Raw genomic sequence first — 56,111 nt, forward strand, 5'->3', positions numbered from 1 at the left:
GTAGAAGGCGTTGAAGCCGGCATGCAGCGCCCCGTGGCCGGAGGACAGCACCGCCGGCGTGGCGAGCGCCAGCAGGCCGAGGCAACAGCCACCGACGACCGGCCGGGCCCATGCCGGGATGCGGCTCCGGTTGAAGAGGGCCTCCACCAGCCCGACCGTCCGCATCATAGCGATGCCGAGCAGTGCGCAGAGCACCCCCATCAGGCAGACCAGCACATAGTCGGCCGCCCCCAGGCTGCCGGCGAAGCCGACCTGCAGCGACGGCTGGGGCAGGATCAGCCGCATGACGCCGACGCCGGTCATCGCGGCGACGCCGACCGGCGCCAGGGTGGAGATCGAGTAGCTGGCGATGATCAGCTCGAAGGCATAGAAGGCGCCGGTCAACGGCGCGTCGAAGGCGGCGGCGATCGCCGCCGCGGCGCCGCAGCCGACCAGGGTGCGCAGGTCGCCCCGCCGGACATGGAAGATGCGGCCGAGCTTGGAGGCCACCATGGCGCCGGCCTGGGCATAGCCGGCCTCCAGCCCGACCGAGGCGCCGAAGCCGTTGGACAGCATGGTTTGCAGGACCAGCAGCAGGCTGCCGTGGATGGGGATGCGACCGCCATGCAGCGCATTGGCCTCCACCGGATCGATGATGGGAAGGCGCGGCAGCCGGGCGAGCAGCCAGCCGAACCCTGCCATCAGAACGCCGCCGGCGACCGGGACCAGCGCCGCCCGCCAGGGATCGACGGCGGCGGCACCGCTGACGTCGTGGCCCTCCACCGCGAACAGGAGGTGGTGGGCAGACTGCACCGCGGCGACAATGGCGGCGACCAGGCAGCCGGCGATGATCCCGATGGCGGCGGCCAGCACCGCCAGCCAGATCTCGTCGCCGCGCACGAAGGCGCGCAGCCAGGCGGGTGCCCTGACGTCCGGCCCCTGGTCCGGACCCGACAGCCTGGCCCTCAGCGATTGGAACATGCTTTTCCGCGCCGCCTCCTGCGATCAGGCCTCTCGCGCCGCCGGCACGGTCCCGCCGTCAGCCGAGCATCGCGCGGGCATACAGCTCCGCGATATGAGCGGTGACCGGGCCGGGCTTGCCGTCGCCGATCCGGCGGCCGTCGATCCCCACCACCGGCGTGATGCCGCCCAGCGTGCCGGTGACGAAGGCCTCGTCGGCGCCGTAGACCTCCGCCAGGGTGAAATCGTGCTCGCGCACCGTGCCGCCGTCCTGGCGATAGAGGTCGATCGCCTTGCCGCGGGTGATGCCCTTGAAGTTGTAGCGCCCGGTGGAGGTCCAGAGCTCCTTCTTGCGGACGATGAAGAAGTTGGTGGAGTTGCAGCTCGCCACGAAGCCGTGCGGGTCGAGCATCAGCGCCTCGTCGGCCCCGGCGTTGATCGCCTGGATCAGCGCCTGGATGAAGTTGAGGCGGCTGTGCGAGTTGAGGCGCAGGTCGAAGACGTCGGGGCCGCTGCAGCGGATGGTCGAGGTCAGCAGCGTCAGCCCGTTGGCCTTGGACTCCGGCTTCGGCGTCTTGTATTCGGCGATGATGACGATGGTCGCCTGCCCGAGGGCGAAGCGCGGATCCTGGTTCGGCGTCTTCTTGCGGCCGCGGGTGACCATCAGGCGGATGTGGGCGCCGTCGGTCATGCCGTTGCGGTCCAGCGTCGCCTGGATCGCCGCGACCAGCTCCTGCCGCGTCATGCCGATGTCGAGCTGGATGGCGTTGGCGCCCTCGTACAGGCGGTCCAGATGGTCTTCGAGGGCGAGGATGCGGCCCTTGACCAGGCGAAGCCCCTCCCACACCCCGTCGCCCAGCACGAAGCCGGCGTCGAAGACCGAAACCTTGGCCTCGTCACGCTTGAAGAACTCGCCGTTCACATAGATCAGCACCTCGTCGTTGCGGGTGTCGTCGACATAGCCCTGCGAGCTGGTCTTGCTCGCCGCATTGGTCGCTGCCATCACATTTGCCCTTTCCCGGCGGCGGCCGGCCCTGCTGGCCGGCGGTGCGCCGCGTGTTCCCGGATGCCCAAAAAAGGAAGATCAGCGCGAAGGCGGATCAGAAGGAAAACTCGGTGAAGCGGTCCAGGAAGGCGCGCGTGCGCTCCTGCCCGGGGTGCTTCAGCACCTCGTCGGGGGTCCCGACCTCGTGGAAGACGCCGTCGGCGAGAAAGATCACCTTGGTGGCGAAATGATAGGCGAAGCCCAGCTCGTGGGTGACCAGGAGCATGGTGCGACCCTCCTCCGCCAGTTGGCGGATGACCCGCAGCACCTCGCCGACCAGTTCGGGGTCGAGCGACGAGGTCGGCTCGTCGAACAGCAGGATCTCCGGCTCCATGGCGAGCGCGCGGGCGATCGCCACCCGCTGCTGCTGGCCGCCGGACAGCCGCCCCGGATAGACATCGGTCTTCTCGCCCAGCCCGACCTTGTGCAGTTCGCGCAGGGCGCGCTCGCGCGCTTGCCCCTTCTTCATCCGCTTGACCGTGACCAAACCTTCCATCGCGTTCTCCAGCACGGTCATGTGGGGGAACAGGTTGAACTGCTGGAAGACCATGCCGACGCGCTCGCGGACCCGGCACAGCTCGCTCTCGGGATAGCGCACCTCGTCGGGCTTGCCGGCGGTGGTGCGGCCGAGCGGCGTACCGTCGAGCGCGATCCGGCCGGAACTCGGCGTCTCCATGAAGTTGAGGCAGCGCAGGAAGGTGCTCTTCCCCGAGCCGCTGCCGCCGATGATCGCGATGCGCTCGCCGGCTTCCACCGAGAAATCGATCCCGCGCAGCACATGCAGCGCCCCGAACCATTTGTGGAGGCCGGACACCTGCAGGATCGGAGCCGGACGGGTGGGTTCTGGCATGGACAGGGTCTCCGCTTGCATGGCCGTCATCCCTTGCCGGCCATGCGGCGTTCGAGGGTCATCGACAGGAAGGTGGCGGGATAGATCAGGACGAAGTAGACGACGGCCACCGTGGTCAGGATCTCGAAGGGCCGGTAGTAGGTCGAGCTCAGCAGCCGGCCCTGGTACATTAGCTCATGCACCGACAGCACCGAGGCGAGCGACGACATCTTGGCCACCTCGACCGCGCGGTTGGTGAAGGCCGGCAGCATCAGCTTGAAGACCTGGGGCAGGATGATCCGGCGCAGCACGTCGGCGTGCCGCATGCCCAGCGCCTTCGCCCCCTCCCACTGGCCGCGGGCGATCGACTGGATGCCGCCGCGGAAGATCTCCGCCCCATAGGCCGAGGTGTTCAGCGCCAGCCCGAGCAGCGCCGCCGTGAAGGGCGAGAGCTGCACCCCGATGATGATCGGGAAGGCGTAGTAGAACCAGATCAACTGGATCAGCACCGGCGTGTCGCGGAACAGCTCGATGTAGGCCAGGCTGCCGCCGCGCAGCAGGCGGCTGCCCGACAGCCGGGCGAGCGCCAGAAGAAGGCCCGCCGCCAGCCCGATCGCCAGGCTGGGCAGCCAGAGTTCCAGGGTCACCAGGAAGCCGCGCATCAGGATCGGGAAGGTCTCGACCACCAGTGCCGCGTCGAAGCTGTACTCCATCTCTGCGCCTCCTCAGCGGTATGCGGTCAGCCGCGCCTCGGCTAGCCTGGCGAGGCCGCTGCAGGAGACCAGCAGGACCAGATAGAGCAGTGCGACGGTGGTGTAGACCTCCAGCGGCCGGAAGGTTTCGCTGTTCACCATCATCGCCCGGTACAGCAACTCGCCATAGGCGAGCGTGGAGGCCAGCGCCGTCGTCTTGACCAGTTCGAAGGAGCGCTCGACGAACGGGGCGAACATGCGGGTCGCCGCCTGCGGCAGGATGATGCGCCGCATCAACTGGGCATGGCTCATCCCCAATGCCTTCGCCCCTTCCCACTGCCCGCGCTCGATCGACTGGATGCCGCCGCGGAACACCTCCGCATAGAAGGCGCCGGATTGGGTGGACAAGGCGAGCACGGCGGCGATCAGCGGGTCGAGGCTGATGTTCAGCACCACAGGCAGAGCGTAGAAGAACCAGAAGAAGTGCACGATCGGCGGCGTGTTCCGGTAGAACTCGACGAAGACCGAAGATGGCAAACGCAGGTACCGGCGCGGCGACAACCGCAGCAGCGCCAGGACCAGACCGACCATGACGCCCAGAATGATCGCGATCACCGCGATCTTGACCGTGTTGAACAGGCCGTCGAGCAGCATCGGCCATCGCGCCAGGATCGGCGAGAAATCCCACTGATAGGTCATGCGGCGTCCTTGTCGATGTCCTCTTGCGGCGAACGCAAGGTCAACGCATTTGGCGGCTACTGCCCTCTCCCGGGGCTCTCAGCGGATCTTTGATCCGCCTGACGCCGTCAGCACAAACGACGTTTGTGCGAGAGGCAGGAGAGGGCACCAATTGCGATAGCCCTGCCGGGACCGTCAGTGCCAGGCTTCCTTGATCAGGCCCGGGATCTTCGAGGCGTCGACATTCTTCGACTTAAGGTAGGCGGCGAACACCTGGTCGGGGACGCCCTCGGCATAGAGTGTCTTGAGCTGCGCATCCAGCCAGTCGCGGAAGGCCGGGTTTTCCTCCTTGCGCAGACCGACGCTGGTCGCCACCGGCTCAACCGGTTCCGGCAGGATGACCTTGCCCAGACGCAGGCGGGTCTGCTGGACGACGAGGGCCGGATGGAACTGCACCGCGACGTCGATGCGCTTGGCCGCGAAGGCGGCGATGGTCTCGTCGTTGTTGGAGAAGCGATTGATGGCCGCCGACTTCACCATCGCCGTCACGTTCTTGTCGAGCGAGGTGCCGAGCGTGACGCCGATGCGCAGTCCCGGCTTGTCGATGTCCGACCAGGCCTTGATGTCGGAGTCACCGGCGACCAGCGCGCCCATGGCGTAGTAGAACAGCGGCGCCTCGGGGAAGTCGATGGCCTTGCGGCGCTCCTCGGTCGGATCGAGGACGAACATCAGGTCGATCTGGTCGGCCTGGAGCGCACCCACGGCATTCGCCCAGGTGGTCTCCACCGGAACCAGGGTGGCGCCGAGGCTGGCGGCCAGCCGCTGCCCCATCGCCACGCCGACGCCGGTCCAGGTCTCGGTCATCGGGTCCTTGAAGAACCAGGGCTCGGCCGATGTCACGCCGATGCGCAGGCGCTTGCTGGCCTTGACCGTGTCGAGAGTGGATGGCGAAGCGGCGAGGGCTGGCAGCGTCGGCAACGCCGACAGGCCGAAAGCGGTGCCGGCGGCGAGGCCGAGCAGGGTCCTGCGGTCGATGGTCATCGTGAGCCTCCTCTGTCCTTGCGTTGTCTTTTTGTGTTCCCTGGCCGGACCGTCAGCCTTCAAGCCGTGCCCGCCGACGCCGGCCGGCCACGCAGGAAGTCCTCGGTCTGCCTGCCGCCACGCGCCATGTGGTCGGCGATCTCGGCCTTCAGCGCCTCGATATCGTCAGCGAGCGCCATCTCCACATAGCGGTCGTGGCCCTCGCGGCGGGGACCACGGATGCCATGCGCGCGGTGGTGTGCCGCCCAGTAGAGTTGCAGGCGCCCGCGGATGCTCTCCCAGGTCCGGATCAGCAGCTTGTGCCCCGTCGCCTCGTAGACGAAGCCGTGCAACTGCAGCTCGGCGATGATGCTGGCCGCGTCGTCCTGGGCGTCGATGCAGGCGGTGAGCGCGTCGTGGCGGGCGACGAGTTCACGGCGGAACGCCTGGTCCCGGCGCGCCCAGATCTGCTCGAACGCGAAGATCTCCAGGGTGACGCGCATGGAGTAGATCTCGCGCACGTCGTCGACGGACAGGTCGACGACATGGGTTCCGGTGTAGGGCACGGCGACCAGCAGCCCTTCGTCGATCAACTGCCGCATGGCCTCGCGCAGCGGCCCCCGGCTGACGCCGAACTGTTCGGCAAGCGCGGTTTCGATGACCTGGGCACCCGGCTCGATGTTCCCGTTCAGGATCGCGGCCCGCAGCGCGTCCGCGATGTGGGCGCGGAAGGTCGCCTTCGGCACGCGTGCCACGACCGATCCGCCAGCCCTGCCCTTTGCCTCGACGGTCATGCGCCCTCGCCGTCAATAATCGATTGTCGACAATCTGCGCCGAAGCAACGGCCAAGTCAATCGAGGATGTTTCGGTGGCGAAGTAAAATGGTCCGGCGGCGGTCCGGAACGCGGCGACGGTCCGTGAGGATCGTCCGCGTCCCGGACTGTCCAAGCCGGTCAGACCGTGCTGACGCGCCGGCAGCGGCGCTTCAGCAGCGCTTCGGCCTCGTCGATCCTGTCGGCATCAACATCGAAGCTGCGTTCGTCGAGCAGCACGCCGTCGGAGTTGTACAGGCGGACCTGCACCCCTTCGGCGGTCGCCTCGACGGTCGCATCCAGCACGCCGTCACCGGTCTCGTTGCCGGCGATGTCGAGGAAGTCGTTGATCTCGTCGAAATTGGCGTCCAGGTCGTCCGGCCAGACCCCTTCGGCGGTGAAATCCAGCAGGTCGTTCAGGCCGCCGACCGGTTCAAGGCGCCGCACCCGCGCGTCGGCCGCCGACACCGCCGCCGCCAGGGCGGCAAGCGTCTGGCGGATACGCTCCTGCTCGATGGGATCGAGTTCCGGCTCCTCCTCGGCCGGAAAGCCGAGGTTCAACGGATCCGGCGTCGCCTCGCCGTCCGCCGCCACATCCTCCTCCACCACCAGACCGACGACGGCGACGATCCTGCTGCCCGTCTCCGTCGCGTCGGCCAGCAGGTCCTGCTCGCGGGCGAACGACTCCGCCTCCTCGGTGGAGGCGACGAAACGGCGCACGAAGCTCCGCCGATCGGCGGCCTCCAGGTAGGACAGACGGTCGACGTCCAGCCAAAGCGGCAGCAGCTTCAGGTCGGACGCGTTCTCCAGCAGTCCGGCATCGTCGAGCGCACGCTCGATGGCGTCCACCGTCGGCGGCGCGTCCAGTTGCCCCTCGACCTCGGCCGCCAGCCAGAACAGGGTGGAGAGGATCGGGTCGCCCTGCTCGTCGGTGCCCTGCACCGTCTCGGAGAATGCCTCGACCTCATCCACGAAGTCGTAGCTCTCCTCCTCGCGCAGCTTGCCGATGGCCGCCTCGATCACGCCCTGGCGGTTGCCGTCCAGCAGTTCGTCGAGCAACGCGCCGAACCGTTCGTCATTGTTGCGCCACAGCCGGACCAGCCGGTCGGCCGGCGTCCCGGTGAACTGTCCGCCCTTGCCGTTGACCCCGTCCTTCTTCGCCATGATGCCCCTGTCCTCATCGTCGCCATATCCTGATCGGCGAGACCATAGGAGCGCCGGGCCATCCTGTCGACCGCGATATGGTGGCCGCCGCGGGTCCGTCATCCCGCCGCCGTGCGGAACGGGGCAAACCAGCCGAGCCCCTCCAGCGTGGACGACCGCGGCCGGTATTCGCAGCCCACGAATCCCTGATATCCGAGCCGGTCGATCTCGTCGAACAGGAAGGGCCAGTTCAGCTCCTCGCCGTCGGGCTCGTTCCGCGAGGGGACCGACGCGACCTGGACATGGGCGACGAGCGGCATCAGCCTGCGCAGCGCCATGGTGACGTCACCATGGATGATCTGCCGGTGGTAGAGGTCGAACTGCAGGCGGACGTTGGGCAGGCCGGTTTCGCCGATCAGCCGCTCGGCGAGGCCGAAGTCGTCGAGGAAATAGCCGGGCATGTCGCGACCGTTGATCGGCTCCAGCAGCAGCTCGACCCCACGTCCGGCGAGCGCCTCGCCGGCATGGCGGACGGCCCGCCGGTAGGAGGCGAGCGCCGCCGGATCGCCGGCATCGGCACGTCCGGCCATCAGATGCAGGCGGCGGCATCCCGTCGCTTCCGCATAGACCAGGGCGGTTTCGACGCCAGCACGAACCTCTTCGAAGCGGTCCGGCAGGGCGGCCAGCCCCCGCTCCCCCGCCGCCCAGTCGCCAGGCGGCATGTTGAACAGCGCCTGGGTCAGGCGGTTGCGCTCCAGCCGCTTCGCGATGGCGTCGGGCGCATGGTCGTAGGGGAAGAGGTATTCGACCGCCTGGAACCCGGCGTCGGCGGCGGCATCGAAGCGGTCGAGGAAGGACCACTCCGTGAACATCATGGACAGGTTCGCGGCGAAGGCGGGCATGGCGGCTCGGGAACTCCCCTGGTCGGCGGTGATCCGGAAAGGACCCAGGCGGGGCGCCTGATCCTGGCAGGCATCCTTGCCGCAACATCCATCCGACGGGAAGCGATGATCCTCCGCCGGCGCACCGCGCCTCCACGCAGGCCAGCGTGCCGCCGCAAGCGGCGGCCCTCCGATCCCGGCTTCGCGCAAAAATTACGCTGGATATGCTGATTATCGGAAACAGTATTTTCCGATCGGCGTCCGGTCTGCTCCAACCCGCAAAATCATTTGCCTGCGAAAGGCGCACACTCGGATCAAGCAACGCACTTCGATCAAGCGACGCAGAACCGAGGGAACGAGACATGGACGGCATGCCGAGCGGCCTGCGGACAGGAAACGCCCCGATCGACCTCAGTTATCGCCTGGAAGACCGCTACACCCGCGGCGAGGGGCAGGTCTACCTGTCGGGAACGCAGGCGTTCGTCCGGCTGCTGCTGCTCCAGGCGGAGCGCGACCGGCGCACCGGCCTGAACACCGCCGGCTTCGTCAGCGGTTACCGCGGTTCGCCACTGGGCGGTCTCGACCAGGCCCTTTGGCAGGCGCGCGCGCATCTCGACGCCCATGCCATCACCTTCGTTCCAGGGGTGAACGAGGACCTGGGCGCCACCGCCGTCATGGGCACCCAGCAGGTCGAATCCTCCGGCGAGGCGACGGTCGACGGGGTCTTCGGCCTCTGGTACGGCAAGGGGCCGGGCGTCGACCGGTCCGGCGACGTCCTGAAGCATGCCAACGCCTATGGCAGCTCGCCGCATGGCGGGGTGCTCGCCGTTGCCGGCGACGATCATGGCTGCGTGTCCTCCAGCATGCCGCACCAGAGCGATCTCGCGATGATCGCCTGGTCGATGCCGGTGCTGAACCCGGCGGGCGTGCGCGACTACCTGGATTTCGGCCTCTACGGCTACGCGCTGTCGCGCTTTTCCGGGGCATGGGTCGGCTTCAAGGCGATCTCCGAATCGGTCGAGAGCTCCGCCACCGTGCGCCTTCCCGCGCTGGACGCGCCCTTCCTGCCGGTGGAGTTCGAGCCGCCGCCGGGCGGCCTGCATTACCGCTGGCCCGACCTGCCCAGCCTGCGCATCGAGGAGCGGCTCGCAGCCAAAATCGCCGCGGTGAAGGCCTTCGCCCGCGTCAACCGCATCGACCGGACGGTGCTCGGAACCGGGGGCCCGACCGCGGGCTGGCTGCGCATCGTCACCACCGGCAAGGCCCATCTCGACCTGATGGAGGCGCTGCGCGTCCTCGGCATCGGTCCGGCCGAAGCGGCGGAGATCGGCCTTTCGGTGCACAAGATCGGCCTGTCCTGGCCGATCGAGCCCGATTTTGCCCTGTCCATCGCCCGCGGGGCGGAAGAAGTCCTGGTGGTGGAGGAAAAGGCGCCGGTGGTCGAGGGCCAGCTCAAGGACCTGCTGTTCCACCTGCCGGCCGGCGACCGGCCGCGCGCCGTGATCGGCAAGACTGACGAGCTGGGTGCGCCGCTGCTGCCCGCCACCGGGGAACTGCGCCCGTGGATCGTCGCCAAGGCGCTGGTGGAGCGCATCCGCCATCGGCTTGCGAACCATGATCTCCCGCGCCGGCTGGGCGACCGGCTGACGGACCTGCTGCCGGCGGCGACGCCCGACACGCCGGCCCTGCCGCGCACGCCCTATTTCTGCTCCGGCTGCCCGCACAACAGCTCGACCAAGGTGCCGGACGGCAGCAAGGCGATGGCCGGCATCGGCTGCCACTTCATGGCCTCCTGGATGGACCGCGACACCGTCGGGCTGAGCCAGATGGGCGGCGAAGGCGTGAGCTGGATCGGTCAGGCGCCCTTCAGCAAGCGCCCGCACATGTTCCAGAACCTCGGCGAAGGCACCTATTTCCATTCCGGCCTGCTGGCGATCCGGCAGGCGGTGGCCGCCAAGGTCAACATCACCTACAAGATCCTGTTCAACGATGCCGTCGCCATGACCGGCGGCCAGCCGGTCGACGGCCCGATCTCGGTCGACGCCATCACCCGCCAGCTTGCGGCCGAGGGCATCACGCGCATCGCCGTGGTCAGCGACGCACCGGAAAAGTACGACAGCCGCTCCGGCCTCGCCCCCTTCACCACGGTGCATCACCGCGAAGAGCTGGACGCCGTGCAGCGCGAGATGCGCGAGATCCCGGGCGTTACCGCCATCGTCTATGAGCAGACCTGCGCCGCCGAGAAGCGCCGCCGCCGCAAGCGCGGCACCCTGCCCGACCCCGCGCGGCGGATGGTCATCAACGACCTGGTCTGCGAAGGCTGCGGCGACTGCGGCAGGAAGTCGAACTGCCTGTCGGTGTTGCCGAAGCCGACCGAGTTCGGCCTGAAGCGGCAGATCGACCAGTCGAGCTGCAACAAGGACTATTCCTGCGCCGACGGCTTCTGCCCCAGCTTCGTTTCCGTCGTCGGCGGCAGCCTGCGCAAGCCGGACCCCGACGGCGTCGCCGCCCGCTTCACCGAAGACCTCGCCGCCCTGCCGCTTCCCCTGCGCATGCCGGGCGACGATCCGGCAAGGGAGGCGGCCGGGGATGTCGCCGAGATCCTGATCGTCGGCGTCGGCGGCACGGGCGTCGTCACCGTGGGCGCGGTGCTGGCGATGGCGGCGCATCTGGAAGGCAAGTCCTCGTCGGTCCTCGACTTCATGGGATTCGCGCAGAAAGGCGGCGCGGTCTACAGCTACCTGCGGGTGGCACGCCAAGCCGAACGGCTGAACCAGGCCCGCATCGATCCCAAGCAGGCGCAACTGGTGCTCGCCTGCGACACGGTGGTGGCGGCGTCGCCCGACGCGCTGAAGACGGTGCGGCTCGGCCGCACCCGGGTGGTGGCGAACGGTCATGTCGCCCCGACGGGCGCCTTCACCCGCGACGGCAGCAAGCTGCCCGATGCCGGCGCCCTGCTGCGCGCTCTCCGCCGGGCCGCCGGGAGCGACCGGGTGGATGTGGTGGACGCCAACCGGGTGGTGACCGCCCTGTTCGGCGACAGCATCCTGGCCAACGTCTTCCTGATGGGCGTCGCCTTCCAGAAGGGCCTGCTGCCGGTGGGGCTTGAGGCACTGACCCGCGCCATCGAGCTGAACGGCACCGGCGTCGCCGCCAACCTGCGCGCCTTCGCCTTCGGCCGCCTCGCCGCCCACCGGCCGGAGCTGCTGGCGACCCTCGGCGCGGAGGAGGAAGCGCCCGCCGTCGACCTTGCCGCCATCGTCGAGCGGCGGGCCGCCTTCCTCGCCGGCTACCAGGACCGCGCCTATGCCGACCGCTACCGCGCCCTCGTCGACCGCGCCCGTCGGGCCGAGGCCGGCGTCGCCCCCGGTTCGACCGCACTGGCGGAGGCGGTGGCGCGCAGCGCCTTCAAGCTGATGGCCTACAAGGACGAATACGAGGTGGCGCGGCTGCACAGCGATCCCGCCTTCCGCAAGAGCCTGGAGGATCGCTTCGAGGGGGATTGGAAGCCCGTCTTCCACCTTGCCCCGCCCTTGCTGGCGCGGCAGACCAATGGCTACGGCGAGCCGCGCAAGATGGCGCTCGGCGGCTGGATCCTGCCGGTGTTCCGTGGCCTGGCAGCGATGAAGCGGCTGCGCGGCACCGTATTCGATCCCTTCGGCCACACGGCCGAGCGGACGATGGAACGTGCCCTGATCGCGCGCTACGAGGCGACGGTCGGCGAGATCGTGGAGCGTCTGTCGGCCGACCGGCTCGCCGTCGCGATCGAGTTGGCCGCCCTGCCGCAGGAGATCCGCGGCTTCGGTCCAGTCAAGCAGCGGGCGCTGGAGGCAGTGGAGCCGCGCTGGCGGACGCTGGAGGAGCAGTTGCGGTCGCGCCCGGCGCGGGCGGCGTGAGCGCCGGCTTTGCCCCCTCCTAACCTCCCCCACTTCGTGGGAGAGGGACTGCCGCCGCCTTTGCGAACAAGCACTTGCCCCCTCTCCCGCGAAGCGGGGGAGGGTTGGGGAGGGGGCAGCGGGAGCCGCAGGCGGTCCCCCGGGGTCCCCCCTCACGCCCCGCCCAGTTCCTCCGCCTCCAGCACCGTTTCCGGCAGGGTCAGCACCAGCCCGTCGAACGGTGCCAACAGGGCACGAACATTGTCGCCCATGCCGCAGGCCCGGTATTCCAGGCGCACCGCCTCGATCCGCTCCGGCAGCATCCGCTTGTGGTCGGTCAGGAGCTGCCAGGCGAGCACGCAACTGTTGGCCAGGTTCTGCGCCACCACATAGTCGTAGTCGCCGTAGCGGTTGCGCCGCGACACCTCGGCGAGCTTCACCTCCATATCCGGAAATTCCTTCCTGGTCTTGGCCATCAGGGTTTCCGAGGTATAGAGCGGCACCGGAAAAATCCGTGGCGGCTGGACCAGCGCTCCCAGCAGGCTGTCGGGCAGGGTCTGCACGTCGATCGACAGCCGGTTCTCGCCCGGCAACGCCGTCGGGTTGCCGAGAACCGCCAGGTAGGATTTGTACACCGTGCCGGTATCCCGCATGCGCGCCGCCACCACCGGGACGTCGGCGGCCGGCGGCAAGGTCACCGGCAAGGCGGCAGGCTGGATGCGGCGCCAGGGGGTCGGCGCCAGTTCCATGTTGTCGCGCATCCAGCCGGCGCAGCCGGAGGTCAGCAGCGCCGCGGCGAGCGCCGCCCAAATTCCAGCCTTCGGGAAAATGCTGTCGATGCCGGGCATCGGGGTCCCCTCACCACTCGTGATAGATCGTCTTCCAGGCGGTGCTGACGCCTTCCCGCGACTCCTCGGTGCTCAGCCGGTCGTCGATGGCCTTGAACTGCCGGTAGGCGTCGTCGTAGCGCATCAGGTTGTAGAGCGCCCAGCCGCGCAGGATGCCGAGGTTGCGCGACTCCGGCGTCAGTTCCTTGCGGGCATCCAGCAGCCGTAGCACGTCGTGGTAGCGCTTGTCCTCCAGCGCGCGGTTTGCTTCCGTCGCCAGCAGCGCCGCGCGGATCTCCGCCTTCTGCGCCGTGGTCATGTTGGCCCGCGGCAGGTCGCGGGTCAGCCCCGCCATGTCGCCGGTCGCCAGACGGGCGAGGGCCTGACCATAGGCGTTCTCCTGGGCGGAGGTGGGCTTGTCCGCAGCCCCGTTGGCCGGCAGCGCGCCGGCCGGCAGGCGCGATCCGGCGGCGGCGGCCTTGGCCGGTTCGCGGGCGGCCAGAGCCTGCGCCTCGGCGAAGGCGGCCTCGGCCTCCGACGGGCGCTTCAGTTCCATCAGGCACCAGCCACGCTGCTGCAGGAGTGCCGCCGTCGGTCCGCCGCGGGCGATGGTGGTGCTGATGATGCCGAGACAGCCGGCGAAATCGCGGCGGGCCAGCGCACGGTCGAGCTCGCTCGGCCCTTGCGGCACCGCCCGCCCGCCGCCGGCGCCGCGCGGCGGGTCGACGGCCTTGAGCGCCTGGTCGATGCGGGACGACCGGCCTTTCCAGGGGGCGGCGGCGGCACGGGCCTGCGCCTTTTCCCCCAGCCCGTTGTAGGCCAGCACCAGCCCTTCCGCCGCCTTGTCCGAAGGCTCCCACTGATTGGCCTGGGAGAACCAGGACTGCGCCTCGGCATAGTTCTTCTGCTTCTGGAAGTACCAGCCGAGCGCGACGGCACCGTCGGCGTCCTGCTTGTCGCGAACGATGCCCTCCACGCGCGACAGGTCGGCGGCGGACAGGCCGCCCGGCTTGGCGTTGCCGAGGCGCTCCAGCAGGCGGCCGGTCTCCAGTTCCGCCTCCGCCGCGCGGACGGTGGAGTAATCCTCCCCGGGCGCTGGGTTGCTGGTGGCGCCGAGTGCCGCCAGTTCGCGCAGCCGGTCCGGCCCCAGGTAGCGCGACGCCTTGAACAGCGTGTCGCGACGCTCCTTGGCCTTGGGGCAGGTGGTGACGATGGTGCGGTAGGTGTCGTAGGCACGGTCGAGCTGCTTCAGCTCGCCATAGGCCTCGGCCAGACGCCAGGCATTGTCCAGCCGGCCGCAGGCCACCGCCTCCGGTTGGGCGGCGGCGGCATCGATCACGTCCTGCCAGCGCTTGGTATCGCTCGCCTGCCGGATGCGCCCGGCGCCTTCGGCCAGGTCCAACTCCTGCAGCAGCTTCTCCGACGGCTGCCAGGACGGCGACTTGCGCCGCTGCTCGGCGACGGCCGCCCGGGCTTCCGCCACCTTGCCAGCCGACAGCAGGGCCCAGATCGGGCTTTCATCGACGCCGGCGGTCGCCGGCTGCGGCGCGAACAGGTCCTTCGGCGGTTCCCAGCCGGGTTCGAGCGCACGCAGGCGGGCGATCTCCGCCTCCATCCGCTCGACATCGCCGATCCGGGCGTAATAGCGAAGCGCCGTCTCGTCCACCTTGCCGGCTGCCGGAGCGGAGCCGCTGCCGGGAGCTGGAGCCACCTCCACCTTCACACCGGGGGCGAGCGCACGGCCGCCTCCCGGCTGCGGAGCTCCCGCTTGTGCCCCTCCCGCTTGTGCCCCTCCCGCTTGTGCAAGGACGGCGGACGGGCTGCCGAGCACGGCGGTGCCGATCAGGAGGAGAGCGGAAAGGACGGGACGGGTCACGGATCGATTCCCAGGCTTTGCGCGGCGAGTGCGGACAGGTGAAGCAGGGTGGTGGAGTAATAGTCCTCGTCGGCGGCCGGCGCCGGCACCGTCACCTCGTTGCCGGTGCCGGCGATGCGGCAGGCCAGGCGATAGACCGCCAGCATCCCGACCGACGCCGCCACCTGGGTGGTCGTGCCCTGGGGCAGCGAGACCGTCGCCGGGATCGCCGTCCCGCCGAACTTCGTCGCCAGGGCGGCGTAGGGACGGAAATAGTAGGGGTCGCGGTAGCCGTCCCAGGCCAGATACAGCGGAACCCGCACGGCGTCGTACCCGTACTGCTTCTTGAAGCCCTCCGCCGGCGTCACGGCGCCGCCGGCGTCGAGCGCCATCCAGTCGGGCGGAAGCTGGTAGCTGCCGAAGCGCGCCTTCGACAGCAGCACCAGCCCGGCATCCGCCAGCCTGCCCCAGCGCTCGCCCCCCGGCAGCGCGGCGAAGGCGCGGATCGCCGGGAAGATCCAGTAGCTCGGGTTCAGCACCAGCGTGTCGCCCTTGCGGAAGCCCTCCCGCCCCGGCAGCAGCACGGTCAGCCCCGCCTGCTCCACCAGCAGCCCGGCCGCCAGGGCGTTGACGATCGACAGCGCCGAGGCGCGGTAGCTTTCGGCCTGCCATTGCTCGGCGGCGCGCATCAGCGCCCAGGCGATCAGCATGTCGCCGTCGGCGGCGTTGTTGCGGTCTGTGACGCCTTCCTCCGGCTTCCAGCGCCATGCGGCCAGCCCGTCACCGCGCACCATCAGGGTCCGCTGCGTCCAGCCCCACAGCCGGTCGAAGGCGGGACGGTCGCCGCCGGCCACGGCCAGCAGCATGCCGTAGCCCTGCCCTTCGGAATGGCTGACCCCCTTGTTGCCGCTGTCGACGATCCGGCCTTCCGGCTGCAGGAAACGCTCGGCATAGCGTTGCCACGCCGCGGCATCGAAAGGCGCCGCCCGCAGCGCACCCGGCAGGATCGTCGTCAGGACTGCGGGCAGGCCCGCGGTCAAGCCCAGGGAAGCCGTTCCGGCCAGCATGTCGCGCCGCGATGGCGTCATGATCCGCTCCTCTCCTGATGGCCGCGCTTGAGCAGCAGCCGCATGCTGATCGTCAGCACCAGCGTCGTCCCCAGCAGCAGCGCGAACAGCAGCTCGATCCGCTGCGACAGGTTGCGGGCCAGGATCAGGATCAGGTTGCCGATGTCAAACGGCTCGAGGATGAGCTGGTAGGGACGGTTCGGCTCCAGCGTCGTCACAGCGGTGGAGGCACTGGTCCACAGCGCGCCGCCGCCATGCAGCTTGTCCCACAGCCCGGCGTCCCCCAGGCTGCGCATGGCACGCTCGACCGACCGCGCGTCCGACGCCGTCAGCAGCGTCCAGGTCAGCGCCTCGTTCCCCGGCGCGCGGTACTGCAGCAGGGCCGCCTCGGGAAGCGAGTCGGCGTTCTCCGTCAAGGCGACGACGTCGGCCGGCGCCTCATCCACCGTCCAGCGGTTGATATAGCGCGCGGCCGCGGCCATCCCGCGGCGTGCCCATTCGGGAACCCAGCCGCCACCGGCTCCCGCCGTCTCCTTGACGTCGCCGGCCATGCGCTGCCAGCGGCTCTGCGCTCCACCGTCGGCCGCGCTTCCGGGGGCGCCGGCCAGGGGCGGGGGCGACGCGAGGCCCGTGCGCAGCGGCGCGCGGGCGCCGGCACCCGACCAGCCCAGCCGCAGGCGCTCGGCGAGTGCCCGGCGGTCCGCCGCCGGCATCGGCTCGCCGCGGGCGCTGGCCTGGGCGATCAGGGCGCCTGCCTCCAGCAGTCCGGCCAGCCGGTCGCCGGGAAGCGGCGCCGCGGTGAAGACCGATTGCGGCAGGGCCGCGACCGGACCGACGATCAGCGCGTTGTCGGAGGGCGGAAGGTCCCAGCCGGTATAGGGGACCACCGTCATCAGGTCGCCGGCCCGCTGCGCCAGCTTGGCCACCATGCTCCAGGCCGCACCCGTCCAGGCGGGATCGCGGCCGACCACCACCAGGTCGAAGGGCGGCGCCGGCTCGTCGCCGGCGACGCCGCCGTAGGGATAGGAGGTGTTGCCGAGGGTGCCGAGATCGGGCAGCGTCACCAGCCGGGCGAAGCCGGGTATCTCGATGCTGGAGCTGTCGAGCAGGGTGAAGGTCGGCCGCCGCACGGCGAAGACGCAATCGGTGCCGCCCCCCGGCGGCAGTTCCGCCTCCACGTCGATGCTGTTCGGACCGGGACGGAACAGCGCCATCGGCAGCGGCATCTCGCCGTTCTCGATGATGCCGCTGGAGCGCTTGTCGATCTCCATGGCCCCGGCCGGGCGGCCGTTGACGCGGACGTTCAGCACGGCACCGGGGCCGAGGTTGCCTTCGAAGGCACCATCGACATGGAACAGGATCGCACGGTCGCCGACCGGCGCGAAGCCGGTCGGCAGCGTCAGGGTGAAGCGGCCGGCGTACCGGTAGCCGCTGTGCTGCACCGTGGGGAAGCCGAGGTCCGACAGCCTGTAGCGCCCCTCCGCCTGCACCGGGCGGGGTGGCGGCGCGGCGGGCGGAGCGGCATCGGCGACGATCATCGCGGTCTGGGTCGGCAGCGGGCGCGAAACGTCGGCCAGCCGCATCACCGCCTGATCGACCTCCTGCGGGGTGCGCCCCGATGCGATGGCGACGAAGCCACCGCCGGCAGCCCCCGCCTTGCCGCCGGGGGGTATCGGGTACACGCCGAGGAAGGGGCCGGTGATCGCCGCCGCGCGCGCCTCGCCCAGCAGAGGGGCCAGGCGGTCGCGGGTGCCGATCAGGACGTTCTTGCCGCCGGGCAGCGGCAGGCTTTCCAGCGCGGGCACCGGCGCGGCGCCCTTCGCCGGCACCGGAACGGCCACCACCCGCGGCGTCTGGTCGCCCAGCAGCAGGCCGTAGGACTGCGCCACCATGGCACCCCAGCCGAGATGGTCGGCGTCGGCCTCGCTGCCGACCTCGATGATGGCAAGGGGTTCGCGCGCGCGGTCGGAGGCCGCCAGCAGGTGGCGCATCATCGCCAGATCGGGATCCGGAACGCCGCCGTCCGAGACCAGCGTCAGCGACGAGGCGGCGAGGTTCACGCGCGCCCACAGGTCGTAGGTGCCGCGCACCGAGCAGATGGCGCGGTGCTGCGCATTGGTCTGGAAGACGATCTGGTTCTCGCCCGGCCGGATCAGGCTCGCCGGCAGGGTGATGGCGGCGTTGACCGGTCCGCGGAAGGCAGCCAGCGGCAGGTCGGCGACCGGCGACCCGTTGATGTAGACCGCCATCGAGCCCTTCTCGGGCAGGATGTCGATGCCGTTCTCGTAGGTCAGGGCCAGCACCACCGACGTCAGCCCGGCCACCGGTGGCAGGATGGCGCGCAACGCCACCGTCTCCGTCTCGCCGTGGAGGGTCACCTCCGGCTGGCCGTCGCGCAGGTTCGACAGCGGGATCACACGCCGGTCGGCCGCCAGCGCCGGGACGGCGAGGCCGATCCACAACAGCAGCGCCGCCAGCAGCGCAGGCATCAGCGGCCGGACGGCCGTTTGGGGAACGTGCGCCGCCATGGCCGTCACGGTGCCTGGAAAGTCAGGATGCGGCGCAGGGCGCCCGGCAGCGCCAGCAGCACATGGCCCAGCCGCGGCACCACCCGGGTGGCGAAGAACAGCAGGCCGCCGAAAAAGGTGGGAGCACCCACGCGCTTGCGATCGAGGAAATCGTCCCAGCCGACGCTGTTGCCGAAGACGAAGCGCGCCGCCTCGACGATGTCCTGGCGGTCGCGCGGCGCGAAGCCGGTGCCGACCGACAGCACCCCGTTGCGCATGTCGACGCGGTAGATGCGCACGCCGGTGGTGGTCGCGGCCTCCGCCTCGGTGGCGGCGATGGTCAGCACCGGCTCCTCCTGCCGGCCCAGCAGCTCGCGCCAGCGGGGATCGACCAGAAGACGGACACCACCGGCCGAGACGTCGGCGGCGGTGACGTCGATGCTGGTGCCGTCCGCGAACGTCAGCTCGGCGGAGCGGTCGACGGTGAAGCGCTCCTGGCGGCGGACGCGCTTGCGCTCATAGACCACCGCAAGGCCGCCGAGCGCCAGCAGCAGGCTCAGCGAGTTCCACACCGCCACCGGCAGGATGGCGGCCCGGTGCTCCGGATAGATCGAATAGCGCCAGGCGCAGGCGGCCAGCCCGACCATGAGCAGCAGCGTCACCAGGATGAAGGGGGTGGCGAGCGGCGAGAAGCCGTCCTCCTCGACCGACTGCCCCTTTGCCGTGACCTTGAACACCGGGTCACGCGGCCGGATCAGCGTCGCCAGCGCCGCACGCGAGACGTGGAAGGACTGGAGATACTCGTACAGCTCGGAGAAGAGCGGCCAGCGCATCCGTCCGTGCAGGAACTGCGACAGGAAGGCGGCGGCGAAGACGTGCGGGATCACGAAGCAGGCGAAGTCCGGCAGGTTGATCCGGTAGATCTCCAGCCCGAACAGCGCGTAGCACAGCGGCGACAGCAGGAAGATCGGCCGCCAGAACCAGAAGAACCAGTAGAGCATGGTGCTGAGGTAGCACAGGCGCTGCGGGACGCTCAGCCCGCGCTTGAACAGCGGGTTCTTCAGCAGGAAGAGCTGGATCATGCCCTGGGTCCAGCGCGAGCGCTGGGCGATGAAGCTGTCGAAGGTCTCCGGCTGCAATCCGGCGATCAGCGGGCGCGGCAGGTAGACGCTGCGCCAGCCGCGCGAATGCAGCTCCAGCGCCGTTTCGCAATCCTCGGTCACGGTGTCGCCGCTGAAGCCGCCGACCTCCTCCAGCGCCGCCCGGCGCAGGAGGGCGGCGGAGCCGCAGAAGAAGGATCCGTTCCAGCGGTCGAGCCCCGGCTGGATCGAGTAGTAGAACATCTCGTTCTCGCTCGGCATCCGCTCGAAGGTGCCGAGGTTGTACTCGACCGGGTCCGGATTGACGAAGAAGTGCGGGGTCTGGACCAGGAACAGGCCGCTATCCTGCTGGAAGAAGCCGACCGTCGCCTTCAGGATGCCCACCGTCGGCACATGGTCGGCGTCCAGGATCAGCACCAGGTCGCCGTCGGTCTTCTTGAAGGCATGGTTGATGTTGCCGGCCTTGGCGTGCTCGTTGCGCGGCCGGGTCATGTAGGTGACCTGCAGCCGCTCGCACAGCGCGGTCAGCGTCTCGCGCCGCACCTTCGCAGCCGCCGCCAGATCCGGATCGGCATGGGCCAGCTTCTGGTCCGTGCCGCCGTCGTCCAGCAGGTAGACGTGCAGCTTGTCGCGCGGATAGTCGATGCAGACCGCGGCAGCCAGCGTCGTCTCCAGGAGCTCCGGCTCCTCGTTGTAGGAGGGGATGAAGACGTCGACGCTGGGCCAGGAGGCCGGGTCGCCCTTGGGCTCCGACGGTTCGCGCGCGATCGGGTCGATGATCACGAACAGCGAGGTCAGGAACAGCACGAAGGAGATCGCCTCCGCCGCGAACAGGGTCACGCCGGGGATGAAGTTCACCGGATCGTCCACCGGCGGCAGCGTTCCGGTCAGCCGCCAGAAGAAGTAGCGGAAGGTGACGAAGGCCAGCAGCAGCACCGTCAGGGTGCGCGCATGCCAGATGCGCCGGGCGAAGCGGCCGAGGACGAAGGCGGCGGCCACGACGCCGACCGAGATCGCGGCACTGGCCACCCGCCCGACCGGCAAAGCGGCCAGCGCAAGAAACAAACCCGCCGAGAGCAGCAAAAGAAGCCAAAGCAGAACGGATCGCAGCGAGAACCGGCGGCGACGCGTATCCGGCTTTGCTTTCGGCCGCGCCGCCTTAATGCTAGGCGCGCGAACAACCGTATCTGTATCCGGCGTCGGTTTCATGCAGACCTGAAGGAGTAAGTGCGGCCCAACATAAAGGGTGCCCCGCTTATGCCTCAAGGTTCATTACAATTCGTTACCAAGTCGTTGGAAATGAGGCTTAACACATCGTCTGGAACCGGCGGTTGAAATCCGGCTCCGGCCTCCGGGGCCGCCGGCCCACGTCCGGCAATCGGGGCCGGCGCCGCGAACGCCGGTGGACGGGGCGCCGCCACCGGCGGCCCGGACCGCCGGGCGGAGCACCTATTCCGGTGCGCCGGGATAGCCCTTCCCCTTCAGCAGGCGTGCCAGGTGGGCGGCATGCCGGGCCAGCATGGCATTGGTGGCGGCGACCGCCTCCGGCGTTTCATCGAGATCCTTGTAGTCGGTGCCCTGCATCGCCTCCCCGACCCAATAGGTGCCGGCCACGGCCGGCAAGGTGAACCCGACGTCGTTCAAGGCCTGATAGAGCTCCGCATGGACATGGTGCGCCCCGTCCTCGTTCCCGACGACACACACGGCCGCCACCTTGCCGAAGGAGGGCATGCGGCTCTGGCCGTCGGTCTCGTCGAGGAACGCATCCATCCGCTCCAGCACGCGCTTGCAGACGGACGATGGCTGGCCGAGCCAGATCGGCGTGCCGATCAGCAGGATGTCGGCATCCAGGATGCGCCGGCGCAAGGCCGGCCAGTCGTCGCCCTCCCCTTCGTCGGAGGTGACGCCCGGCTTGATGTCGAGGTCGGCCACCCGCACCACCCCGCCCTCGGGCATGACGCCCTGCCCCTTCAGTTCCACCAGCACCTGCTCCAGCAGGCGGTCGGTGGAGGACGGCTTTCCCGATGGTTTCAGCGTGCAGTTCAATGCGATGACGGTGAGAGAGGCGGCGGGAGACGCTGCGGTCGGTGCCATGGCTGTTTCCTTTCCGGTCGCTGTCGGCCATGGACGTGGGTCGTGGCCATCGGGCGGCAATCCCTCCGGCCGGGAGTCATAGCGCCAAGGAGGGCCGGCACCGCCCCGTCGCGCGGCTGCCCTGCGCCCCTGCTTGAGCTTGCAGGGGTGACGCGACACGCGATTGCCGCCATGGTGGCGGACAATCGGTGCCGCCAATCGAAACCGCCGCCCATCCAGGTCAACTCCGGTCCCATGCCGACACTCACGCTTCTGTCCAACGCCTTTACCGTGCTGGCCCCGGTGTTCGTGGTGGCCGCCATCGGCTACGGATGGCACCGCGCACGCCTGCCCTACGACAGCGCCTTCATCACCACCTTCGCCATCAACGTCTCCTCCCCCTGCCTGGTCTTCTCCGCTCTGACCAGGCTGCACCTGTCGGCGGACGTGATGGCGGAGATGACGGTGGCCGCCGCCGCCTGCATGGGGCTGACGGCGCTGCTGTCGGTGCCGGTCCTGCTCGCCAGTGGCCTGCCCCTGCGGGTCTACGTGCCGGCGATGGCCTTCCCCAACGCCGGGAATCTCGGCCTTCCGGTCTGCCTGTTCGCTTTTGGGGAAACCGGCCTCAGCCTCGCGGTGCTCTTCTATGCGGTGATGGCCGTCTGCCAGTTCACCCTCGGACCGGCTTTGGCCGCCGGGCGGTTCGACCTGAAGCAGATGCTGCGCACGCCGACCATCTACGCGGTGGCGCTGGCGGTGGCGATCCAGCTCTACCAGGCCCCGCTGCCGGTCTGGATCGCCGACACGACGACCCTGCTCGGCAACTGCGCGGTGCCGCTGATGCTGCTGTCGCTGGGGGTGGCGCTCGCACGGCTCCGGTTGTCGGGGGCGCTGCGGGCACTGTCGATGTCGGCCTTCCGGCTGGTCGCCGGGTTCGCCATCGGGCTGCTGGTCGCCTGGGCAATGGGGTTGAGCGGGCCGGCACGCGGCGTCGTGCTGGTGCAGAGTTCCATGCCTGTGGCGGTCTTCAACTATCTCTGGGCGCTGCGCTACGACAATTCGCCGGAAGACGTGGCCGGCATGGTGCTGGGCTCCACCGCGATGGCCTTCGTGGGGCTGCCGGCCCTGATGATGCTGGTGATGCAATGACGGGAGGATCAAGGACCATGGCACATCGCGAACACCGTTACGCGGTCCGGCTGGACTGGACCGGCAATCTCGGCAGCGGCACCTCGGCCTACCGGGCCTACAGCCGCGACCATGAGCTGACGGCGGGAACCAAGCCGGCGATTCCGGGCACCGCCGATCCCGCCTTCCGCGGCGATCCGGCACGCTGGAACCCGGAGGAGATGCTGGTCGGCGCCCTGTCATCCTGCCACCAGCTCTGGTACCTGCATCTGTGCGCCGCGGCGGGGATCGTGGTCACCGCCTACACCGACGACGCCGAAGGCGTGATGGAGGAGGAGGCCGGCGGAGCCGGGCAGTTCAGCGGGGTTGTCCTACGGCCGCGGGTGATGCTGGCACCGGGCGCCGACGCCGCCAAGGCGATGGCCCTGCACCATGAAGCGGCGGAGAAATGCTTCATTGGCCGGTCCGTCAACTTCCCGGTGCGGCACGAGCCGGTCGTGAGGGTCGGATCGGGCACCGAACCCGTCTGAGCGGGCGCCGCAGAACATCCCCGGCTGCCCGGGAGACGAAAGAGCCGACGAGGAGTCCTGCGCGATTTAAGCCGAATTTTATGTAACATCAGGTTGTGCTTTTTGGTATCATGGCCCCTATCGCGGAGAGAGGTGCGCCATGTCTCTCGTAACGACGGCATACAGTGCAGCCATGACCCTCAAGGCGGCAGTGGGGGCCACCCTGCCGCCGGCAAGGGTGGCGGGATCGCCGACGGCGGCGTCAGGCAAGGACGGGACGGCGACCACAGGCGGCGGCCCGGCAGTGATCGTCAGCCTGTCACTGGAAGCCCAGCGGACGCTGGCCGTCTCGGGGGCCGCCGCGACACAGGTGTCCTCCCGGCTCCAGGCGACGGAGGCCGCCGCCCCGAAGGCCGGATCAGGCGCCGGAACCGCCTTCCTGCGTTATTTTCCCACACGGGACGGCACGCCGGCCTCGGCCCTGGCCGATGCGGTCTCCAACCCGGCGCGGGAAACCAGTTCGGCCGGCAAGTCGCTGGATGAGGTTGGTGCGGATGCCCGCAGCCGCATGGACACGGTCTACGCAGCGATGGCCGCCAGCGGCCAGCCCTTCGATTTCAACAGCTTCGAGGGACGCGATTGGTATTCGCTGATGGGAAGCCTCGACCGGCGGTCGCTCTACGCGGTCAGCAGCAACACCGGCGGGCTCTTTTCCAAGCAGGAACAGGACATCGCCCAGTCCATCATGTCCCAGCAACAGGGTTTGGCGATGGGCCTCTACAACGGTCCCATCAGCCAGGAGGGGAGCTTCGTCGATCCCTTCCAGGGTGACACCGCCGCCCGCATGAAGGCAGGGGTTTCCTTCCTGGACAAGGTCAGCAACGACGAGAAGGCGTCGCTTCCCTGGGCGGTGGACCGGGCCTCGGCGCAAATCTCCTACCAGTGGACCATGGACGGAGCGGCCTCCGAGGACCTGAGCAGCGACAACCCGCTGGTCAAGCTCATCGTATCGGCCATGGACACCATGCGGACCGGGAGAAGCCGGGGATTGAGCAACGGCCCCATCAACACCGCCGACACCCTGAAGGCGCAGCCGTGGTTCAAGGGGTTCGAATCGCAGCTCGACGGCGTCATGCAACAGTCCAAGGAACTGTACCGTGCCAAGGCTGCATCCGACCAAGAGGGCCGTGCCAGACCGGGATGACGGATCGGCATGAGGGATCGGAATGAGGGCGGGCGACCCTATCCGAGCAGCCGCTCGAACAGGTCCTCGCCGCCCATCTGCCCACCCTTCAGCATCAACTCCAGCCCATCGATCGCCGGATCGTCGGCATGGGTACGGCTGATGGTGACGCCGGGCGCCAAGGTGCCGCGGTAGGACAGGCCCCAGCAGCCGAACGCCCGCACCGCGAGGCTGGAGGTGTCGCCGCCGGCGATGCCGACGCGGCGCAGCGGCACCCGCCGCACCAGCGCCGCAGCAAATTCCGCCGTGGCACTGGCGACCTGGCCGGCCCGCCGGGTGTCGGCGGCGACGTCCTCCGGCGGCGCGGTCCAGACCAGGGTGTGACGACCGGCTGCCAGGCTTCCCGCCGCCTCGACCAGCAGCGCCTCGCCATAGGCCGGGTCGTCGCACAACGCCATGGCGTCCGCCTGGATGCGGTTGTAGGAGCGCGCCGCCTCGATCTGCCGCCTCGTCACCGGCGACAGGCTGCCGGCCATCAGGAAGACCGGCGAGGACGCCGGTGCCAGCGGCATATCCGGCGCCGCGAGGCCGGCCGGCTCCCCATCGGATGGCGCGTCCCGCGATCGCTCCTCCCAGTGGGCGGCAAGCGCCTGGGCAATGCTGCTCGGCCCGACCGCCAGGAGCGGCAGGCGCCTCTCCCCGGAGCGAGCGGCGCGGCTCCAGATCAGCCGGCCGATCACGGCAAGATCCTCGGTGCGCGCGACGTCCATCAACAGCGCGGGCGGCCTCCCGTCCAGCAGCCGCTCCAGCCGGACATCCAGGTCGGCGGGATCCAGCGCATAGTCGGGATAGTGCAGCGCCGCCATGCCCTCCAGCCCCTGGACGGCGAGGTGACGGCGCAGGTCGCCCTCGGTCATCGGGGTGACCGGGTGGACGCTCATCGTCGGATGGCGGTCGATGCGGTGTACGGTGCCTCCGGTCCCCGCCGCGGCGAACAGCGTGCTGAACAGGCAATAGCGCCCGATGTTCGGCTGCCCCCCGACCACCGGACGGAAGGGGTTGGGGAAGAAGGGGGCGAGCGTGCGCAACGCCTCGCCGATGCTGCCCACCGCCGGCGCGCTGTCGAAGGTCGAGCAGCATTTGTAATGCATCACCGCCACGCCAAGCGCCGCGAAGAAGCGGCCGACCGGCGCCAGCTCCGCCCTCATGGCGTCGGGGGACATGCTGCGCGCCGCGCCGGCGATGCCGACGGCATCCAGCGGTCCGGCCGCGCCCAGCCGGGCGACGTCCGGCACATCGAGGAACAGCAATGCCCGCAGCCCGGCCTTCGCCAGCGCCGCCAGCGTGTCGGTCGCCCCGGTGAAGTCGTCGCCATACCAGCCGAGCCGTGGATGCGAGGCCATCGCCCTCAGCCTTTCTTGCCGAAGAAGTCCAGCGCCCGGCGCAGTTCGGGCTGCTCCGCCGCCGCCTGCTGCAGGGTGCGCCCACCGCGGACGGCGTCCCAGGCCTGCCGGATGCTGAGCACGCCGGCCGCCGGCCCGTCGGGGTGGGCCATGATGCCGCCCCCGGACATGAACAGCAGGTCGGCGGTCTTCACCGCCTCCCAGGTGACCGGTACGGTGCCCGCCCATTGCCCGGACGAGAAGGCCGGCATCACGGCATCCTCCGCCCCCGGTGCGTCCGCCGCCAACGGTGCGAGGCAGGCCCGCGCCCCGTCGATCACCTCGGCATCGGGCTGGGCGAACTTGCCGTTCAGGCCGTGGACATGCATGTGGTCCACGCCGGCCAGGCGCCACAGCGCCTGGTAGGCATCGAAGCCGATGCCGAGCAGCGGATGGCGGGAGAGGGCGCCGAACCCATTGCGATGGCCGTGCAGCACGAGCCCGGAATGCCGGCGCAGCGTCTGCACCGCCGAATGGCCGCACCAGTTCAGGCTGACCATGACGCAGCTCCCACCCTCGCGCTCCACCAGGTCGGCATGGCGGCGCATCGCGTCCGTCTCGTCGGTGATGTTGAAGGCGACCATCACATGCTTGCCGGTGCGGTCCTGGTGGCGCCGCACCCGCGCCATCACCGCCGGGACGCGCTGGGCCAGCGGCGCATGGTCGGGATCGGCGCAGATCTCGTCGTCCTTGATGAAGTCCAGGCCGGCCGCGCACAGGGTGCCGACCAGCTCGCCGGTCTCGTCCGCCGACAGCCCGACATTGGGCTTGAGGATCGAGCCGACCAGCGGCCCGTCGGCCGCCCCCGTCAGCCGGCGCGTGCCGGCGACGCCGTGGACGGGCTTGTCGAAGCGGTCGCGGTAGCTCTGCGGCAGGCGCAGGCTTTCCAGCCGCAGGCCGGTGACCTCGCCGAGGTCGAAGAGGTTGCCCGCGACGGTCGCCGCCAGCGTCGGCAGGTTGGCGCCGATGTTGGCGACGGGAAAGGAGATGGTGACGCGCGCGCGCTGCCAGGGGCCGGGATTGCGCTGCCGCTCCAGCCAGGTGTTGGGCAGCGCCGGCGTTTCGGCGACGTCGAGCTTCTCCACCGCCTCGACGATGGCGCGGGCGCGGGCGCGCAGGTCGTCGGTTTCGCCATGGACGCGGGTGAAGGTGCCGCAGGACTGCTCGCCCGCCATCACCTCGGCCACCTTGGCGGGGGCGAGCGGCGTTTCGATCAGGTATGTCGCTTCGATGCGGTCGGCGTGCATGGGAGGGCCTTGTGATCGGGTGGAGTGCTGCCGGGGATGCCCCCTTCCCATCCCTCCCCCTCGTCGAGGGAGAGGGGGCAGGAGCTTTGCGGGAGTTCGGCGGCGTTCCCTCGCCCGCAAAGCGGGGGAGGGTTAGGGAGGGGGCAAGACGCCGGCCACGGCCGGTCCTACAGCGTGCTCAGGTCCGGAAAGGGCCGCACCGGGTCGGAGCCGTCCCAGCCCATCGAGGCCTCGCGGATCAGGTCGAACATGCGCCCCTTGGGTCCGGCGACCTCGGACAGCTCGATCACCGTGCCGGGATGGTATTCGGTGTCGAAATAGACGAAGCGGCCCTTCTCGCCGACCTCGCCGCTCATCACCGGCTTGAAGCCCTGGCCGAGCAGGCGGTCCAGGTCGGCGTCATAGTCCTCGGTCCAGTAGGCGACATGCTGCAGCCCGGTGTTCCCGGCCTGGAGGAAGTCGCGGTACATCGAGGGCGCGTCGTTGCGGGTCTGGATCAGTTCCATCTGCAGCGGGCCGGAGTTGGCGAGCGCCACGGAGTTGTGAACGTCGTAGGATTCGCCGCGGTAGGTGTAGTTCCGGATCGGAACCCGCTCGTTGTAGTACCAGGGGCCGATGCCGAGGGTGCGGCTCCAATAGTCCATGGCGGCCTCGATGTCGCGCACGACGTAGCCAGCCTGACGGATCTGGCCGAAGAATCGGCTCATTGACGGAACTCCGGAAGAGGATTGTGAGGAGGGGTGGGCCGGCCGACCTCGCGGTCAGTGCAGGAAGCCGGTGGAAATCCAGGGAATGGCGGCCACCACGACCAGCCCGACCAGCAGGGCGGCGACGTAGCCCCAGATGTGCTTCAGTCCCTCGTCGGGATGCACCTTGCTGATGGCGCAGGCGCCGTAGTAGCCAACGCCGAAGGGCGGCGCGAACAGGCCGATGCCCATGGCGAAGATGACGACCATCGCATAGTGCACCTCGTGCACCCCGGCGGCGCGGGCGATGGGGAACAGCAGCGGGCCGAACAGGACGATGGCGGGAATGCCTTCCAGCACGCTGCCGAGGATGATGAAGGCGACGATGGAGATCGCCAGGAAGCCGTAGGCGCCGCCGGGGATGCCGGCCATGAAGCGCGCCAGGTCGGAGGAGAAGCCGGACTGGGTCAGGCCCCAGGCCATGGCGGTGGCGCAGCCGATGATGAAGATGATGGCCCCGGTCAGCGACGCGGTCTCGACCAGCATCGGCTTCAGCCTGCGCCAGTCGAACTGGCGGTAGACCAGCAGCCCGGCCAGGGTGGAATAGGCGATGCCGATGGTCGACACCTCGGTCGCGGTGGCGACGCCCTCGACCACCGCGGCGCGGATGACGAAGGGCAGCAGCAGGGCGGGCAGCGCCACCAGGGCGAGACGGCCGATCTCCCGCGGGGCCGTCCGCTCGACGTGGCTGAGGTTCTCGTTGCGGTAGCGCAGCCAGACGACGAAGCACAGGCAGACGCCCAGGACCACGCCCGGCAGCATGCCGCCGGTGAACAGTGCCGCGATCGACACGCCGGTGACCGATCCGATGGTGATCAGCACGATGCTGGGCGGGATCGTCTCGGTCTGCGCACCGGTCGCCGACAGCAGCGCCACCAGGTCGCCCGGGGGGGCGCCGCGCTTCTTCATCTCCGGGAACAGAACCGGCGCGATCGCCGCCATGTCGGCGACCTTGGAGCCGGAGATGCCGGAGACCAGATACATCGCCCCGATCAGCACGTAGGACAGGCCGCCGCGCACATGGCCGAGCAGGCTGGCGAGGAACTGGATCATGGCGCGGGCCATGCCGGTCATCTCGATCAGCAGCCCGAGGAAGACGAACAGCGGCACCGCCAGCAGGATCAGGTGGCTCATCCCCTCGTCCAGCCGGCCGACCATCACCAGCATCGGCGTCGTGGTGGTCAGGGCCAGATAGGCGAAGGTGGACAGCCCGAAGGAGAAGGCGATCGGCACGCCGGCGAAGACGTTGGCCGCCACCAGCCCGACGAAGAAGATCACCAGGTTGACCTGCCCCAGCGGCTTCAGCACCGGGCCGGCGAGCCAGAAGGCGCCGACGACCACGGCCGTGAGCAGGGCGGCCAGCGCCACCGACCGCGGCCGGCCGACGCGCAGCAGCCGGAACAGCGCGGCGGCCAGCATCAGCGCGATCCCGGCCGGCAGGGCCGCCGCCCGCCAGGCGTTGGACACCTCCAGCGCCGGAGTGGTGATGAACTGCTCCTCGATGGCGTAATCGGCGGCGTGGTAGAGCACCATCGCCAGGAAGGCGACCGGCGCGGTGATGGCAAGGCATTCCAGCACGCCCCGCGTCCCCGGACCGACGCGGGTGACCAGCCCGGTCATCCGCATATGCTCGCCGCGGCGCAGCGCCACCACCGCGCCCAGCATCGACAGCCAGAGGAACAGGATCGAGGCGAGTTCGTCCGACCACACCAGCGGCGTGTGGAAGACGTAGCGGGCGGCGACGCCCGCCAGCAGGACGACGATCTCGGCCAGCACCAGGAGGCCCGCCACGATCTCCACGCCGGCGGAGAGCCCGCGGTCGATGCGGCGCAGCAGCCCGGCTGCGACGCCATCGTCGCCGAGCAGGCCGGGTGTATCGGCATAGCCGTGGGCCGGGCCATGGACCGGTTCGGACATGTGGGACATGGCGGGGGGTTCCTTCATGCTGAGGCTGGCATGCTGCGGCGACCGGAAGGCGGGCTGCGGGTCAGGCGAGCTTGCCGACCGCCTCCTCCAGCAGGCCCCAGGCCTCGTCGCCGAAACGGCCCTTCCATTCAGCGTAGAAGCCGGCCTCGCGCAGCTTCGCGCGGAAGCTGTCGGGGGACGGCTGGTTGAAGGTCAGCCCCTTGGATTCCAGGTCGGCCTTCACCGACTGGTTCAGCGTCTTGATGTCGCCGCGCTGAGCCATGCCGGCATCGTTGATGGCGTTGGCGACGATGGTCTGCATGTCCGGCGGCAGGCCCTTCCAGGCGCGGCCATTGGCGATGAACCAGAAACCGTCCCAGATGTGGTTGCTGAGCGAGCAGTATTTCTGCACTTCGAACAGCTTGGCGACCTGGATGATCGGCAGCGGGTTCTCCTGCGCGTCGACGATCCGGGTCTGCAGCGACGAGTAGACCTCGCTGAACTGCAGGCTGGCCGGGGCGGCGCCGAGGCCCTTGAACATCGCGATGCTGAGCGGACTGACAGGCACGCGGATCTTCAGGCCGTTCATGTCGGCGGCCGTGGTGATCGGCTTGTCGCCGCTGGTCATCTGGCGGAAGCCGTTGTCCCACATCTTCTCGAAGGCATAGAGCCCGACCTTGGAGATGGCGTTGCGGACATGGGCGCCCAGCTTGCCGTCCATCGCCTTCCACACCTGGTCGTAGTCGGAGAAGGCGAAGCCCACCGCGTTGATCGCGGCGACCGGCACCAGGGTGGCGATGACCAGTGCCGACGGCGTGAAGAAGGTCAGGCCGCCGCTGCGCACCTGGCTCAGCATGTCGGTGTCGCCGCCGAGCTGGTTGTTGGGGAAGATCTTGACCTCGACCTTGCCGTTCGACTCCTTGGCGATCCGCTCCGCAGCCTGCTGGGCGCGGACGTTCAGCGGGTGGGTCATCGGCAGGTTGTTGCCGTACTTCAGTTCATACTCGGCGGCCCGCGCGATGTGGGGCATGCCGATGACGGCGCCGGCGGCACCGATGGCGGGGATTGCCGCCGGGGCGCCGGCGATGGCCTTCAGCATGCTGCGGCGGGTCAGACTGGTCATTTCGATCCTCCCATGCACTGGTCGTTCGGGTTCCGGCCGTTTCTGCTGTTTCCGGCCTTGCGTTTCTGATGTGATCTGATGTCATTTGATGATTGTTGGATGGACGGTATGTCCAGCGACAGCAGGTGTCAAACGCCAATGATGATGGTTTTTGATGGATTCTTCGATGGATGAGGGTGAAGCGGGGACCGGATCGCGCGGACTGCCGCGGGTGGTGGACATCGCCCGCCTTTCAGGGGTCTCGACCGCGACGGTCGACCGGGTGCTGAACCACCGGCCGGGCGTGCGTCCCGCCACCGTGCAGCGTGTGCTGAAGGCGGCGGCGGAACTCGACTACCTGCCTGAATCGGACCTGCGGGCCGGCGCGGCGGCCAAGCCGATGCGGCTGTCCTTCCTGCTTCCGGCCGGCAACAACCGCTTCCTGACCGGCTTGGGCGAAATGATCCGGCGGGCCGACGCCCTGCTGGCACCGCAGGGCGTCCGGGCACAGGTGGAGTTCATCAAGAGCTTCAATCCGGAACTGCTGGCCCGCTGCCTGTTCCAGCATGGCCGCCGCATGGACGGCGTCGCCTTCATGGCGCTGGAGCACCCGGCGGTACGAGAGGCGGTGGACTCGCTGGCCGAACGCAACGTGCCGACCGTGACGCTGATCTCGGACATCCTGAACTGCCGCCGCGCCGGCTATGTCGGGCTGGACAACCGGGCGGCCGGGCGGACCGCCGGCTACCTGATCGCGCGCTTCCTGGGGCGCCGCCCGGCCAAGGTGGCGATGGTCGCCGGCAGCCTGAGCTACCGCGCGCACGAGGACCGGGAAATGGGCTTCCTGCACGTCCTCAAGGAAATCGCCCCCGACATCGAGGTGGTCGGGCTGCGCGAGGGGCACGACGACGAAGGCAAGTGCTACCGCCAGACCCGCATGCTGCTGGGCCTGCACCCCGACCTTGCCGGGGTCTACAACATCGGCGGCGGGGCCGAGGGGGTGGCGCGGGCGCTGAAGGAGACGCGACGGGAGCGCGAGATGGTCTTCATCGGCCATGGCCTGACCAACGAGACGCGCACCCTTCTGATCGACGGCACGCTGGACGCCGTCATCACCCAGGACCCGCGCAACACGCTGTCGGCCGCGGTCGGCATCTTCACCAACCTGCGCACCGGCCGGCCGGCGATGCAGGGGGTGGAGACGCCCCGCGGCGAAGTGATCTTCCGCGAGAACCTGCCGCAGGGCATGCTGCCGGACGAGTGATCCCAACCACCGACGATGACCGATGCCAGACATCCCTCCCCCGCCCGCCGCCGGAATGACCGCCCTTGATGCCGTCGCCGGCCGCCGCAGCGTCCGCGCCTTCCTGCCGACGCCGGTGGAGCGCGGCACCGTCCGGCGAATCCTCGACATCGCCGCACGCGCGCCCAGCGGCTCCAACATCCAGCCCTGGAAGGTCTATGCCGTTGCCGGCGACGAGCGCGCCGCCCTGTCGGCGGAGTTGCTGGCCGCCCACGAGGCCGGCGAGCCGGAGGTGCCGGAATATCCCTACTACCCGGAAAGCTGGCGGGAGCCCTATATCGGCCGCCGCCGCGCGGTGGGATGGGCGCTCTACGGCGCGCTCGGCATCGGCAAGGGGGAGCGGGAACGGACGGCGCGGCAGCATGGCCGCAACTGGCTGTTCTTCGGCGCGCCGGTCGGGCTGTTCTTCGCCATCGACCGCGACATGGGCAAGGGAGCCTGGCTGGATCTCGGCATGTTCATGCAGAACGTGATGATCGCCGCCCGCGGCTTCGGGCTGGAGACCTGCCCGCAGGCGGCCTTCTGCTACCGCCACGCCATCACCGCCCGCCACATCGGACTGCCCGAAACCGAGATCATCGCCAGCGGCATGGCATTGGGCGTCGCCGACTGGTCGGCTCCGGAGAACAATTTCCAGACCGGGCGCGAGCCGGCGGAATCCTTCGCACGGTTCATCGGGTTCTGAGCGGCCTCCCGCCGCCCGGCGCCTTCCCCACGGGATTTGAAGGACAACATGGGCGGGCCGGCCCCCGCCTTCCTTCAGCGTGCCAGCACCATCACCAGACGCTCGACCGGCACATCGCCGCGCAGATGCGAGTCGACGATCTCGTCGATGTCCGCGGGGGTTTCCGGCCGGCACCAGATGTCTTCGGGAGAGACCACCATCGGCGGCCCGGCGGAGCAGAAGCCGAGACATCCGGTCATCGCCATCCCGACATCCACCGCACCGCCGGCCTGGATTTTCTGGTCCAGCCGCTGCCAGAGCGGATGGGCATTCCTGGCGCCGCAACTGCCGCGCGGGGGGCCGACGGGGTAAGGCGACTAAAAGGCTTGGTTCCAAACGGGGTTGGCGGTTAAGAATCGAGCCGGGGGCAATCCGGGAGAGGCCGTGTGGGACTGATCGGGTCGGGAAAGGGCCAGCCGGGTGCCGTTCCGGGATGGGTCGGCTACGCGCTGCTGCCGCTGCTCAACCTCGTCGCCGCCTTCGTGCTGTCGGGGCTCGTGATCCTGGTGATCGGCGAGAACCCGGTCGACGTGCTGTCGCTGATGCTGTCGGAGGCGATCGGCTATCCGGAGGCGATCGGCTACACCCTCTACTACGCCACCGACTACATCTTCACCGGGCTGGCGGTGGCCATCGCCTTCCACTGCGGGCTGTTCAACATCGGCGGCGAGGGACAGGCCTATCTCGGCGGTCTCGGCGCCGGACTGGTGGCGCTGGTGCTGACCGGCTGGCCCTGGCCGGTGGTGGCCGTGCTGGCGGTGCTGGCGTCGGCGCTGTTCGGCGCGGCCTGGGCCTTCATTCCCGGCTGGCTCCAGGCGAAACGCGGCAGCCACATCGTCATCACGACGATCATGTTCAACTTCATCGCCGCCTCGCTGATGACCTGGCTGCTGGTGGACGTGCTGATCCGCCCCGGCAGCCAGTCGCCGGAAACCCGCGAGTTCGATCCCGGCGTCTGGCTTCCCTCGATGGACCGGGCACTCGGCTGGTTCGGGATCGAGATCGCCGCCTCGCCGCTCAACCTGTCCTTCCTGTGGGCGCTGGCCTGCTGCGCCCTGTTCCACGTCTTCCTGCGCCGCACCCGCTGGGGCTACGAACTGCGCACCGTCGGCCGGAACGAGCGGGCAGCGGTCTATGCCGGCATCTCGCCGTCCCGCAACATCGTCACCGCCATGCTGATCTCGGGTGCGCTGGCCGGCTTCGTCGGGGTGAACGATATCCTGGGCGTGCAGCACCGCGTCATCCTGAACTTCACCGGCGGCGTCGGATTCGTCGGGATCGCCGTGGCGCTGATGGGCCGCAACCACCCGGTCGGCATCATCCTGGCGGCCCTGCTGTTCGGCGTGCTGTCGCAGGGCGGCGGCCAGCTCTCCTTCGACTATCCCACCATCAACCGCGAGCTGGTGATGGTGATCCAGGGCCTGGTCATCCTTTTCGCCGGCGCCATGGAGAACCTGTTCCGTCCGCAGGTGGAGGCACTGTTCCGCCGCCGCGGCGGCGGCGAGCCGGCGGCGGCCGGCCCCGCGAAGCCCGGAGGGAGCTGAGAACATGGAGGACGCGCTTCTGCTGGCGCTGCAACTGCTGGGCGCCACGATCCGCGTGGCCACGCCCCTGGTGCTGGCCGCCTTCGCCGGAATGTACTGCGAGCGTTCGGGGGTCGTCGACATCGGGCTGGAGGGCAAGATGCTGGCGGGCGCCTTCTTCTCCGCCGCCGTCGCCTCCGTGACCGTCAACCCATGGCTGGGGCTGCTGGCCGGCATCGCCGCCGGGGTGGCGCTGGCGCTGGTCCACGGCTTCGCCTGCATCACCCACAATGGCAACCAGGTGGTGTCCGGAATGGCGATCAACATCCTGGTGGCCGGCCTGGCGCCGACCCTCGCCTATGCCTGGTTCCAGCAGGGCGGACAGACGCCGCTCCTGCCGTCGCAGGCCCGCATCCCCGCGGTGGAACTGCCGGGCGGGGATGCATTGGCCGCCATCCCCGCTCTCGGCCCCATCTTCCGCGAGCTTCTGAACGGCAACAACGTCCTGATCTGGGTAACGCTGGTGATCGTCTTGGCGACGCAGTGGGTGCTCTACCGCTCCCGGTTCGGGCTGCGGCTGCGGGCGGTGGGGGAAAATCCGGCGGCGGTCGATACCGCCGGCCTGTCGGTGGCCGGCCTGCGCTACCAGGCGCTCATCGTGACCGGTGCGCTGACGGGGATGGCCGGCGCCTATCTATCCACCGGCCATGGCGCGGGTTTCGTCCGCGACATGACCGCCGGCAAGGGCTACCTGGCGCTGGCGGCGCTGATCTTCGGAAAGTGGCGGCCGGGCCCCACCCTCTTCGCCTGCCTGCTCTTCGCCTTCACCGACGCCGTGCAGGTGCGCCTCCAGGGCGTCGAGCTGCCGCTGGTCGGCGTGATTCCGGTGCAGTTCATCCAGATGCTTCCCTATGTGCTGACCGTGCTGCTGCTGGCCGGCTTCGTCGGCAAGGCGATCGCCCCGAAGGCGAGCGGCATCCCTTACATCAAGGAGCGATGAGACCATGGCCGGACCCGAACAGGGCGCTCCTCCCCCGCCCCCGCCCTCCTCCACCACCACGACCGATGCCCTGATCGCCGCCGCGGCCGCCGCCCGCGGGAACGCCCATGCCCCCTATTCGAAATTCAAGGTGGGTGCCGCGATTCTGGGTGAATCGGGACGCATCTTCGCCGGCTGCAACGTGGAGAATGCCGCCTATCCGCAGGGGCAATGCGCCGAGGCCACAGCGATCGGTGCCATGGTCACCGCCGGTGACCGCCGCATCCGCGCCATCCTGGTGATCGGCGGCGAGGCCGGGGCGGAGGAGCTCTGCACCCCTTGCGGCGGCTGCCGCCAGCGCATCCGCGAATTCGCCTCGCCCGACACACCGATCCACATCTGCGATCCGGCCGGGCTGCGGCGGACCTTTCTTCTGGACAGGCTGTTGCCCGATTCGTTCGGGCCGACCAACTTAGACTTCTGAGCGGAGTTTCCGACATGACCGCAGCACGCGCCGCCGCGGACATCCTCCACCGCGCCCCCGGCCGCCGGCCACGGGTCGGCCTCGTCCTTGGTTCCGGCCTCGGCGGCATTGCCGACCGGCTGGAAGACGGCATCGCCATCCCCTATGCCGACCTTCCGGGCTTCCCGGTCCCCAGCGTCGCCGGCCATGCCGGGCGGCTGGTGGTCGGGCGCCTCGGCGGCGTCGAGGTCGCCTGCATGCAGGGACGCGTCCATGCCTATGAGGGCGCCGGCTTCGATGCGCTGAAGACCGCGATCCGGGCGCTGAAGCTGGCCGGCTGCGACACGCTGGTGCTGACGGCCGCCGCCGGGTCGCTGCGGACGGAGGTGGGGCCGGGACGGCTGATGGCGATCACCGACCACCTGAACCTGCTGGGGGCCAACCCGCTGACCGGCCCGAACGACGAGTCCTTCGGCGACCGCTTCCCCAGCATGACCGACGCCTGGGATCCGGGCCTCCGCGCGCTGCTGAAGGAGGTGGCCGCCGAACAGGCCATCGCTCTGGCGGAAGGCGTCTACGCCGCCTACCCAGGTCCGTCCTTCGAGACGCCGGCCGAGGTGCGGATGATGAAGATCCTGGGCGCCGATGCGGTCGGCATGTCCACCGTCCCCGAATGCATCGTCGCGCGCCATTGCGGCCTGCGGGTCGCCGGCTGCGCCGTCATCACCAACCTGGGGGTGGGGCTCGGCGACGGGCCGGTCGACCATCACCAGACGCTGGCCGCCGCATCGGCGGCAGCCGCCGACCTGGAAAAGCTGCTGGTCGGCTTCCTTGAACGCCTGCATGAGAAGGACGGGTCCCGGTCATGAAGCTGTCTGCCGACCTGCAAAGCGCGCTCGACGCCTGCGCCAACGCCCCGTCCGATGCCGTCCTGGCGCGGCGGGCGGTTGGGATGCTCGACCTCACCAGCCTGAACGGCGACGACAGCGAACAGACGGTGGAGGCGCTATGCGCCCGCGCCGCCACTCCCGTCGGCCCGGTCGCCGCGGTCTGCATCTGGCCGCGCTTCGTGCCCACCGCAAGCCGGGCGCTGGAGGGGACCGGGGTGAAGGTCGCCACCGTCGTCAATTTCCCGAGCGGCGAGGCCGACGCGGCAGCGGTCGCTGCGGAAACCCGGCGCGCCATTGCCGACGGCGCCGACGAGGTCGACGTGGTGCTGCCCTACAAGGCCTTCATCGACGGCGCCCGCACCCAGCCGATGAATGTGGTGAAGGCCTGCCGCGAGGCCTGTGCCGACAAGGCGCTGATGAAGGTGATCCTGGAATCGGGCGCCTTTCCCGATGCCGACCTGCTGGCTTGGGCCGCGCGCGACGCCATCGCGGCGGGCGCCGACTTCCTCAAGACCTCGACCGGCAAGACCCAGCCGGCCGCCACCCTGCCGGCGGCCGCGGTGATGCTCGACTGCATCTACGAATCGGGCAAGACGGTCGGCTTCAAGGCGTCCGGCGGCATCCGCGACGCGGCCGAGGCCGCGCGCTATCTGGCGCTGGCGGACGGCATCCTGGGGGACGGATGGGCAACGCCCGGAACCTTCCGGTTCGGCGCCTCCAGCCTGCTGGAAGCGCTGCTGGCCGCCGCCGGCCACGGCGAACGCGAACCGGCGCCGGCGGGAGGCTACTGAGCCATGCTTCCGCAGGAGATCGTCCGCGCCAAGCGTGACGGCCGGCCGCTGGACGACGCCACCATCGCCGCCTTCGTCCGCGGCATCACCGACGGCAGTGTCAGCGAATCCCAGGCCGCGGCCTTCGCCATGGCCGTCTTCTTCCGCGGCATGAGCCTGGAGGAGCGGGTGGCGCTGACCCGCGCCATGCGCGATTCCGGCAGGGTGATGGAATGGCGGTCGCTCGGCCTGCCCGGCCCGGTGATCGACAAGCATTCGACCGGCGGGGTCGGCGACAAGGTCAGCCTGATCCTGGCGCCGATGCTGGCCGCCTGCGGCGGCTTCGTGCCGATGGTTTCGGGCCGCGGGCTTGGGCATACCGGCGGCACGCTCGACAAGTTCGAGAGCATTCCCGGCTATACCGCCAAACCTGATACCGCGCTGCTGCGCCGCGTGGTGAAGGAGGTCGGCTGCGCCGTCATCGGGGCCACCGACGACATCGCCCCGGCCGACCGGCGGCTCTACGCCATCCGCGACGTCACGGCGACGGTGGAATCGCTCGATCTCATCACCGCCTCGATCCTGTCGAAGAAGCTGGCGGCGGGGCTGGATGCGCTGGTGATGGACGTCAAGTTCGGCAGCGGCGCCTTCATGCAGCGCCTGGAGGATGCCGAGGCGCTGGCCGACAGCATCGTCACCGTATCGAAGGGTGCCGGCCTGCCGGCCGTGGCGCTGCTGACCGACATGAACGAGGTGCTGGGCCGCAGTGCCGGCAACGCGCTGGAAATGCGCGAGTGCCTGGCCATCCTGCGCGGCGGGCCGGCCGACCCGCGGCTTTACGAGGTGACAGCGGAGCTGGCGGCGTCGCTGCTGGCGCTGTGCGGGCTGGCGCCGGACGCCGTGGCCGGCCGGGAGATGGCCGACCGCGCGATCGCCAGCGGTGCCGCCGCCGAGCGCTTCGCCCGCATGGTGACGGCACTCGGCGGGCCGGCCGACCTGCTGGAGCGGCCCGACCGCCATCTGGAGAGCGCACCGGTCGTCCGTCCCGTCTTCCCGGGCCGCGCCGGCTTCGTCGGCGCGGTCGACACCCGCGGCATCGGCATGGCGGTGGTGGCGCTGGGCGGCGGGCGGACCAGGACGACCGACGCGATCGACTTCGCCGTCGGCTTCGACGATGTCGCCGGGCTTGGCGACGCGGTCGGTCCGCAGGACAGGCCGCTGGCGGTCCTGCACGCGCGCACCGAGCCGCAGGCGGACGAGGCGGAGCGCCGCCTCCGGTCGGCGGTCGGGGTCGTCGACACGCCACCGCAACGCGGGCCGCTGATCGCGAAGCGGCTGGAATGACGGGCCTCCCCGTCCCTTGCGCGGACGGCATCCGCGCGGGGGACGGGAGCCGTCTGGCTAACGCCGGAACAGGAACTCGCGCCCGACCTTCACGCGCCGCTCACCGTCATATTCGATGATGTCGGCGGTGGCATAGGTCTCGGTCCAGCGTTCGGGCAGGTAGCTGCCGGTCCCGATCACGTCGACGGGGGCATTCGCCTCGGCCATCAGGCGGCATTTGGCCGGGCCGAAGCCGCTGCTGGCCACGATCTTCACCGCCGGGAACCCGGCCTCGTCCAAGCGTTCGCGCACATAGTGGATGGCGGCAGCCGACACGCCGGTGCCGATCAGGTAGCGCAACTGCGTCTCGTCGCGGTAGCCGCGGATCGCATGCGGCGCATGGCGTTCCAGCACCGCATAGGATCCGGGCGGGTCGAGGCCCTCGACGAAGCGGCCGCCGGGAGTGTCGAGGCGCAGCGACAGCTTGCCCTGGGCGGCGAGCTGCGGGAAGCGGCGGCAGACCTCCAGCCCGTCGGTGATCTCCCGGCCGAAATAATCGACCAGGACGGTCAGCGGCAGGTCGGGGAAGGTTTCGTGGAACATCTCCGCCGCCCGCGCCGTCGAGCCGGCATAGCCGATCAGGGCGTGCGGCATGGTGCCCATGCCCTTTTCCCGGCCGAAGTAGCCGGCGGTCGCATCGGTGGCGTTGCCGATGAAGCCCTTCGCGCCGACCTTGCGCCGGGCGCGGTCGGAGCCGACCGAGGCGGCGTAGGCCATCATCTCCGCCATCTCGGTGCCGGCGCAGTGGCGGGCATCCATGGCAAGGAAGGCCACCTTCGGCAGGTCGGCGCACATGGTGAAGGCATTGTAGGCGGCGACGCTGGCCGGCCCGAGCTTCTGCAGGATGATCGTCTCGCAATCCACCAGATGGTAGAAGGAGCCGGTGACGTACATGATCGGCTCGCCCGCGCCGACCCACTTGCCCTCGGGGTAGTTCAGCTCGATCTGCACCGGGAACCTGCGCTCGCGCGCCACCGCCTCCAGCCACTCGACGGCCAGCCGCGGAGCACAGACCACCGGGCGGCGCATGAAGATGGCGTAGGTCACGGTCTTGTCGCCGAACTTGCCCACCGCTTCCTTGGTGCGGCGGAAATAGGTGTCCGTCCAGTCGGGGATCGCGGCGGAGGACGGGTGGCTGGCCGCCGCCGGCCGGTCGTCAACTGTACGGGTGTCGCTGTCGCTCATGCCGGTCGCCTTCGTCTTCCGCCCCAGTTTTGCGTCGATGTCCGCGCATCCGTCTGCGCATCGCCGACATTGCTTCATCACGGATGGTCCCACCGGACGGATCGACGGCCGGCAGGTCCGGATTCCAGCATTATACGGCCTGGGCAGACAGGGGAAGAGGGTTCGCGTCCAGCCGGGCCTGCGGGGATGGCTGGTCTGCGTTTCCGGCGGGAGCCAAGCCGCCGTCGGGCATCCGCCAGGAAAAACCATATAAAATGCCTGTATTTGACCTACCCCTTTCTTGCCACTACCATCGGCCCCAGGTCATCGCCGCCCGGCGGCAGACTGGTTTCGGACAGGACGGAGACGGCGGGAATGACCGCAACCAGCCCGGAGAGGTCGCTTGCCTCCCTCGACCATGTCGGTCGTCGGATGGTGCTGGCCCTGCTGGGTCTCCTGGTCGCCTTCGCCGGTGCCGGCGTCGGCAGCGCGCTGCTGCTGCGCCCCGCCAAGGCCCATGGCGCCTTGGGTCCGGCCGGTGCCGGCGCGATGCCTGCCCCCGGCGTCTATGCGACCCTCCCGACGATGGTCGTCACCCTCAATGACGGCCGGCAGCTCCGCGAACTGCGCCTGCGCGCCGTTCTTGAGTTCGATCCGGCCACGCCGCTCACTGCCGTCACCCCCCAGCTCCCGCGCATCGCCGATGCGATGACCCGGCGCTTGTTGGACGTCTCGCCCTCAGACCTGCAGGGGGCGAACGGGTCTGCCTACGTGAAGGACGCGCTGCGGTTCGTCGCCGACAGGACGATGCGGCCGCTCAAGGCCAAACAAGTGCTGATCCAGGACATGCTGCTGCGCTAACGCCGCGCTTCTCAACGTTGGCCACCGCCCCATATCCTCCCCACATGATCATTCGTGCCGCAAATTCGTGGCATGAGGATCCTTTGGGCCGGTAAGCCCATGTCGAGCGGAAGGAGACGGCCGTGGCCGAGTTCGATTTCGATCTCTTCACCATCGGGGCGGGGTCCGGAGGCGTCGCCGCCAGCCGGCGCGCCGCCTCCTATGGGGCCAAGGTGGCCATCTGCGAGGGCAGCCGCGTCGGCGGTACCTGCGTGATCCGCGGCTGCGTGCCGAAGAAGCTTCTGGTCTACGCCGCGCAGTTCCGCGACGGGTTCGAGGATGCCCGCGGCTATGGCTGGGATTCGCACCTGCCGGCTTTCGACTGGGAGACGCTGATCGCCCGCAAGGACGCCGAGATCGACCGCCTGAACGGCATCTACATCAATATGCTGAAGAACTCCGGCGTCACCCTGTTCGAAGGGTTCGGCCGGATCGTCGACCCTCACACCATCGAGGTGGCGGGCAAGCGCTACACCGCCCGCAACATCCTGATCGCCACCGGCGGCTGGCCGTCGATGCCCGCAATCGAGGGCATCGAGCTGGCGGCGACCTCCAACGAGGCCCTGCACCTGCCGACGCTGCCCCATTCGGTGCTGATCATCGGCGGCGGCTACATCGCCGTCGAGTTCGCCAGCATCTTCCGCGGCCTGGGTGCCGAGGTGACGTTGATGATCCGCGGCGACGACCTGCTGAACGGCTTCGACGACGACATCCGCGTCGCGCTGGCGCAGGAGATGCGCAAGCGCGGCATCACCATCATCTCGCGCTGCAAGCCGCAGAAGCTGGAGAAGGGACCCGGCGGCTACACCCTGACCGACCATATGGGACGCGAGCACTCCGCCGCCCTGGTGATGGCCGCCACCGGCCGCAGCCCGAACACGAAGAACCTCGGCCTGGAAGAGGTCGGCATCACCCTGAACGACAAGGGCGCCATCCCGGTCGACGAATGGTCGCGCACCGGCGTGGAGGGCATCTATGCCATCGGCGACGTCACCGACCGCATGGCGCTGACCCCCATCGCCATCGCCGAGGGCCGTGCGCTGGCCGAGACGCTGTTCAACGACAACCCCATGCACATCGGCTACGACAACGTGCCGACCGCGGTATTCTCGCTGCCGCCGCTCGGCACCGTCGGGCTGACGGAGATGCAGGCGCGGGCCAAGTACCCGAAGATCGACATCTACAAGGCCGGCTTCCGCCCGATGAAGCACACGCTGTCCGGCCGCGACGAACGGGTGCTGATGAAGCTGGTGGTGGACGGCGACAGCCAACGGGTGCTGGGCGCCCACATGATGGGCATGGACGCGCCGGAGATGATGCAGACGATGGCCATTGCGCTGAACGTCGGAGCCACCAAGCAGGACTTCGACCGTACCATCGCGCTGCATCCCTCCACCGCGGAGGAGTTCGTGCTGATGCGCGAGAAGGCCCAGCCGGAGCAGAAGATCTGAAGGGCGTCCTTACGCCCGCTCTCTCCTCCCCGCCCCTGGCCCCGCCCCCGCAGTCCTGCGACGGGGCCAGGAAGGGCGGATTTCACCTCCTCTTCAGCCCTCCCCCTCCTCCACCTTCCGGTACGCACCCTCCGGCATAACTCGTTGGAACAGCGATTTTTCTTGGAACGCCTCTAAAAACTGCGGTGTTGAAGGCGCGGAACGATCCGGAGCGGCAAGCCCCTCGGTCCCGCCGGCACCTCCCCGAGGTGCATCCCCTGGCGGCGATCCGGTCCGGGTTCCTCCATTCCTCGACTTATCGAAGCGGGAGGAGTCCCTCGCATGTTCATGCACAACAAAAACCTCATGTACACGGTTCGCGTGTCGGAGCCGAATCCGAAGCTCGCCAGCCTGATGCTGGAGCAGTTCGGCGGCCCGCAGGGCGAACTGGCGGCGGCCATGCGCTATTTCACGCAGGGTCTGGCCGATGAGGATCCGGGCCGCAAGGATATGCTGATCGACATCGCCACCGAGGAGCTTAGCCATCTCGAGGTCATCGGCTCGATCGTCGCCATGCTGACCAAGGGCGTGAAGGGCAAGCTGGCCGAAGCGGCCGAGGAAACCGCCGACCTCTATGCCAACATCACCCAGGGCAGCGGCAGCCACACCCTGTCCCTGCTCTACGGCGGCGGCCCGGCCCTGGTGAATTCCGCCGGCCAGCTATGGACCGGCGGCTACATCGACAGCATCGGCGAACCGACCGCCGACCTGCGTTCCAACATCGCCGCGGAATCGCGCGCCAAGATCATCTATGAGCGGCTGATCAACATCACCACCGACGCCGGGGTCAAAGAGGCGCTGGGCTTCCTGATGACCCGCGAGATCGCCCACCAGAAGAGCTTCGAGAAGGCGCTCTACGCCATCGACAACAACTTCCCGCCGGGCAAGCTGCCGGGCATGCCGCAGTACACCGACAAGTACTACAACACCAGCCAGGGCGAGGGCGACATGCGCGGCCCCTGGAACCAGGGCGCCCAGTGGGAGTTCGTCGACGTCAAGCCGGACGATGCGCCGGTCAACGGCGGCGAGGGCAACCCGACGGTCAAGCTGGCCGCCTCGGAAATGGCCGCGGTCAATGCGGTTGCCGCCCGCACCATGTCGAAGCCGGATTCCGATCCGCTGACCGGCGCCGACCTGGGCGCCGGTCCCGGCGCGGGCAAGACCACGACGACCACCAACAAGCGCTGACAGGCGCCGGCCGCCGCCCCCGCTACTGAGCGGGGACGGCGGCCGCCTGCTCGCGACGATGGAGGCCGGTCAGCCAGACCAGCAGGGCCAACGCCGGCAGCGCGCCGGCCATCGACAACAGGAAGAAACCGGTCCAGTCCATCCGCTCGGCCAGCCAGCCCGACGAGGCGCCGAACAGGTCGCCACCGAGCTTGTAGAGGCTGGAGAGCAGGGCATATTGCGTCGCCGTATAGGCAGCGTTGCACAGGCTGGACAGGTAGGCGACGAAGGCCGCGGTGGCGATGCCGCCGCAGATATTGTCGGTGGCGACCGTCGCCGCCAGCATCGACACGTCGTTGCCGGTCCAGGCGAGCGCGACGTAGCCCAGGTTCGACACCATCTGCAGCACGCCGCCGATCATCAGGCCGCGCAGCACCCCGACCCGCCCGACCAGCAATCCGCCGAGCAGCCCGCCGGCGATCGTCGCCCACAGCCCGAACAGCTTCGACACCGTGGCGATCTCCGCCTTGGTGAAGCCGAGATCGATGTAGAAGGTGGACGACATCTGCCCGGCCAGCACCTCGCCCAGCTTGTAGCTGGCGATGAAGGCCAGGATCACCATCCAGCCCCGCCGTTCCATGAACTGGAGGAAGGGCGCCACCACGGCGCCGTAGATCCAGGCGACGGCCACCGCGCGACGGCCCGACAGGTGGGGACGCGCCTCCAGCCATTCGGCGATCCGCCGCTCGCGGGCGCTCGGCGGCGGCGATTTCGGCTCCGGACTCAGCAGGATGGTGACCATGCCGACCAGCACCAGCGCCGCCATCGCCTCGTAGGCGGCACGCCAGCCGTGGAACTGCGCGATGTAGAGCGCTCCGGCCCCCGCCGCCATCAGCCCGAACCGGTAGCCCAGCACCAGCACGGCCGAACCGGCGGCCTGCCGGCTCTCCTCCAGCACCTCGACGCGGTAGGCGTCGACGACGATGTCCTGGCTGGCGGAGCAGAAGGCGACCAGCACCGCGCACAGCGCCGTCCACCACAGGTCCGCCCCCGGATTGGTCGAGCCCAGCGCCAGCAGGGCCGCCACCAGCGCCGCCTGCGCCGTCAGCGCCCAGCCGCGCCGGCGCCCGAACAGCCGCGTCATCACCGGCAGCCGCAGCCGGTCGATCAGCGGCGCCCACAGGAATTTCAGCGCGTAGGGCATGGTGACCAGCGCGAACAGGCCGATGCTGGTCCGGCTGACACCCTCCTCGGTCAGCCAGACGTTCAGCGTCGCCCCGGTCAGCGCCAGCGGCAGCCCTTCGGAAAAGCCGAGGAACAGGATCGCCAGCACGCGCGGGTCGCGGTAGACGGCCAGCGCCTGAAGCCAGGAGGGATGCCGGGAGGACGGGCGCCGCTCCGGCCGGGATGTCTCAGTCAAGGGGGAGCCGCTCCTCGAAGGCTGTCGCACAGGGGATGTATAGAGGCCGCGGCCCGCCGCCGCCAGCGGCGGCGACACGAACTTTCTTTCAGATGAAATCACCTCCGGTAGCGGCCCGACTCGCCGTGCAGCACAGCATTGCCGGCAGGAGGCCCGAAACTGTGGAAAAGTTACCGTGAGTCGCGGTATAGAGGACCTCCCCGGGGCCGGTCGCCGTCCGCCCCGTTCCGCAATCCCCAAGGAAGAGCAGGCGCGTCATGGTCGAGCGTTGGACACCCGGCAGTTGGAGGACGAAACCGGCGAAGCAATTGCCGACCTATCCCGACCATGCGAAGGTCGAGGCAGTCGAGCAGCGCCTTGCCTCCTACCCGCCGCTGGTCTTCGCCGGCGAGGCCCGCCGGCTGAAGGCCAAGCTGGCCGAGGCCGCCGCCGGCCATGCCTTCCTGCTGCAGGGCGGCGACTGCGCCGAGAGCTTCGCCGAGTTCCACCCCAACAACATCCGCGACACCTTCCGCGTCCTGCTGCAGATGGCCGTGGTGCTGACCTTCGGCGCCGCGATCCCGGTCATCAAGGTCGGCCGCATGGCCGGCCAGTTCGCCAAGCCGCGATCGGCCGACATGGAGACGATCGAGGGAATGGAGCTGCCGTCCTACCGCGGCGACATCATCAACGGCTTCGACTTCAACGCCGAGGCGCGCATCCCCGATCCTGAACGGATGATGCAGGCCTACACCCAGGCCGCCGCGACGCTGAACCTGCTGCGCGCCTTCGCCCAGGGCGGCTACGCCGACCTGCACAAGGTCCACCAGTGGACGCTGAGCTTCGTCGAGAGGTCGCCGGCCGGCGAGCATTTCCAGGAGCTGGCCAACCGCCTCGACGAGACGCTGGCCTTCATGGCGGCCTGCGGCATCACCGCGGAGACCACCCCGCAGATCCGCGAGACCGATTTCTTCACCAGCCACGAGGCGCTGCTGCTGCCGTTCGAGCAGGCTCTGACCCGCGTCGACAGCACCACCGGCGACTGGTACGACGTATCGGCCCACATGCTGTGGATCGGCGACCGCACCCGCCAGCCGGACGGCGCGCATGTCGAGTTCCTGCGCGGCGTGAAGAACCCGATCGGCCTGAAATGCGGCCCGACCACCGATCCGGACGAACTGATCCGCCTGATCGACATCCTGAACCCGGCCAACGAGCCGGGACGGCTGACGCTGATCGTGCGCATGGGTTCCGACAAGGTGGCGGAGAAGTTCCCGCCGCTGCTGCGCAAGGTCCAGCGCGAGGGCCGCGCGGTGGTGTGGTCCTGCGACCCGATGCACGGCAACACCGTGAAGTCGACCACCGGATACAAGACACGTCCGGTCGAGCGCGTGCTGGCCGAGGCGCGCGGCTTCTTCGAGGTGCACCAGGCCGAAGGCACCCATGCCGGCGGCGTCCATTTCGAACTGACCGGCCAGGACGTGACGGAGTGCACCGGCGGCGCCCAGGCGATCACCGACCACAATCTTGCGCTCCGCTACCACACCGCCTGCGATCCGCGGCTGAATGCCAGCCAGTCGCTGGAACTGGCCTTCCTGCTGGCGGAGAAGCTGAAGCAGGGCCGGCACGAGCGTGAAGCCCGCCGCCGCGCCGCCGTCGCGGCGGAGTGACCGGCCGGAGTGATCGCTCCGGCACCGCGAGACGGGGCTCCGGCAGCGGAGCCCCCTACCGCACCACCATCCGGTCGAGCAGGATATCCCTGACCCGGACGCCGCGCAGCTCGCGGTCGAGCACGCTGGAGATGGTGCTTTTCATCAGTCTGGCACCATCGGTGCCGGTGAGCTGTTGCGGATCGATCTGCCGCAGGCGGTCGGACAGGCGGTCGGAAATCCGTGGGATATAGGGATCGGCGACCTTGCCGTCCGCCGATGGATCGAGTTCCAGCAGCACCTTGACGTCGACCATGCGTGCGGCGCCGCCACCCAGCGAGAACGTCATCATCGGCAGGCTGGCATATTTCCTGTCGGCTCCGGCATGATCCTGCGCTGCCGGGGCGCGGCTCCTGCTGGCGATCACCGCACCGCCAGCCCCCAGCGCCGCGAGCAGCAGCAGAAGGGCGGTCAACGCCAAGGGCATCAGGGAGGACGCCTCCCCGTTGCGGTTGCGACGGACGAACCTCAAGCTCGCCTTTCCGCCCCCGGCGTCCGGGAGTCCCCTGCCCCACCAGCGCGCATGCTATGGCAGGCAACGACCGGCGGTCAAATGCCGATGACAGGGCCGACAGGGCAATCGCATATGGCTCCCTCTCCCGCCCGGGAGAGGGAAGGGGCCCACGCGGAGCATGGGAAGGGTGAGGGGTAATGCAAGAAACCCTGCGGTTCTGGGGTCTTGGAACACCCCCTCACCCTCCCCACTTCGTGGGTCCCCTCCCTCTCCCAGGGCGGGAGAGGGCGATTATTGCCATATGCGATAGCCGTGACAGGGCCGATGAGAGTGCCGGCGGGCTGGCCGGCCGGCCGGTTGCGCATGGCTTGCCCCGGCGACGGCGATCCTACCCGGCCGGCACCACCGGAACATTGTCGATCAGGCGCGCCTTGCCCATCCAGGCGGCGGCAAGCAGGCGGGCCGGACGCTCGACCGCGGCCACCGGCTCCAGCGTCTCGGCGTCGCGCAGTTCGACATAGTCGATGGTGCCGAAGCCGGCTTCGGCGATCCGGCCGCGCACGGCGGTGAGAACCCCGTCCACCTCCGCCCCACGGGCCAACGCGTCGGCCGCGGCGATCAGGCTCCGGTACAGCTCCGGCACACGGGTACGCTCCCCGGCGGCGAGATAGGCGTTGCGCGAGGACATGGCGAGCCCGTCCTCCTCCCGGACGGTCGGCAGCCCCTCCACCCGGACCGGGATGTCGAGGTCGCGGGTGAAGCGCCGGATCACCATGAGCTGCTGGTAGTCCTTCTCGCCGAAGACGGCGACGTCCGGCAGCGCCTGCAGGAACAGCTTCGTCACCACCAGGGCGACGCCGCCGAACATCTGCGGCCTGAAGCTGCCGCACAGGCCCTCCGCCGGTCCGCCGACGGAAATCGCCGTCGCGAACCCCGGCGGATACATGCCCCGCACGGTCGGTGCATACAGCGCATCGCAGCCGGCTGATGCCAGCTTTGCGGCGTCCCCGGCCTCGTCGCGCGGATAACGGTCGAAATCCTCGTGGGGGGCGAACTGGGCCGGATTGACGAAGACGCTGGCGATGACGCGATCGGCCAACATGCGTGCGCGCCGCACCAGCGCGAGGTGGCCGTCATGCAGCGCGCCCATCGTCGGCACCAGCGCGACCGTCAATCCCCCGCCACGCCAAGCCGCCACCTGCGCACGGATGTCCTCGACCGACCGGAGGACGGGCAGCGGGCGGGCAGGCTGGGAGGCGGGCGTCATGGCGGCGTTCCTCACGGGTCGAAGTCGCGCGCTGAGATACTCCGGACGACCGTTCCTGTCCAGAAAAGCTTTCCGAAAGACAGACTGTTGCCGATTGCAGCGGCAGTGATGGCCCGATGCCGCATCGGGACAGCCGGCGCCGGAGCGCTCCCGCTGGGATATGGCGCTGAGACATGGCGCCGGGACACTGGCGCCGGAACCCGGCGCCAGGGCATCGACCGTCAGCGCTTCAGCGTGATTCCGACCAGATAGGTCAGGTTGGCCCAGGCCAGCAGGGTCGCCAGCAGGGCGGTGAAGGACGGGGAGATGACGACCGAACCGACGATGACGAGCAGCACCACGACCAGCAGGCCGAGCGCCATCAGGGTTACGCGCATGTCTTCCATGGAATGGGGGCTTTCCGAAATGGGTGGCGGGAAGGAGACCTTCTACCGCATCGCAGCGCCGATGGGGCTGATCTGCGTCAATCGATCGCAGGCTCGCTGAAACATCAGCGGAGCATCATGAGAAGTTTCCGCCTTATGCGGCGCCCGCGGCTTCAAGCCTTCACCCCGGCCGTCCCGGTGCCGGCACTGGCGACGCCGGAAACGAAAAGGGCTCCGGACGATGTCCGAAGCCCTTTCCTGAATGGTGGGCGCGACAGGGATTGAACCTGTGACCCTTCGCGTGTGAAGCGAATGCTCTCCCGCTGAGCTACGCGCCCGAACCCTTGAACTCTGTGCCCCGGTCCACCGCCTCTCGGCCGGCAGTCCCGGGAGCGTCGCGGCCGGCTGTCGTCGGCCCCGCCGCTGCGGTGGGCGGGTTTCTACGGCCTTCCCCGCTGGGTGTCAAGCAGGAGATTCGCCCCCATCTACAAAAAACTCGCCGCCCGCCGGAGACCCCGATCCGTGCCCCTCTCCCCGCTCCCGTCCCTGATGTCCACACTGTTCCCGAAGTCCCCGCCCGGCTCCGCGCGGATCGACGGATCATCGCCGCGGCCATTGCGGCCACCGTGTCGGCGGCAGAAATGGCTGCGGCGCGCCATCGTTCTGGTGCTGGCCGCCGGCCTGTCCATGCCGCTGCCTGCCACCGGCGTTGCCGCGGCGCCGGTGACCGCGACCTATCGGGTGTTCGTCGGCGGCGTGACCGCGCTGGACGTCGATGCGACGCTGGAGATGACGGGCGCCCGGTACCGGATCACGGTGTCGGCGGTGACCGGCGGCACCATCGGGCGGCTGTTCTCATGGCGCACCGAAGCCGAAAGCGACGGCTTGGCCGGAAGCGCCGGGCTGCGGCCGGACCGTCACCGGCAAAGCAGCATCGTGAATGGGGAGCCGCGCAGCGTGGACCTGCGATATGACGCGCAGGGCGACGTCGCCGTGACCATCACCCCGCCGCCGGAGGAGGAAGGCCGCCCCCCCCGTGGCGCCGGACCTGCGGCGCGGAACGTCCGATCCGCTGACGGCGGTGCTCGGCCTGCTGGTCGGGATCGGCGCGACCTCCGGCTGCGACGGGACGGCTCCGGTCTTCGACGGGCGCCGGCGCTACGACATGGTGTTCACGGGCGTCGGGCGTCGGGCGGCGGATCGTCGATCCGTCGCGATACTCCGTCTTCTCCGGGGTGGCGCTGCAATGCCGGGTGAGCTACCGGCCGATCGCCGGCTATGCCCCCGCGGCACCGGGCTGGAAATTCTGGCAGCGCGACGCCCAGGCGCCGCGACCGCCGGTGGACCTGTGGGTGGCGCCGGTCGCCGCCGGCGCGCCGCCGCTGCCGGTGCGGCTGGAAACCGAAAGCGACTTCGGCAGCGTCGTCATGCACCTGACCGGCGTCACGCCGCCAGCGGCAGACGGTCGGGCCGCCACGCCGCGCCAGCCCGCGCCGTGACCGGGGAGGCGCACCGTGGCGCGGCCGCCGCCCGGTCGCTGGTGTCGATGACGAGATCGGACAGCGCGATGCCGCCGCACCGCGCCGCGTCGGCCAGCGCATCCGCCGATGCCCAGACCATGCGGCCAGCGATCTCGATCAGCGCCCCGTCGAGAAGCGCCGCATAGCCGCCCAGTTTTCCCATGTGAACAATACGGGCCATGCGAGAGGTCATGGTCGGCATCCTTCCCCGTGGTGGCCGCCCTGGTGCGGGTGCGTGGCCGAGGCCGGCCCCGGACCGTTCCGGCAGCGTTTTGTCTGTTCCGCCTGCCGGGTGCGGCCGGCGTCCGGAGCAGGGCGCGCCCCTCCCCGATCGGCTTCGCGTCGAACGGCGGCGCCGCATCGACCCCAACAATTTAAGGGGCTTTCATCCCGATCGGCCCGCCTCCAAAGGGATAGCGGCGCCGATCAAACGGATAGTATCAGCGTATGCAATGATCGGCCGCCCTAGCGATCCCTCCCCCGGAACCAAGGGATCGGCAGCTCATGTCGCTTTCGCCGGATGGCCGGAACTCGGACATAAGGCCGGCATAAGGCGGTGAGCTTATGACACCTGAAACAAAAGTTGACTTGGGCTTTCAACGGCGGCTGTGGCACACCACTCTCGGATTTGACTTTGCTGCGGCGCGCACCGCTACAGGGCGCCCCCGCTGCGAAAGCAGCGATGTCTTAACCCTTTCCCTTGCACCTAACCAACGTCTCTTCCGCTTCACTCCGACCCATCCAGGCATCGATCAGGAAGACCACCATGGCTCCCGCCACGCCGCACCGCCCGCTAGCCTGCGTGATCCTCGCCGCCGGCAAGGGCACCCGCATGAAATCCGATCTGCCCAAGGTGCTGCACCGGGTGGCCGGCCGGCCGATGGTCGGACATGTGCTGGCCGCGGTGACGGCGCTCGACCCCGACCATGTCGTGGTGGTGGTCGGTCCCGGCATGGACAGCGTCGCGGCCGCCGTCGCCCCCTACCCGGTGGCGGTGCAGCACGAGCAGCGCGGCACCGCCGACGCCGTGCGCGCCGCCTTCGGCCTGCTGGAGGGCTTCACCGGCGACGTCGTGGTGCTGTACGGCGACACGCCGCTGGTCACCCCCGACACGCTGCGCGCCATGGTCCAGGCACGCCGTCAGGCCGCCGATCCGGCGGTGGTGGTGCTGGGCATGCGTCCCGACGATCCCGGCGCCTATGGCAGGCTGATCCTGAACGCGCGCGGCGGGCTGGAGAAGATCGTCGAATATCTCGACGCCAGCGAGGAGGAGCGTGCGGTCACCCTGTGCAACGCCGGCCTGATGGCCTTCGACGGCGCCCGCATGTTCGACCTGATCGGCAGCGTCGGCAACGACAACGCCAAGAGCGAATACTACCTGACCGACGTGGTGCAGATCGCCCGGCGCGCCGGCATGGCCTGCTCGGTGGTGGAAGCGGCGCCGGCCGAGGTGGTGGGCGTCAATTCGCGCGCCGAGCTGTCCGAGGTGGAGCGGCTGATGCAGCGCCGGCTGCGCAAGGCCGCGATGGACAACGGCGCCACCCTGATCGACCCCGACAGCACCTTCTTCAGCGTCGACACCCGGCTCGGCCGCGACGTGGTGGTCGGCCCGGGCTGCGTCTTCGGGGCCGGGGTCACCGTCGGCGACGGCGTGGAGATCAAGCCCTACTGCCACCTGGAAGGGGTGCGCATCGACCGCGGCGCCGTCATCGGCCCCTTCGCCCGCCTGCGCCCGGGGGCGGAGATCGGACCGGATGTCCACATCGGCAATTTCGTCGAGGTGAAGAACGCGGTGATCGAGGCGGGGGCCAAGGCCAACCACCTGACCTACATCGGCGACGCCCGCGTCGGCCCCAAGGCCAACATCGGCGCCGGGACCATCACCTGCAACTATGACGGCTTCGGCAAGCACCGCACCGACATCGGCGCCGGCGCCTTCATCGGCTCCAACACCGCGCTGGTCGCGCCGGTCACGGTCGGCGACGGCGCCATCGTCGGTGCCGGCAGCGTGGTGACCACCGCGGTGGAGGCCGACGCATTGGCGGTCGCCCGCGGCAATCAGAAGGCGTACGCCGGCTGGGCGCGCAATTTCCGCGAACGGAAGCAAAAAGAGAAAGCGAAAAAGGCGTAGGATCGGTTCGGGTCTTCATCTCCGGTCGGCATCTTTTCAGGAGCATCAGGTCCATGTGCGGCATCATCGGCATCAACGGCATTCACGACGCGTCCCCCCGGCTGGTGGAAGGCCTGCGCCGGCTCGAATACCGCGGCTACGACAGCGCGGGCGTCGCCACCCTGGTGAACGGCCACATCGAGCGCCGCCGCGCCGAAGGCAAGCTGCTGAACCTCGACATGAAGCTGCGCGACCAGCCGCTGTCCGGCACGGTGGGCATCGGCCACACCCGATGGGCCACCCATGGCGGCCCGACCGAGAACAACGCCCACCCGCACGCCACCAAGCGCGTCGCCGTCGTCCACAACGGCATCATCGAGAACTACCAGGAGCTGAAGGACGAGCTGGCCGCCCACGGCTACGTCTTCGAAAGCGCCACCGACACCGAGGTGATCGTCCACCTCGTCACCTACTACATGGAGAAGGAGGGGATGGCGCCGGTCGAGGCGTCGGCCGCCGCCTTCAAGCGCTTCACCGGCGCCTTCGCCCTGGTGCTGATCTTCGCCGGCGAGCACGAGATGATGATCGGCGCCCGCCACGGCACGCCGCTGGCCGTCGGCTACGGCGACGGCGAGATGTATCTGGCGTCCGACGCCTTCGCGCTGGCGCCGCTGACCAACCGCATCTGCTACCTGGAGGACGGCGACTGGGTGGAGGTGAGCCGCACCGCCGCCGTCGTCCATGACGCCACCGGCGCCGTCGTCGAGCGCCCGGTGAAGACCACCGCGGTGTCCGGCGCCCTGATCGGCAAGGACGGCTACCGCCATTACATGCTCAAGGAGATCTACGAGCAGCCGCAGGTCATCGGCGACACGCTGAACGCCTACATCAACCCGGAAACCAGCGCGATCACGCTGCCGGAGTTTCCCTTCGACCTGGCCGGCGCCAGCAAGCTGACCATCGTCGCCTGCGGCACCGCCTATTATGCCGGCTTCGTGGCCAAATACTGGTTCGAGACGCTGGCCCGCATCCCGGTCGAGGTCGACATCGCGTCGGAATTCCGCTACCGCGAGGCGCCGCTGCCGCCGGGCGGCATCGCGCTGTTCATCTCGCAGTCCGGCGAGACGCTGGATACGCTGGAGGCGCTGCGCTACTGCAAGCGCCAGGGCCAGAAGATCCTGTCGATCGTCAACGCCCCGGAAAGCACCATCGCCCGCGAATCCGACGCCGTGCTCTACACCATGGCCGGTCCGGAGATCGGCGTCGCCTCCACCAAGGCGTTCACCACCCAGTTGACCACGCTGGCCTGCCTCGCCGTCACCGTCGGCCGCGCCCGCGGTGCCATCGACCAGGAGCGGATGCAGAAGATCGCCCACGCCCTGCGCGAGGTGCCGGCGCGCGCCGCCGACGTGCTGGCCCACGACGAGCGGCTGAAGGAACTGGCGCAGGAGGTGGCGGAGGCCCGCGACGTCCTGTATCTCGGCCGCGGCGCGATGTACCCGCTGGCCCTGGAAGGTGCGCTGAAGCTGAAGGAGATCAGCTACATCCACGCCGAGGGCTACGCCGCCGGCGAGTTGAAGCACGGCCCCATCGCCCTGATCGACGACAATGTCCCGGTGATCGTGCTGGTGCCGTCCGACGCGCTGTTCGAGAAGGTGGTGTCCAACGTTCAGGAGGTCTGCGCACGGTCTGGCAAGGTCCTGCTGCTGGCCGACGCCAAGGGCATCGACAAGCTGAAGGACAAGGTGCGCTGGTCGGTGGAGCTGCCGGCCTGCGATCCGCTGGTGGCGCCGCTGCTCTACGCCATCCCGGTTCAGCTTCTGGCCTACCACACCGCCGTGCTGAAGGGCACCGACGTCGACCAGCCGCGCAACCTGGCGAAGAGCGTGACGGTGGAGTGAGGCTGACGGCGGCAATGCGGGGCGGTTGTCCGCGGACGCCAATGTGAACCGACCCGAGCTGCCGGAAGCGGGATTGGTTTCACCGCGGATCGGTTTCACCGGTTGATCGTCCGGGCGCAGGCCGCCTGGACGATCACGTCCTCCCAACGATGCGTCGATTTCCTTTCCGGCGGGTCCGCCTGGGACACGGCGGACGCGGCCCTTGCCTTGGCGGCCTTCCCTCCCACCTATCGCCACGGCCGGGAAACCGGCCGTATCGTACCGAGAGATCAGAGGACCAAGGGGGGACCATGCCGAAAGGGACAATGACGGCACGCCTGCGCACCGCGTCGGCCGCCGGTGCCATTGCCGCCGCCGTTGCGCTGACCGGTTGCGCCGGGGACCGCACCGGGCTGGGGCTGAACCTGGTATCGCAGGAACAGCTCTCCGACATGGGCCGGCAGGACTGGCAGCGCCTGCTGTCCACCACGAAGGCGTCCACCAACGCCGACTACCAGCGTCGCGCCGAGCAGGTGTCGATGCGCCTGCTGCGCGCCGCCGGGCTCGATGCCGGTGCCTGGGAGGTGCGGGTGTTCCAGGGGGAGGAGGCCAACGCCTTCGCCCTGCCCGGCCAGAAGATCGGCGTCTACGAGGGACTGTTCCAGTACGCCAGGACCGATGCCCAGCTCGCCGCGGTGATCGGGCATGAGATCGCGCATAATCTGGAGGGTCATGCCGCCGAACGCGTCAGCACCCAGATGGCGTCGGAAGCCGGGGCCGGCCTGCTCGGCGCCGCCCTGGGAGCCGGTGGAGTGGCCGGATCCCAGGAGATCGCCGCGGCGCTCGGCACCGGGGCGCAGTACGGCCTGATCCTGCCCTACTCGCGCAACCAGGAGCTGGAGGCCGACCGCATCGGCCTGATGATGTCCGCACGGGCCGGCTACGATCCCCGCGCGGCGGTCGAGCTCTGGCAGAACATGCGGCAGACCGGATCGCAGCCGCCGGTCTTCATGTCGACCCACCCCGGCATCGACGACCGCATCGGCCAGCTCAACCGGCTGATGCCGGAGGCGCTGGCGGTCTACAAGCCCGCATGAGGCCGGGGCGCGAGAGGGGATTGCCCGTCCCCTCTCGTCCGCCCTCTCTCCTTGCGCCCCCCTTGCGGACCTTCCCGCTTCCGCCAATGTCTTGTGCGGATGACAGAGGTGAGGGAGAGCGCCGCCATGGCCGACACTGCCGACCGAATCCCCATCGCGCACGCCGGCCGCAGGCTCGCCGCCGCGACCCTTGCGGCGGTCGCCGTGCTGGCGCCGGCGGTGCCTGTCCTCGCGCACCATGGCTGGGGCGGCTACGACACCGAAAAGACCCTGACGCTGACCGGAACGGTCGACCAGTTCGCCTTCCGCAACCCGCACGCGATGCTGAACCTGCAGTCGGACGGCAAGCTGTGGCATGTGGTGCTGGCCCCGCCCGCGCGCATGACCGCGCGTGGCCTGCCGGAGGGATCGGTCCAGGCCGGGCAGACGGTGACGGTGGTCGGCTACGCCAGCAAGTCGGATCCCACCGAGCTGCGGGCCGAGCGCATCACCGCCGGCGGCAAGACCGTCGAGCTGCGCTGATGGACCACGGCCAGGGTCCGGCCGGACCCGGCTGGCTGGTGGCGCTGGAAACGTCGGGGCTGGGCGAGGCGCTGCGCCAGTCGGTCTGGGTGTATCCGCTGGTCGAGGTGCTGCACATCCTGGGGCTGGCGCTGCTGGTCGGCGCCGTCGCCGCCTTCGACCTGCGGCTGCTGGGGGTGGGCTGCCGGCTGCCGGCCTCTCCCCTGTCGCGCCTGCTGCTGCCGGTGGCCGCGACCGGTTTGGCGCTCACCGTGCCGACCGGCACCCTGCTCTTCATCAGCGAAGCGACGGCCTTGGCCGCCAACCCGGCCTTCCTGGCCAAGATGGCGCTGCTGGTGCTGGCGCTCGCCAACATCGCCCTGTTCCACCATGGCGCCGGTCGCACCATCGCCGCCTGGGATGGCCGCCCGCCGCCGATGGCGAGAGT

At 69.4% G+C, this 56,111-nt stretch carries 50 protein-coding genes and 1 tRNA gene (2 of these 51 cut by a window edge); 23 read left to right on the forward strand and 28 right to left on the reverse strand.

Features of this window, described 5'->3' with window-relative positions; all coding sequences use genetic code 11:
- The 9 genes from J2850_RS09165 to otnI all read right to left on the reverse strand — a co-directional run.
- Positions 1-960, reverse strand: partial view of a chloride channel protein gene (locus J2850_RS09165; protein ID WP_209980854.1) — the 5' portion only. 816 nt of this gene lie to the left of the window's left edge; 960 of the gene's 1,776 nt are visible here — the first part of the coding sequence; its start codon is at positions 958-960; its stop codon lies off the left edge, out of view.
- A gap of 58 nt (positions 961-1,018) precedes the next feature.
- The gene (locus tag J2850_RS09170) at positions 1,019-1,942 is read right to left on the reverse strand and encodes an aminotransferase class IV (protein ID WP_209980857.1); all 924 of its coding nucleotides are present in this window, start codon (positions 1,940-1,942) and stop codon (positions 1,019-1,021) included.
- 97 nt (positions 1,943-2,039) lie between these two features.
- Positions 2,040-2,834 carry an amino acid ABC transporter ATP-binding protein gene (locus J2850_RS09175; protein WP_209980860.1) on the reverse strand — a complete coding sequence of 265 codons (795 nt, stop codon included), beginning with the start codon at positions 2,832-2,834 and terminating at the stop codon, positions 2,040-2,042.
- Between the two features lie 26 nt (positions 2,835-2,860).
- Positions 2,861-3,526, reverse strand: a complete 666-nt coding sequence (locus J2850_RS09180; protein ID WP_209980862.1) for an amino acid ABC transporter permease — start codon at positions 3,524-3,526, stop codon at positions 2,861-2,863.
- A 12-nt stretch (positions 3,527-3,538) separates the two neighbouring features.
- The gene (locus tag J2850_RS09185; RefSeq protein ID WP_209980864.1) at positions 3,539-4,204 is read right to left on the reverse strand and encodes an amino acid ABC transporter permease; all 666 of its coding nucleotides are present in this window, start codon (positions 4,202-4,204) and stop codon (positions 3,539-3,541) included.
- Positions 4,205-4,378: 174 nt separating this feature from the next.
- Positions 4,379-5,224: a transporter substrate-binding domain-containing protein gene (locus tag J2850_RS09190; RefSeq protein ID WP_209980866.1), complete on the reverse strand. Its 846-nt coding sequence runs from the start codon at positions 5,222-5,224 to the stop codon at positions 4,379-4,381.
- 59 nt (positions 5,225-5,283) lie between these two features.
- Positions 5,284-5,997 carry a GntR family transcriptional regulator gene (locus J2850_RS09195; protein WP_209980868.1) on the reverse strand — a complete coding sequence of 238 codons (714 nt, stop codon included), beginning with the start codon at positions 5,995-5,997 and terminating at the stop codon, positions 5,284-5,286.
- Positions 5,998-6,156: 159 nt separating this feature from the next.
- Positions 6,157-7,179 (reverse strand): hypothetical protein, encoded by a 1,023-nt coding sequence (locus J2850_RS09200; protein WP_209980870.1) that lies wholly within the window; start codon positions 7,177-7,179, stop codon positions 6,157-6,159.
- A 98-nt stretch (positions 7,180-7,277) separates the two neighbouring features.
- The gene (gene otnI, locus J2850_RS09205; protein WP_209980872.1) at positions 7,278-8,060 is read right to left on the reverse strand and encodes a 2-oxo-tetronate isomerase; all 783 of its coding nucleotides are present in this window, start codon (positions 8,058-8,060) and stop codon (positions 7,278-7,280) included.
- Positions 8,061-8,461: 401 nt separating this feature from the next.
- On the opposite strand from otnI, the gene J2850_RS09210 reads away from it, so the two are divergent.
- A complete protein-coding gene (locus J2850_RS09210) occupies positions 8,462-11,935 on the forward strand; it encodes an indolepyruvate ferredoxin oxidoreductase family protein (RefSeq protein WP_376981562.1) in 3,474 nt (1,157 codons plus the stop codon).
- 152 nt (positions 11,936-12,087) lie between these two features.
- On the opposite strand, the gene bcsN is transcribed toward J2850_RS09210, so the two are convergent.
- The 6 genes from bcsN to J2850_RS09240 form a co-directional block, all read right to left on the reverse strand.
- Positions 12,088-12,762: a cellulose biosynthesis protein BcsN gene (bcsN, locus tag J2850_RS09215; protein ID WP_209980877.1), complete on the reverse strand. Its 675-nt coding sequence runs from the start codon at positions 12,760-12,762 to the stop codon at positions 12,088-12,090.
- A 10-nt stretch (positions 12,763-12,772) separates the two neighbouring features.
- Positions 12,773-14,617 (reverse strand): hypothetical protein, encoded by a 1,845-nt coding sequence (locus J2850_RS09220; protein WP_209980878.1) that lies wholly within the window; start codon positions 14,615-14,617, stop codon positions 12,773-12,775.
- Complete coding sequence (locus J2850_RS09225) at positions 14,614-15,684, reverse strand: family 8 glycosyl hydrolase (RefSeq protein ID WP_209980880.1); 1,071 nt, start codon at positions 15,682-15,684, stop codon at positions 14,614-14,616. Before J2850_RS09225 ends, J2850_RS09220 begins: the two co-directional genes overlap by 4 nt.
- Positions 15,681-18,191, reverse strand: a complete 2,511-nt coding sequence (locus J2850_RS09230; protein WP_209980882.1) for a cellulose biosynthesis cyclic di-GMP-binding regulatory protein BcsB — start codon at positions 18,189-18,191, stop codon at positions 15,681-15,683. The genes J2850_RS09225 and J2850_RS09230 overlap by 4 nt, the downstream gene beginning before the upstream one ends.
- A gap of 5 nt (positions 18,192-18,196) precedes the next feature.
- Positions 18,197-20,479: a UDP-forming cellulose synthase catalytic subunit gene (bcsA, locus tag J2850_RS09235; protein ID WP_209980884.1), complete on the reverse strand. Its 2,283-nt coding sequence runs from the start codon at positions 20,477-20,479 to the stop codon at positions 18,197-18,199.
- A gap of 240 nt (positions 20,480-20,719) precedes the next feature.
- On the reverse strand, positions 20,720-21,364 hold the full coding sequence (locus tag J2850_RS09240) for a flavodoxin family protein (protein WP_209980885.1): 645 nt from the start codon (positions 21,362-21,364) through the stop codon (positions 20,720-20,722).
- Between the two features lie 234 nt (positions 21,365-21,598).
- On the opposite strand from J2850_RS09240, the gene J2850_RS09245 reads away from it, so the two are divergent.
- The 3 genes from J2850_RS09245 (at position 21,599) to J2850_RS09255 (ending at position 24,184) form a co-directional block, all read left to right on the forward strand.
- Entirely contained in the window at positions 21,599-22,492 is an 894-nt protein-coding gene (locus J2850_RS09245) for an AEC family transporter (protein ID WP_209980886.1), read from the forward strand.
- A gap of 17 nt (positions 22,493-22,509) precedes the next feature.
- A complete protein-coding gene (locus tag J2850_RS09250) occupies positions 22,510-23,001 on the forward strand; it encodes an OsmC family protein (protein WP_209980888.1) in 492 nt (163 codons plus the stop codon).
- Positions 23,002-23,140: 139 nt separating this feature from the next.
- Positions 23,141-24,184, forward strand: a complete 1,044-nt coding sequence (locus J2850_RS09255) for a hypothetical protein (RefSeq protein WP_209980890.1) — start codon at positions 23,141-23,143, stop codon at positions 24,182-24,184.
- Positions 24,185-24,222: 38 nt separating this feature from the next.
- Here the strand turns inward: J2850_RS09255 and J2850_RS09260 are convergent, their stop codons facing one another.
- From J2850_RS09260 to J2850_RS09280, 5 genes are all read right to left on the reverse strand, one after another.
- Positions 24,223-25,566: a four-carbon acid sugar kinase family protein gene (locus J2850_RS09260; protein ID WP_209980892.1), complete on the reverse strand. Its 1,344-nt coding sequence runs from the start codon at positions 25,564-25,566 to the stop codon at positions 24,223-24,225.
- Positions 25,567-25,571: 5 nt separating this feature from the next.
- On the reverse strand, positions 25,572-26,852 hold the full coding sequence (locus J2850_RS09265) for a ribulose-bisphosphate carboxylase large subunit family protein (RefSeq protein ID WP_246512936.1): 1,281 nt from the start codon (positions 26,850-26,852) through the stop codon (positions 25,572-25,574).
- Positions 26,853-27,019: 167 nt separating this feature from the next.
- Entirely contained in the window at positions 27,020-27,559 is a 540-nt protein-coding gene (locus J2850_RS09270) for a VOC family protein (protein WP_209980893.1), read from the reverse strand.
- Positions 27,560-27,613: 54 nt separating this feature from the next.
- Positions 27,614-29,524 (reverse strand): TRAP transporter large permease, encoded by a 1,911-nt coding sequence (locus tag J2850_RS09275; RefSeq protein ID WP_246512937.1) that lies wholly within the window; start codon positions 29,522-29,524, stop codon positions 27,614-27,616.
- 61 nt (positions 29,525-29,585) lie between these two features.
- A complete protein-coding gene (locus J2850_RS09280; RefSeq protein ID WP_209980895.1) occupies positions 29,586-30,626 on the reverse strand; it encodes a TRAP transporter substrate-binding protein in 1,041 nt (346 codons plus the stop codon).
- A 166-nt stretch (positions 30,627-30,792) separates the two neighbouring features.
- Between J2850_RS09280 and J2850_RS09285 the strand changes: the two genes are divergently transcribed.
- Both J2850_RS09285 and J2850_RS09290 read left to right on the forward strand, forming a co-directional pair.
- The gene (locus J2850_RS09285) at positions 30,793-31,869 is read left to right on the forward strand and encodes a LacI family DNA-binding transcriptional regulator (protein WP_246512938.1); all 1,077 of its coding nucleotides are present in this window, start codon (positions 30,793-30,795) and stop codon (positions 31,867-31,869) included.
- A gap of 55 nt (positions 31,870-31,924) precedes the next feature.
- Complete coding sequence (locus tag J2850_RS09290; RefSeq protein WP_246512939.1) at positions 31,925-32,593, forward strand: nitroreductase; 669 nt, start codon at positions 31,925-31,927, stop codon at positions 32,591-32,593.
- 74 nt (positions 32,594-32,667) lie between these two features.
- Here the strand turns inward: J2850_RS09290 and J2850_RS31735 are convergent, their stop codons facing one another.
- Positions 32,668-32,838, reverse strand: a complete 171-nt coding sequence (locus tag J2850_RS31735; protein WP_246512940.1) for a (2Fe-2S) ferredoxin domain-containing protein — start codon at positions 32,836-32,838, stop codon at positions 32,668-32,670.
- 180 nt (positions 32,839-33,018) lie between these two features.
- On the opposite strand from J2850_RS31735, the gene J2850_RS09300 reads away from it, so the two are divergent.
- Genes J2850_RS09300 through deoA form a run of 6 tightly spaced genes read left to right on the forward strand, consistent with a single transcriptional unit; the run spans position 33,019 to position 38,601 of the window.
- A complete protein-coding gene (locus J2850_RS09300) occupies positions 33,019-34,176 on the forward strand; it encodes an ABC transporter permease (RefSeq protein WP_209980901.1) in 1,158 nt (385 codons plus the stop codon).
- A gap of 4 nt (positions 34,177-34,180) precedes the next feature.
- Positions 34,181-35,155 (forward strand): ABC transporter permease, encoded by a 975-nt coding sequence (locus J2850_RS09305; RefSeq protein WP_209980903.1) that lies wholly within the window; start codon positions 34,181-34,183, stop codon positions 35,153-35,155.
- Between the two features lie 4 nt (positions 35,156-35,159).
- Positions 35,160-35,618, forward strand: a complete 459-nt coding sequence (cdd, locus tag J2850_RS09310) for a cytidine deaminase (protein WP_209980905.1) — start codon at positions 35,160-35,162, stop codon at positions 35,616-35,618.
- Between the two features lie 14 nt (positions 35,619-35,632).
- Positions 35,633-36,466 carry a purine-nucleoside phosphorylase gene (locus J2850_RS09315; RefSeq protein ID WP_209980907.1) on the forward strand — a complete coding sequence of 278 codons (834 nt, stop codon included), beginning with the start codon at positions 35,633-35,635 and terminating at the stop codon, positions 36,464-36,466.
- Positions 36,463-37,278 carry a deoxyribose-phosphate aldolase gene (deoC, locus tag J2850_RS09320; protein ID WP_209980908.1) on the forward strand — a complete coding sequence of 272 codons (816 nt, stop codon included), beginning with the start codon at positions 36,463-36,465 and terminating at the stop codon, positions 37,276-37,278. Before J2850_RS09315 ends, deoC begins: the two co-directional genes overlap by 4 nt.
- 3 nt (positions 37,279-37,281) lie before the next feature.
- Positions 37,282-38,601 (forward strand): thymidine phosphorylase, encoded by a 1,320-nt coding sequence (gene deoA, locus J2850_RS09325; RefSeq protein ID WP_209980910.1) that lies wholly within the window; start codon positions 37,282-37,284, stop codon positions 38,599-38,601.
- A gap of 57 nt (positions 38,602-38,658) precedes the next feature.
- On the opposite strand, the gene J2850_RS09330 is transcribed toward deoA, so the two are convergent.
- Positions 38,659-39,825 carry a nicotinate phosphoribosyltransferase gene (locus J2850_RS09330; RefSeq protein ID WP_209980912.1) on the reverse strand — a complete coding sequence of 389 codons (1,167 nt, stop codon included), beginning with the start codon at positions 39,823-39,825 and terminating at the stop codon, positions 38,659-38,661.
- A gap of 354 nt (positions 39,826-40,179) precedes the next feature.
- Here J2850_RS09330 and J2850_RS09335 point away from each other — a divergent pair, with 354 nt between their 5' ends.
- From J2850_RS09335 to J2850_RS09345, 3 genes are all read left to right on the forward strand, one after another.
- Complete coding sequence (locus J2850_RS09335; RefSeq protein ID WP_209980914.1) at positions 40,180-40,665, forward strand: flagellar basal body-associated FliL family protein; 486 nt, start codon at positions 40,180-40,182, stop codon at positions 40,663-40,665.
- Positions 40,666-40,787: 122 nt separating this feature from the next.
- Entirely contained in the window at positions 40,788-42,155 is a 1,368-nt protein-coding gene (gene gor / locus J2850_RS09340; RefSeq protein WP_209980916.1) for a glutathione-disulfide reductase, read from the forward strand.
- Between the two features lie 321 nt (positions 42,156-42,476).
- Positions 42,477-43,382, forward strand: coding sequence for a manganese catalase family protein (locus J2850_RS09345; protein ID WP_209980918.1), 906 nt, complete (start codon positions 42,477-42,479; stop codon positions 43,380-43,382).
- A 22-nt stretch (positions 43,383-43,404) separates the two neighbouring features.
- On the opposite strand, the gene J2850_RS09350 is transcribed toward J2850_RS09345, so the two are convergent.
- On the reverse strand, positions 43,405-44,781 hold the full coding sequence (locus tag J2850_RS09350) for an AmpG family muropeptide MFS transporter (protein ID WP_209980920.1): 1,377 nt from the start codon (positions 44,779-44,781) through the stop codon (positions 43,405-43,407).
- Positions 44,782-45,038: 257 nt separating this feature from the next.
- Between J2850_RS09350 and J2850_RS09355 the strand changes: the two genes are divergently transcribed.
- Positions 45,039-46,430 carry a class II 3-deoxy-7-phosphoheptulonate synthase gene (locus J2850_RS09355; protein WP_209980922.1) on the forward strand — a complete coding sequence of 464 codons (1,392 nt, stop codon included), beginning with the start codon at positions 45,039-45,041 and terminating at the stop codon, positions 46,428-46,430.
- Positions 46,431-46,485: 55 nt separating this feature from the next.
- Here the strand turns inward: J2850_RS09355 and J2850_RS09360 are convergent, their stop codons facing one another.
- The 4 genes from J2850_RS09360 to J2850_RS09375 form a co-directional block, all read right to left on the reverse strand.
- A complete protein-coding gene (locus J2850_RS09360; RefSeq protein WP_246512941.1) occupies positions 46,486-46,941 on the reverse strand; it encodes a flagellar basal body-associated FliL family protein in 456 nt (151 codons plus the stop codon).
- 370 nt (positions 46,942-47,311) lie between these two features.
- Entirely contained in the window at positions 47,312-48,190 is an 879-nt protein-coding gene (gene panC / locus J2850_RS09365; RefSeq protein WP_209980924.1) for a pantoate--beta-alanine ligase, read from the reverse strand.
- 221 nt (positions 48,191-48,411) lie between these two features.
- A complete protein-coding gene (locus J2850_RS09370) occupies positions 48,412-48,567 on the reverse strand; it encodes a sugar tyrosine-protein kinase (protein WP_246512942.1) in 156 nt (51 codons plus the stop codon).
- Between the two features lie 251 nt (positions 48,568-48,818).
- A tRNA-Val gene (locus J2850_RS09375) sits at positions 48,819-48,893 on the reverse strand.
- Positions 48,894-49,104: 211 nt separating this feature from the next.
- On the opposite strand from J2850_RS09375, the gene J2850_RS09380 reads away from it, so the two are divergent.
- Both J2850_RS09380 and J2850_RS31740 read left to right on the forward strand, forming a co-directional pair.
- The gene (locus tag J2850_RS09380) at positions 49,105-49,812 is read left to right on the forward strand and encodes a DUF3108 domain-containing protein (protein WP_246512943.1); all 708 of its coding nucleotides are present in this window, start codon (positions 49,105-49,107) and stop codon (positions 49,810-49,812) included.
- On the forward strand, positions 49,809-50,054 hold the full coding sequence (locus J2850_RS31740; RefSeq protein WP_343206878.1) for a hypothetical protein: 246 nt from the start codon (positions 49,809-49,811) through the stop codon (positions 50,052-50,054). Before J2850_RS09380 ends, J2850_RS31740 begins: the two co-directional genes overlap by 4 nt.
- Here J2850_RS31740 and J2850_RS09385 read toward each other — a convergent pair.
- A complete protein-coding gene (locus tag J2850_RS09385) occupies positions 49,999-50,268 on the reverse strand; it encodes a hypothetical protein (RefSeq protein WP_209980927.1) in 270 nt (89 codons plus the stop codon). The genes J2850_RS31740 and J2850_RS09385 overlap by 56 nt on opposite strands.
- Positions 50,269-50,841: 573 nt before the next feature.
- Here J2850_RS09385 and glmU point away from each other — a divergent pair.
- From glmU to J2850_RS09410, 5 genes are all read left to right on the forward strand, one after another.
- The gene (glmU, locus tag J2850_RS09390; RefSeq protein ID WP_209980929.1) at positions 50,842-52,206 is read left to right on the forward strand and encodes a bifunctional UDP-N-acetylglucosamine diphosphorylase/glucosamine-1-phosphate N-acetyltransferase GlmU; all 1,365 of its coding nucleotides are present in this window, start codon (positions 50,842-50,844) and stop codon (positions 52,204-52,206) included.
- Between the two features lie 53 nt (positions 52,207-52,259).
- Complete coding sequence (gene glmS / locus J2850_RS09395; RefSeq protein WP_209980931.1) at positions 52,260-54,086, forward strand: glutamine--fructose-6-phosphate transaminase (isomerizing); 1,827 nt, start codon at positions 52,260-52,262, stop codon at positions 54,084-54,086.
- A gap of 290 nt (positions 54,087-54,376) precedes the next feature.
- Positions 54,377-55,162 carry a M48 family metallopeptidase gene (locus tag J2850_RS09400; RefSeq protein ID WP_209980933.1) on the forward strand — a complete coding sequence of 262 codons (786 nt, stop codon included), beginning with the start codon at positions 54,377-54,379 and terminating at the stop codon, positions 55,160-55,162.
- A 126-nt stretch (positions 55,163-55,288) separates the two neighbouring features.
- Positions 55,289-55,684 carry a DUF6152 family protein gene (locus J2850_RS09405; RefSeq protein WP_246512944.1) on the forward strand — a complete coding sequence of 132 codons (396 nt, stop codon included), beginning with the start codon at positions 55,289-55,291 and terminating at the stop codon, positions 55,682-55,684.
- Positions 55,684-56,111, forward strand: partial view of a hypothetical protein gene (locus J2850_RS09410; RefSeq protein WP_209980935.1) — the 5' portion only. The gene runs 70 nt beyond the window's last position; 428 of the gene's 498 nt are visible here — the first part of the coding sequence; its start codon is at positions 55,684-55,686; the stop codon falls past the right edge of the window. Before J2850_RS09405 ends, J2850_RS09410 begins: the two co-directional genes overlap by 1 nt.

The sequence above is a fragment of the Azospirillum picis genome, from assembly GCF_017876115.1.
Lineage (GTDB): Bacteria > Pseudomonadota > Alphaproteobacteria > Azospirillales > Azospirillaceae > Azospirillum > Azospirillum picis.

What these genes read in the sequence shown, in the direction of transcription:
- J2850_RS09170 (WP_209980857.1), bottom strand. Translation starts at nt 1,942, where the DNA reads ATGGCAGCGACCAATGCGGCGAGCAAGACCAGCTCGCAGGGCTATGTC.
- J2850_RS09175 (WP_209980860.1), bottom strand. Translation starts at nt 2,834, where the DNA reads ATGCCAGAACCCACCCGTCCGGCTCCGATCCTGCAGGTGTCCGGCCTC.
- J2850_RS09180 (WP_209980862.1), bottom strand. Translation starts at nt 3,526, where the DNA reads ATGGAGTACAGCTTCGACGCGGCACTGGTGGTCGAGACCTTCCCGATC.
- J2850_RS09185 (WP_209980864.1), bottom strand. Translation starts at nt 4,204, where the DNA reads ATGACCTATCAGTGGGATTTCTCGCCGATCCTGGCGCGATGGCCGATG.
- J2850_RS09190 (WP_209980866.1), bottom strand. Translation starts at nt 5,224, where the DNA reads ATGACCATCGACCGCAGGACCCTGCTCGGCCTCGCCGCCGGCACCGCT.
- J2850_RS09195 (WP_209980868.1), bottom strand. Translation starts at nt 5,997, where the DNA reads ATGACCGTCGAGGCAAAGGGCAGGGCTGGCGGATCGGTCGTGGCACGC.
- J2850_RS09200 (WP_209980870.1), bottom strand. Translation starts at nt 7,179, where the DNA reads ATGGCGAAGAAGGACGGGGTCAACGGCAAGGGCGGACAGTTCACCGGG.
- otnI (WP_209980872.1), bottom strand. Translation starts at nt 8,060, where the DNA reads ATGCCCGCCTTCGCCGCGAACCTGTCCATGATGTTCACGGAGTGGTCC.
- bcsN (WP_209980877.1), bottom strand. Translation starts at nt 12,762, where the DNA reads ATGCCCGGCATCGACAGCATTTTCCCGAAGGCTGGAATTTGGGCGGCG.
- J2850_RS09225 (WP_209980880.1), bottom strand. Translation starts at nt 15,684, where the DNA reads ATGACGCCATCGCGGCGCGACATGCTGGCCGGAACGGCTTCCCTGGGC.
- J2850_RS09230 (WP_209980882.1), bottom strand. Translation starts at nt 18,191, where the DNA reads ATGGCGGCGCACGTTCCCCAAACGGCCGTCCGGCCGCTGATGCCTGCG.
- bcsA (WP_209980884.1), bottom strand. Translation starts at nt 20,479, where the DNA reads ATGAAACCGACGCCGGATACAGATACGGTTGTTCGCGCGCCTAGCATT.
- J2850_RS09240 (WP_209980885.1), bottom strand. Translation starts at nt 21,364, where the DNA reads ATGGCACCGACCGCAGCGTCTCCCGCCGCCTCTCTCACCGTCATCGCA.
- J2850_RS09245 (WP_209980886.1), top strand. Translation starts at nt 21,599, where the DNA reads ATGCCGACACTCACGCTTCTGTCCAACGCCTTTACCGTGCTGGCCCCG.
- J2850_RS09250 (WP_209980888.1), top strand. Translation starts at nt 22,510, where the DNA reads ATGGCACATCGCGAACACCGTTACGCGGTCCGGCTGGACTGGACCGGC.
- J2850_RS09255 (WP_209980890.1), top strand. Translation starts at nt 23,141, where the DNA reads ATGTCTCTCGTAACGACGGCATACAGTGCAGCCATGACCCTCAAGGCG.
- J2850_RS09260 (WP_209980892.1), bottom strand. Translation starts at nt 25,566, where the DNA reads ATGGCCTCGCATCCACGGCTCGGCTGGTATGGCGACGACTTCACCGGG.
- J2850_RS09265 (WP_246512936.1), bottom strand. Translation starts at nt 26,852, where the DNA reads ATGCACGCCGACCGCATCGAAGCGACATACCTGATCGAAACGCCGCTC.
- J2850_RS09270 (WP_209980893.1), bottom strand. Translation starts at nt 27,559, where the DNA reads ATGAGCCGATTCTTCGGCCAGATCCGTCAGGCTGGCTACGTCGTGCGC.
- J2850_RS09275 (WP_246512937.1), bottom strand. Translation starts at nt 29,524, where the DNA reads ATGTCCCACATGTCCGAACCGGTCCATGGCCCGGCCCACGGCTATGCC.
- J2850_RS09280 (WP_209980895.1), bottom strand. Translation starts at nt 30,626, where the DNA reads ATGACCAGTCTGACCCGCCGCAGCATGCTGAAGGCCATCGCCGGCGCC.
- J2850_RS09285 (WP_246512938.1), top strand. Translation starts at nt 30,793, where the DNA reads ATGGATGAGGGTGAAGCGGGGACCGGATCGCGCGGACTGCCGCGGGTG.
- J2850_RS09290 (WP_246512939.1), top strand. Translation starts at nt 31,925, where the DNA reads ATGACCGCCCTTGATGCCGTCGCCGGCCGCCGCAGCGTCCGCGCCTTC.
- J2850_RS31735 (WP_246512940.1), bottom strand. Translation starts at nt 32,838, where the DNA reads ATGGCGATGACCGGATGTCTCGGCTTCTGCTCCGCCGGGCCGCCGATG.
- J2850_RS09305 (WP_209980903.1), top strand. Translation starts at nt 34,181, where the DNA reads ATGGAGGACGCGCTTCTGCTGGCGCTGCAACTGCTGGGCGCCACGATC.
- cdd (WP_209980905.1), top strand. Translation starts at nt 35,160, where the DNA reads ATGGCCGGACCCGAACAGGGCGCTCCTCCCCCGCCCCCGCCCTCCTCC.
- J2850_RS09315 (WP_209980907.1), top strand. Translation starts at nt 35,633, where the DNA reads ATGACCGCAGCACGCGCCGCCGCGGACATCCTCCACCGCGCCCCCGGC.
- deoC (WP_209980908.1), top strand. Translation starts at nt 36,463, where the DNA reads ATGAAGCTGTCTGCCGACCTGCAAAGCGCGCTCGACGCCTGCGCCAAC.
- deoA (WP_209980910.1), top strand. Translation starts at nt 37,282, where the DNA reads ATGCTTCCGCAGGAGATCGTCCGCGCCAAGCGTGACGGCCGGCCGCTG.
- J2850_RS09330 (WP_209980912.1), bottom strand. Translation starts at nt 39,825, where the DNA reads ATGAGCGACAGCGACACCCGTACAGTTGACGACCGGCCGGCGGCGGCC.
- J2850_RS09335 (WP_209980914.1), top strand. Translation starts at nt 40,180, where the DNA reads ATGACCGCAACCAGCCCGGAGAGGTCGCTTGCCTCCCTCGACCATGTC.
- J2850_RS09345 (WP_209980918.1), top strand. Translation starts at nt 42,477, where the DNA reads ATGTTCATGCACAACAAAAACCTCATGTACACGGTTCGCGTGTCGGAG.
- J2850_RS09355 (WP_209980922.1), top strand. Translation starts at nt 45,039, where the DNA reads ATGGTCGAGCGTTGGACACCCGGCAGTTGGAGGACGAAACCGGCGAAG.
- panC (WP_209980924.1), bottom strand. Translation starts at nt 48,190, where the DNA reads ATGACGCCCGCCTCCCAGCCTGCCCGCCCGCTGCCCGTCCTCCGGTCG.
- J2850_RS09370 (WP_246512942.1), bottom strand. Translation starts at nt 48,567, where the DNA reads ATGCGCGTAACCCTGATGGCGCTCGGCCTGCTGGTCGTGGTGCTGCTC.
- J2850_RS09380 (WP_246512943.1), top strand. Translation starts at nt 49,105, where the DNA reads ATGTCCACACTGTTCCCGAAGTCCCCGCCCGGCTCCGCGCGGATCGAC.
- J2850_RS09385 (WP_209980927.1), bottom strand. Translation starts at nt 50,268, where the DNA reads ATGACCTCTCGCATGGCCCGTATTGTTCACATGGGAAAACTGGGCGGC.
- glmU (WP_209980929.1), top strand. Translation starts at nt 50,842, where the DNA reads ATGGCTCCCGCCACGCCGCACCGCCCGCTAGCCTGCGTGATCCTCGCC.
- glmS (WP_209980931.1), top strand. Translation starts at nt 52,260, where the DNA reads ATGTGCGGCATCATCGGCATCAACGGCATTCACGACGCGTCCCCCCGG.
- J2850_RS09400 (WP_209980933.1), top strand. Translation starts at nt 54,377, where the DNA reads ATGCCGAAAGGGACAATGACGGCACGCCTGCGCACCGCGTCGGCCGCC.
- J2850_RS09405 (WP_246512944.1), top strand. Translation starts at nt 55,289, where the DNA reads ATGGCCGACACTGCCGACCGAATCCCCATCGCGCACGCCGGCCGCAGG.